Raw genomic sequence first — 55959 nt, 5'->3', positions numbered from 1 at the left:
ACCGGATCTACGAAAAAGACGTCGCAATCAGCGGCATCGGCCAGTCCGAAGTCGGGCGCCCGTCCAGCAAGTCCGCGATGCGGCTCACGCTCGACGCCTGCCTGGAAGCGATCGCGGACGCGGGACTGAGCCGCGACGACATCGACGGCGTGTCGTGCTGGCCCGGCGACAACAACAATGGCGATGCTTTCTCCCCGGTCGGTCCGAATGCGCTCATCGGCACCCTGGGCCTGAAGGTCAACTGGTATGGGGGCGGCTACGAAGGACCGGGGCCGCTGGCCGGCGTGATCAACGGCGCGATGGCGATCGCGGCCGGGCTGTGCCGCCATGTGCTGGTGTTCCGCACCATTACCGAAGCGACCCGGCGCCAGACCGACAAGGGCGCCAGCGCGCTCACCAACAAGACGGTCGGCCGCGACAACAGCTTTTTCTGGCAGTGGTACACCCCCTTCAACGTGCTCTCGGGGGCCAACCTGATGGCGATGTATGCGCAGCGCCACTTCCACGAGTACGGCACCACGCCGGAACAGCTGGCCCAGATCGCCCTCACCTGCCGCGCCAATGCCGTACTCAATCCGAAGGCCGTGTTCCGCACCCCGCTGTCGATGGACGAGTACATGGCCTCGCGCATGATCTCGACCCCGCTGCGCATGCTCGACTGCGACGTGCATTGCGACGCCTCCACCGCCATCATCCTGTCGCGCGCCGACGCGGCGGCGCACGGCCCCAACCCGCCGATCCGCATCGAGGCGATCGGCGCCGCCCTGCACCAGCCATGGTCCTGGGACCAGATCGACCTGACCGCGATGGCCACGCGCGATGCGGCCGACATGATGTGGGCGCGCACCGACATCAAGCCTGCCGACGTCGGCACTGCGCAGCTCTACGACGGCTTCTCGATCCTGACCATGATGTGGCTGGAAGCCCTGCGCCTGTGCCCGCGAGGCGAGAGCGGGCCCTTCGTCGAGGGCGGGCACCGCATTGCGCTCGGCGGCGAGATCCCGGTCAATACCAACGGCGGCCAGCTCTCCGGTGGGCGCACCCACGGGCTCGGCTACGTCCACGAGGCCTGCACCCAACTCTGGGGACGCGGCGGCGCGCGCCAGGTGGCGCCCCATCACGCTTCGGTGGTGGCGTCCGGCGGCGGGCCGCTGGCCGGCAGCCTGCTGCTGGTAAAAGACTAGCACGCCACGCGCGCCGTCCTTGCCGCTCAACCATTCTAACTTTAGAATGATATTTTAGATTGCGATTGGTGGCCGAAGGGCTCGCCCTTCGCTTACCGGAGCGCGCATGGCAGTAGATAACAGCAACGAAGAGCGTCCCGACACGTCGACCGGCGTGACGGTCAAGCCGGTCGTCAATGCGATCCGCATCCTGCGCTTCCTGACGACCTCCGGCTCCCCGGAGCGCGCGGCCGACATCGCGCGCGAACTGGAGATCAACCCCAGTACCTGCTTCAACACGCTGCGCACCCTCGTCGCCGAGGAGATGCTCGACTTCGATCCCCTGTCCAAGACCTATACCACCGGCCTGGGCCTGGCCAAGCTGGTCGAGCACCTGGTCACCCAGGGCCAGCGCCTCGATGTGGTACGGCCGCTGATGCAGGAGTTCGCGGCGGCCCACCACGTGACGGTCACCTTGTGGCGCCGCATGGGCAATGACCGCATCGTGCTGGTCAGCGCAGAGACGAGTCCCGGGGACCTGCGCATCGACATGGCGATCGGCCAGCGCCTGCCGGTGCTGATGGGCGCCAGCGGACGCCTGTTCGCCGCCCAGCTCGGCCTGGACGACACGCGCCTGCGCGCCGCCTTCGACAAGGTGCGCTGGGCACGCCCGCTCGCATTCGAGGACTATCGGCAGCAGGTGGCCGACGCCCGCGAGAACGGCTGGTCTGTCGACGACGGCTATTTCTCGGCCGGCATCCTGGCGGTGGCGGCGCCGGTGAACGATCGCAGCGGCGCCATCGCCTACGCCATCTCGGCCGTCACCTTCCGCGGGCAGTACGACCGCGACGGGGTGGAAAAGCTCGGCGAGCTGCTGCGCAAGCTGGCCTCCAAAGCCGGCAACATCCTGTTCTAATCACTCGCACACAAAACGTGACAGATTTTCGATTTGTGTGCATAATCGTCTCACAGACCCCAGCGGTCGGATAATTATTAAAGAGACGAATCATGAGCGAACATCAGCTTCACCGCGTTATCATCGAACGCAGCAAGTGCTGCGGCTATGGCCTCTGCGCCGCCCTCTGCCCTGAAGTCTACAAGCTCGACGCCGGCGGCATCGTGTATGTCGACAACGAACTGGTGCCGGACGAACTGCTGGAAGCGGCGCGCGAAGGCGCCGCCGCCTGCCCGGCCGAAGCCATCGCGGTCCAGGCGCCTGCCTGAATCTCAACCCTGGCGGTCCACGCCATGGGTATGCCCGACATGCGGCCCGCTCGCGCGCCGCATGCGGCGCCTGCGCGGGTGGCCCGTTTTCCTGCTGGGATGATCCATGAATAGATTAGCTGGAAAAGTTGCCCTGATTACGGGCACCGGTGGCGGCCAGGGGCGCGTCGCGGCCCTGCAGTTCGCCCGCGAAGGCGCCACCGTGGTCGGCTGCGATGTCGATCGCGCCGCGCACGAAGAGACGGCGCGCCTGATGGCGGCCGAGGGCTTTACGTTGCATGGCAATGCGCCGGTGGATCTTGGCGACCATGAACAGGCAAGGCGCTGGGTCGAGTCAAGCGCGGAGGAACTCGGCCGCATCGACATCCTGTACAACAATGCCTCGGCTGCGAAGTTCGGCGGGGTCGGCGACATGTCGATCGAGGACTGGCACTACACCATCCGTAACGAACTCGACCTCATTTTCTTCACCACCAAGTACGCATGGCGACACCTAGGGGTGCGCGGCGGCGTGGTGATCAACATCGCATCCACCGCCGCATGGGGCGGCTCGAAAGCCGCCGGGATCAGCGCGCACAGCGCCGCCAAGGGCGCCGTCGTTTCCTTCACCCGGCAGCTGGCGGTCGAAGGCGCGCCGCTCGGCATCCGCGCGGTCAGCATCAGTCCAGGCTTCGTCAGGACGCCCGGCACCGCCGCCTTCGTCGACAATCCGGTCACGCGCCGGATCATCCTCGACGGCGTCCTGCAGGACCGCCCCGGCGAACCGGAGGAAGTCGTGTCGCTCGCCCTGTATGTGGCATCCGACGAAGCGCGCTTCATGACCGGCTCCGACCTGGTGGTCGACGGCGGCCTGCTCGCCATCTAGTCCGGCGCACCGATCACACAACAACAGTAGGAGGAGGAAGACATATGGACATCATCGGCATCGGCTACCTCGGGTTCGAAACCGCGAACCTGGATGCATGGCGCGAATACGGCCCGCAAGTGATGGGCTTCCAGATCGGCGCCTCACCCGAGGGCGATCTTGACTCGCTGTACTTCAGGATGGACGACCGGCGCCATCGCATTGCTTTCCATCCGGGGAAGATCGACCGCCTCGCCTACCTCGGCTGGGAAGCCCGCGGCAAGCTGGAATTCCAGGCCGCCGTCGAGCGCTTCCGCGAACACGGCATCGAAGTGACGGTCGCGGACGAGGCGCTGCGCGAGCGCCGCGGCGTGAAGGAACTGGTGCGCTTCCGCGATCCGGTCGGCTACCAGCACGAGCTGTTCTACGCCCAGAAATGGATGCCGCGCTCGTTCCAGCCGGGCCGCCCGCACGGCGGTTTCGCCTGCGGCCAGCGCGGCGTAGGCCACGTGGTGGTGATCACCCCCGAATACACGCCGGAACTCGAACACTTCCTCACCGGGATCATGGGCATGCGCTATTACGGCGCCGGGGCCGGCAAGGGCAAGACCGGCTTCTTCCGCGCCAAGCTCAACAATCACACCAGCCACGACATCGCCTACGGTTTCGGGCCGGGCAAGGCCGGGGTCCAGCACGTCGGCATCACGGTCAATTCGGTGCGCGACGTCGGCGAAACCTATGACCTGGTGCGCAAGAAGGGGCTGCAAATGATGATGACCCTGGGCCAGCACGTCCAGGATCCGCATATGTCCTTCTATCACTTCACGCCGTCCGGCTTTGCCATCGAGTGCATCGCCGAGCTCGAGCCATGGCACGACGACGGCTACGAGCTGAACCCGGAAAAGCTGTCGACCTGGGGACATGAGCTGGTCGGGCCGATCCTCGGCACCAGCGTGCGCACGCCGGAAGAGATCTTCGAGCGCTGAGCGCGCGCGTCAGGAGCCCTTGACGAGCTTCTGCAATGCGTCCGGCTTGATGATGATCAGCCGGTTCGCATCCTTCTGCACGATGCCCTGCTGGGCCAGCGCGGCCAGCGCGCGCGTCACGGTCTCGCGGCTGGTATTGATCATGTTGGCGATGTCCTGGTGGGTCGGCAGGTTCTCGACCACCGCCGGGGCGCCAGGGTCGTCCTGCTTGTTCTTCTGCATCAGCACCAGGTAGGTGTAGATGCGCTTGGCCGTGTTGTTAATGCTCAGCAGGGATCGGAACTCCGAGTCACGCTCGATCTTTTCGGCCAGGTGCCGGAGCATCCCCATTGCCACCGACGGCGAGTGCGAGAACAAGTGCAGCGCGGTGGCCGCCGGCAGGAAGCCCACCAGCGCCTCGGACATCGCGACGATCGATGCCGTACGGGTGGAATTGTTGATCAGCGCGATCTCACCGAAGAAATCCCCCGGCGCCAGCATGCGCAGGCCAATCGCCCGCCCGTCCTCGGTTACGTTCACCACCTGCAGCTGCCCCGAGAGCAGGAACAGCAGGCCATCCCCATGCCCGCCTTTTTGCAGCACGATGTCGCGCTTGCCGTACTGGCGGATGCGGATTTCCTGCTTCACCAGGATGATTTCCTCGCCCGACAGCCCCGCCAGCAGCGGGATCTTGCGTAGGTGGATGTGTACTTGACGCTCTTCGGCCGGAGATGGATCGGTGGATGGAGTGCTTGCAGTCATGGCGTATTCCGGGAACGCCGATGGGTCGGCACTGCACCACCGGCCACGGGCCTAGTCGATTTCCGCGACGAGTTGCGGAACGACGTCGAACAGGTCGCCCACCAGGCCGTAGTCGGCCACCGAGAAGATCGGCGCTTCCGGGTCCTTGTTGATGGCGACGATGGTCTTCGAGTCCTTCATGCCGGCCAGGTGCTGGATCGCGCCCGAGATGCCGACCGCGATGTACAGGGTCGGGGCGACGATCTTGCCGGTCTGGCCGACCTGCCAGTCGTTCGGCACGAAGCCCGCGTCCACCGCGGCGCGCGATGCGCCCATGGCGGCGCCCAGCTTGTCGGCCAGCGGCTCGAGCAGCTTGAAGTTCTCGGCCGAGCCGATGCCGCGGCCGCCCGACACGATGATCTTGGCGGCGGTCAGTTCCGGACGGTCCGACTTGGCCAGTTCGCGGCCCACGAAGGCCGACTTGCCGATGTCGCCGCTGGTTGCGATCTGTTCCACGGCGGCCGAACCGCCGCTTGCTGCGGCGTCGAACGCGGTGCCGCGCACGGTGATGACCTTCACGCTGTCGCTCGACTGCACGGTGGCGATGGCGTTACCGGCGTAGATCGGACGCTCGAAGGTGTCCGGGGACTCGACCTTGGTGATCTCCGAGATCTGGGCGACGTCCAGCTTGGCCGCCACGCGCGGCAGGATGTTCTTGCCGTAGGCGGTGGCCGGGGCCAGGATGTGCGAGTAGCTGCCGGCGATCGCCAGGATCTGCTCGGCGACGTTCTCGGCCAGGCCGTCGGCGAAGTGCGGCGCATCGGCGACCAGCACTTTCGAGACGCCGGCGATCTGCGTGGCGGCTTCGGCGGCGGCGCCGCAGCCCGATCCGGCGACCAGGATGTGGACCTCATTTGCACCACCTGCGCCGCACTGGGCGGCCGCGGTCACGGTGTGGTGGGTAGCGCCCTTGAGGGAGGCGTTGTCGTGTTCTGCAATGACGAGTGCGACCATGTTCTTTTCCTAAGTATGATTAGATGACTTTGGCCTCAAGGCGCAGCTTCTGCACCAGGGTCGCCACGTCCGGCACCTTGACGCCGGCCGAACGCTTGGCCGGCTCGGTCACTTTCAGGGTCTTCAGGCGCGGGGTCACGTCGACGCCCAGGTCTTCCGGCTTGACGGTTTCCAGCGGCTTCTTCTTGGCCTTCATAATGTTCGGCAGCGTCACGTAGCGCGGCTCGTTCAGGCGCAGGTCGGTGGTGATGATGGCCGGCAGGGTGAGCTGCACCGTTTCCAGGCCGCCGTCCACTTCGCGGGTCACGGTCACCTTACCGTCTTCCAGCACCACTTTCGATGCGAAGGTGGCTTGCGGCCAGCCCAGCAGCGCAGCCAGCATCTGGCCGGTCTGGTTCGAATCGTCGTCGATCGCCTGCTTGCCCAGGATGATCAGTTGCGGCTGTTCCTTGTCGGCCAGCGCCTTCATGATCTTGGCCACGGCCAGCGGCTCGGTCTCGACACTGGTTTCGACCAGGATGCCGCGGTCGGCGCCGATCGCCATGCCGGTACGCAGAGTTTCCTGGCACTGGGCCACGCCCACCGACACGGCGACCACTTCGGTGACCTTGCCGGATTCCTTCAGGCGCACGGCTTCTTCCAGCGCGATCTCGTCGAACGGGTTCATCGACATTTTGACATTGGCGATATCCACGCCGCTGCCGTCGGATTTGACGCGGACCTTGACGTTGTAATCGACCACGCGTTTGACGGGTACCAGTATTTTCATGCAGTTCTCCTTCAGGCTTTTTGTCGTTGGGATACGGGCGCGCCATACTGTGCCATCAGCTGCGCACGCCTCTCGTCGGCCATGTCCATGGCCTTTTCCTTCACGTGGCCGTAGCCGCGAATCTTTTCCGGAAGCCACGCCAACGCGAGCGCCGTCTCCATGCGCTCGTCCGTGAGCGTTTCGCAGAACAGGGCAACCAGGGCAAAATAGTCCTCGACCAGTTGGCGCTCGCGACGCCGTTCGGCACTCATGCCGAACGGGTCCAACGCGGTCCCGCGCAGCCAGCGCATGCGCGCCAGCAGGTGAAACACCGGCATCATCCATGAGCCGAAGCGGCGCTTGGCCGGCCGTCCGTCCGCGCCGGGCCGTGCCAGCAGCGGTGGCGCCAGGTGGAAGTTCAGCGTGTAATCCTTGCCCGGCTCGCCTTCGAACTGCGCACGCAAGGCTGCCAGGAACTCGGGCGCGCTGTGCAGGCGCGCCACTTCGTACTCGTCCTTGTAGGCCATCAGCTTGGCGAGATTGCGCGCCACCGCCTCGGTCAGCGGCTGGCGGCGCTGCCTGGGAAGATCCGCTTCGACAGCGCGCAGGCGCGCCACCGCGGCCCGGTAGCGCTGCGCATAGGCCTCGCCTCCATAGCTGCGCAAGAGCCGGGCGCGCTCTTCGACCAGGCGCTCCAGCGTCACGGGCATGTCCACCACGACCGCGCCCGTCTCCTGCGCCCTGCGGCTCTCTGCAAGTGCTGACGGATCGTGGGCCGCCAGGCGGCCCATCTCGAACGCGCGCTGGTTCTTCTCGACCGCCACTCCATTGAGCTCGATGGCGCGCAGCAGCGCCTGGCGCCCGAGCGGAATCCAGCCCTTTTGCCAGGCATAGCCGAGCAGCAGCGGGTTGGCGAAGATCGTGTCGCCGAACAGGCGGGTGGCGAGCGCGTTCGCATCGACGAACTCGCAGGCATCGCCCACGCTCGCACGCAGGTCCGCTTCCGCGCTGGCGCCGGGGAAGCGCCAGTCGGGGTTCGACAGGAAGGCCGCGGACGGCACGGCGGCGCTGTTCACCACCGCGCGGGTGCGGCCGCGCCGGACCCGCGACAGTGCGTCCAGCGACGCGGCGACGATCGCATCGCAGCCGATCAGCACCGCCGCGTCGCCGGTAGGCACCCGCGTCGCATGGATCAGGCTTGTCTTCGCGGCGATCTGGATGTGGCTGAGCACCGCACCGCCCTTCTGGGCCAGCCCCGTGATGTCGAGGACCTTGACGCCCTTGCCTTCCAGGTGAGCCGCCATGCCGAGCAGGGAACCGATCGTGACGACGCCGGTGCCGCCGACGCCGGGGACCACGATGCCGCACACGCCATCCAGGGCCGGCAGGGTAGGCTCCGGAATTTCCGCTGCCGGTACGGCCTTGGCTTGCGGACGGCGCAACTGCGCCCCCTCTGCCGTCACGAAGCTCGGGCAGAACCCGTTCACGCAGGAGAAGTCCTTGTTGCAGGAGCTCTGGTTGATCTTGCGCTTGGTGCCCAGCGGCGTCTCCAGCGGCTCCACCGACAGGCAGTTCGACGCTACCGAGCAGTCTCCGCAGCCCTCGCACACCGCCGCGTTGATGAAGGCGCGGCGCGGCGGATCGGTGGCCTCGCCGCGCTTGCGGCGCCGGCGCTTCTCGGTGGCGCAGGTCTGCTCGTAGATGAGCACCGACACCCCGGCCGTGTCCCGCAGTTCCAGTTGCAGTGCATCGAGTTCGTCGCGGTGGTGGACCGTGACGGCGGCCGGCAATCCGCTGCGGTCCGCATACTTTTCCGGCTCGTCGCTCACCACCAGCACCCGCAGCGCGCCTTCGCCAGTGAGCTGCTGGGCGATCTGGGCCACCGTCAGGGTCCCGTCCACCGGCTGGCCGCCGGTCATCGCGACGGCGTCGTTATACAGGATCTTGTAGGTGACGCTCGCCTTGGCTGCGATCGCCGCGCGCACCGCCAGCAGGCCGGAATGGAAGTAGGTGCCGTCGCCCAGGTTCACGAACACGTGGCGGTCGCTGGTGAAATGCATCTGCCCGAGCCAGCTGACGCCCTCGCCCCCCATCTGGCTGACGGTCTCGGTGCGCCGGTCCATCCACAGCGCCATGTAATGGCAGCCGATGCCGGCCAGGGCGCGCGAGCCTTCCGGCACCCGGGTCGAGGTATTGTGCGGACAGCCGGAACAGAACCACGGCTTGCGCTCGGCCGTCACCCGCGGCCGTGCCGCCTCTCGCTCCTTGGCCTCGATGATGGCGATGCGCGCATCGATGGCTGCCTGCAGGTCGGCGGGCAGCTCGGCCTGGCCGAGACGGCGCGCGATCGCCTTGGCGATCAGCGCCGGCGACAGTTCGTAGCGGGCAGGCAGCAGCCACTGCCCGCGCGGCGCCGACCATTCCCCGCCGGCGCCGGCGCGCTCGTCGAACTTGCCGTAGACACTCGGGCGCTCCGCGTGCGGCCAGTTGTACAGCTGCTCCTTGATCGCATATTCCAGCACCTGGCGCTTTTCTTCCACTACCAGGATCTCGCGCAGTCCCGACGCGAACTCCTGGACGTCATCGGCGTGCAGGGGCCAGACACAGCCCACCTTCAGGATGCGGATGCCGATGCGCGCGCAGGCGTCATCGTCGATGCCGAGGTCGACCAGCGCCTGGCGCAGGTCGAGATAGGCCTTGCCGGCCGCGACGATACCGAAACGGGCCCTTGGTGCGTCGACCACCACCCGGTTCAGGCGATTGGCCCGGATGTAGTCGAGCGCCGCATACCACTTGTGGTCGACCAGCCGCGCCTCCTGCTCGAGCGGCGCGTCCGGCCAGCGGATGCCCAACCCGCCTTCCAGCGCCGGCGCCGGGGGCAGCACGATCTGCAGGCCTTCCGTGTCGATCTCCACCGAGGCGGAGGACTCGACCACATCGGTGACGCATTTCATCGCCACCCACAGGCCCGCATGCCGGCTCATCGCCCAGCCGTGCAGGCCATAGTCGTGGAACTCCTGCACGCTGGACGGATACAGCACCGGGATGCCGCAGGCAACCAGCAGGTGTTCGGACTGGTGCGCCACGGTGGAGGACTTGGCCGCATGGTCGTCGCCAACCAGCATCAGCACCCCGCCCTTGGGAGACGTGCCTGCCGAGTTGGCGTGCTTGAGGACGTCGGCCGAGCGGTCGACGCCCGGCCCCTTCCCGTACCACATGCCGAACACGCCGTCGCGGGTTGCGCTTTCGTACAGGTTCACCTGCTGGGTGCCCCATACCGCGGTTGCGGCGAGGTCTTCGTTCAGGCCGGGCTGGAACACGACATCGTGCTGTTCCAGGTGCTTCTTCGCCTTCCACAGCGCCTGGTCGAGTCCGCCGAGGGGCGAGCCGCGGTAGCCGGAGACATAGCCGGCGGTGTTCAGCCCGGCACGCAGGTCGCGCGCCTTCTGCAGCATCGGCAGGCGCGCCAGCATCTGGACGCCGCTCAGGAATATCTGTCCCTTGTCGACGGTGTATTTATCGTCCAGGGTGACGGCGCGCAGCGCAGCGCCGGCGGCAGGGCTAAGGGGCGAGTTCATAGCGGGCCTCGGTCGGGAAGTTCAATGAAAAGATCGTGGAAAAGTAGTTCGCCGTGAATTCGGAGCTACAGAGAGCGCGCGATGATCTCTTTCATGATCTCCGACGTGCCGCCGTAGATCCTGGCGACGCGCGCATCGACCCACGCGCGGCTGATCTTGTATTCGCTCATGAATCCGTACCCGCCATGCAGCTGAAGCAGCTCGTCCAGCACCCTGCCCTGCATTTCCGACCCCATCAGCTTGCACATGGCGCCCACTTCCGCCGACAGCTCGCCGCGCATCGCCTTCGCCAGGCAGTCGTCGACGAACACGCGCAGCATCGTGGCCTGGGCCTTGCATTCGGCCAGCTTGAATTTGGTGTTCTGGAAGTCGAACACGGTCTTGCCGAACACCTTGCGCTCGCGGACGTAGGCCAGCGTGTCTTCGAGCAGCGCATCGATCGATGCGGCGGCGCGCAGGCCGATGATGGTGCGCTCCCAGGCCAGCTGGTGGGTCAGGTAGCCGAAGCCCTTGTTCTCCTCGCCCAGGCGGTTCGCGGCCGGCACCCGCACCTCGTCGAAGAACAGCTCGGAAGTGTCCTGCCCCTTCAGGCCGATCTTCTCGAGCAGCTTACCTTTCGAGAATCCGGGACGGTCGGCCTCGACGCAGACCAGGGTGAGCTCCTTGGCGCCCGGATCGAGCTTGGTGGCGGTGACCATCAGGTCGGCGTTGCCGCCGTTGGTGATGAAGGTCTTCTGGCCGTTGATGACGTAGTCGTCGCCGTCGCGTCGCGCGCTGGTGCGCATCGAGCGCAGGTCGGAACCGATGCCCGGCTCGCTCATCGCGATGACGCCGATGGTCTCGCCGCTGACCATTTTCGGCAACCAGCGGCGCTTCTGCTCCTCGCTGCCGTAGGCGACGATGTAGGGCGCGACGATTTCCGAGTGGGTGGTGAAGCCGATCGCGGTGGCATTCACCCGCGCCAGCTCCTCGATCATCACGGCCGAGTGGCCGAAGTCGCCGCCGGCGCCGCCGTACTCCTCGGGCACGGTGGAGCACAGCAGGCCCACTTCGCCCGCCTTGCGCCACACCGACTTGGGGACGATGCCTGCGTGCTCCCACTCCGCCAGGTGGGGCACGATTTCGTTCTCGATGAACCGCCGGGCCATCTCGCGGAACATGTGATGGTCTTCGCGAAAAACACTGCGCATGCTGCTTCTCCTGATTCTGGGTAGTGCGTGGGCCTAGCGCCCCTGGTATCGCGGTTTGCGCTTGCCGAGGAAGGCGGATACTGCTTCCGCATGGTCCTCGGTGTGGTGGGCCAGCGCCTGGAAGGCGGCCGACATCTCCAGCAGCGAGTCGAGGCGCATGTGCTGCCCTTCGCGCAGCAGCCGCTTGGTCAGGCGCAGCCCGTGCGACGGGTTGGCCGCCATGCGCCGGGCAATGGCGAGGGCGCTGGCTTCCAGTTCAGCGGCGGGCACGACTTCCGTCACCAGCCCCCAGGCCAGGGCGGTCGCGGCATCGATGGTGTCGCCGGTGAGCGCCATCAGGCTCGCCTTGGGCATGCCGACGATGCGCGGCAGCAGCCAGGCCCCGCCGTCTCCCGGTACGATGCCCAGCTTGACGAAGCTTTCGGCGAATTTCGCGGTGTCGGCCGCAATGCGCACGTCGCACATGCAGGCCAGGTCCAGGCCGGCGCCGATGGCCGGACCGTTCATGGCGGCGATCACCGGTACGTCCAGCGTGTACAGGCACAGCGGAATACGCTGGATGCCGTTGCGGTAGCTTTCGCTCACTTCGTAGGGCGAGCCGGCGAAGATGCCGCCGCGCTCGGCCATGTCCTTGACGTTGCCGCCGGCGCAGAAGGCCGGGCCGTTGCCGGTCAGGACCACCACCTTGATGCCGCGGTCCGCCCGCACCATCGCGCACATGTCGACGAACTCCTGCATCTGCGGCGGGGCGCTTAAGGCATTGCGCGTCTCGGGACTGTCCATGCGGACGGTCAGGATGGCGCCATCGCGCTCCAGGATCAGAAAGGGTTTCATGAGCGCTGCTCCATCAGGGTGTCGAAATGGCCGTCGGTCACGCCGGGCCAGAAGCCTGCCGGCCCGGCGGCGCACACGGCCCTGCCAAGTTGCTGCGACCACGCGGTCGCAGATCCGAATTCGCTGCGCCAGGACCACAGGCGGCGGGTGCTCAGGTGCAGCGCATGCTCATGGGTGAACCCGATCGCGCCGTGGACCGTGTGCGCGACGCCGGCGCCGATGCCGGCCGCCTCGGAAGCGCAGATCTTGGCGGCGATCGCCGGCAGCCGCACGATGCGCGTCTCGGCCGCCGCGAACGCGGCTTCGGCCGCCATGACCGTCGCCGCGGCGTGCTCGGCGAGCAGCGCGGCCTGGTGCTGGATGGCCTGGAAGCTGCCGATCGGCTTGCCGAACTGGACCCGTTCGGAGGCGTAGCCGGTCGCCATCTCCAGCACGGCTTCGAGCGCGCCCGCGATCTGGGCCGCGCGTATCATCGCCCCGCCAAGCAGCAGCACGTCCGTTGGCCAGCCCGACGGCAAGGGGGCCCGCGCGGCCGGCGCCGCGTCCTGAAACGACAGCGTGGTGCGCGGCTCCGCCGCCGTATTCGCGCTCTCCAGGCGTCGCGCCGCTTCGGTCGGCAGCAGCACGACGGCCGGCTCGGCGCCGCCCGTCACCGCCACCACGAAGGGCACCGTCCCGCCCCAGGGCACTTCAATCGCCTCGCCGCTCACCACGCCGCCTTGCAGGCGCAGCGAACCCGTGCCTGCGATGCTGACCGCGCCCGGCGCCGGCGCCAGTCCGGCCGCGCCGAGCAGCCAGTTGGCCAGCATGGCCTCGGGCAGCGGCAGCGGCAGGTTATGGCGCCCGGCCAGGCGGACCACGCCGCACACGTCGGCCCAGCCGGCTCCGGCGCCGCCCAGCGATTCGGGCGCCAGGGCCAGCGGAAAGCCGGACTCCTCGACGGCCGCCCACATCGCCTGCGGCCAGGAACCGTCTTCGCATGCCAGCACCGCTACGGGGCTGGCCAGGTCGGCGAACAGGCGCTCGACCGTAGAATCGAACATTTGTCTCATGATTAGCGCATTCCCATTCCGCGCGCGATGATCCCGCGGAGAATTTCGCGCGTACCGCCGCGCAGTGAAAATGAAGGGGCCTCCTGGGTCAGGTAGGCCAGCACCCGCGCGTGCTCGCTCGAGCCGCGCGTGGCCGGCGCCACGTCCAGCAACAGCTGGGCGAGTTCCGGTAGTTCCTGCTCGAAGCTGGTGCCCAGGTCCTTGACCACCGAGGCTTCCCAGGCGGGGTTGCGGCCGGCGGCCAGCTGCGCCGTCACCGCCAGCGACATCTGGCGCAGGGTGACCAGGCGTGCAGCCAGGCGGCCGATCTCCTTCGCCTGCAGCGCGTCCGGCTGGCGGCCGACCTCGGCGATCAGGGTCTCGAGCAGGGCGATCGAACTGAGGAAGCGCTCGGGACCACTACGCTCGAACGCCAGTTCGGCGGTCACCTGGGCCCAGCCCTGCCCCTCGGTGCCGATCAGGGCATCCGCGTCCAGCGTCAGCCCGTCGAAAAACACCTCGTTGAAATGGCTGGCGCCGGTCAGGTCCCTGATCGGACGGATCGTGATGCCGGGCAGGCTCAGGTCGATGATGAACTGCGACAGGCCCTCGTTGCGTTTGCTGTCCGGATCGGTCCGGACCAGCGCGATCATGTAGTGCGAACGGTGGGCGTTGGTGGTCCAGACCTTCTGGCCATTGACCACCCACTTGTCGCCCATCCGGCGCGCACTGGTGCGGATCGAGGCCAGGTCGGAACCGGAGTTCGGCTCGCTCATGCCGATGCAGAAGAAGCGCTCGCCGCGACAGATGGCCGGCAGGTGGAAGGCCTTCTGGGCGTCGGTGCCGTAGTGCAGGATCTGCGGCCCGCTCTGGCGGTCGGCGAACCAGTGGGCCGACACCGGGGCACCTGCCGCCAGCAGTTCCTCGATCACCACATAGCGGGTAAAGGGGCTGGCATCGGCGCCGCCGTAACGCTTCGGCAGCGCCATGCCGATCCAGCCGCGCTCGCCTAGGCGGCGGCTGAAGGCGGCGTCGAATCCCATCCAGGATTCGGCGCGCCGGGTGGGCGGATAATCCGCCAGGGCCTCCGCAAGGAAGCGGCGTACATCGGCGCGAATGGCTTCGGCCTCCGGCGGGATGGGACTGAACTTGAACTGGTCAATGGACATGGTCGGTCATGCGGTGGAGTCGATGCGCCTGTACCGCGCGGCCGCACGCGTCCGGCGCGACCCTCGGGCCACGCGGAAGCGCCGGCTGGCGACGCGGACAGGACTCAGGGGAAGCCCTACCCTCCCCGGCAGATGCTCAGAGCGCGGTCTGCGCGTCGGCGGCGGCAAACATCTTGTTGATGTCGCCCGAGGTGACCGGACGGCTCGGATCGCGCTCCGGCGCGGCGCCGCCCAGGCCGAGGGCCGGCTCGATGCTCACGTGGGTGGCTTGCGCCTTCAGGGCGCCGACGGTGCAGTTCTCGCGTCCGAGGATCGAGAACGGATCGTAGGAGAACTCGCGCATCGCGTTCAGGTGCGTGATCTTGTTGATGACCTCGTCCGACAGGTGCTGCGCCTGGCTCCAGAACACGTTTGCCGAATTCGGCCAGGTGCAGTCGGAATGCGGGTAGTCGCATTCCCAGGTGACCTTGTCGACATTGATCGAGTCGAGGTTCTTCAGGCCGAACGCATCCTCGATGAAGCAGGTGATGATGTGTTCGTTGAAGATGTCGCTCGGTTTCTTGTTGCCGAAGTTCGAGTTGGTCCACTCGTGGTGATGGCTGTGCGTGAAGTCGGCGCGCTCGAGCAGGTAGGGAATCCAGCCGATGCCGCCTTCGGACAGGGCCATGCGCAGCTTCGGATACTTCTTCCACATCGGCGCCCAGATCCAGTCGGCTGCCGAGTTGGAGATCGAGATCGGCATCGAGGTGATCCAGGCGTCGATGGGCGACTCGTCCGAGGCGTGCGCCGCCTTGACGCCGGTGCCGATGTGGCAGCAGATGACGACGTCGTTGTCGGCACAGGCCTTCCACAACGGATCCCAGTGTGCGTTGTGGATCGACGGATAGCCGTGCACGGTCGGGTTGTCGGACAGGGTCAGCGCATGCACGCCCTGGTCCGCGAGGCGCTTGACCTCGGCGGCGGCTGCCTGCATGTCCCACCAGGGCACCATCATCAGCGGGATGAAGCGGCCCGGCGCCGCGTTGCACCAGTCGTGCAGGTGCCAGTCGTTGTAGGCCTGGATCGCGGCGAGACTGACCTCGCGGTCGTTCATCACCTGGAAGCGCTGTCCGGCAAAACCCGGGAATGTCGGGAAGCACAGCGAGCCCAGTACGCCGTTGGCGTTCATGTCGTCGACACGCGCCTTGATGTCCCAGGTGCCGCGCCGCATCTGCTCGTAGGAAAGCGGCTCCATGCCATATTCTTCCTTCGGGCGGCCGACCACCGAATTCAGCCCCATGTAGCCGGTCGCCTTGTCTTCGAACACCCAGACGTCGCGTCCTTTGACGGTCTCGACTTTCGGCTGGCGGCCCTTGAATTTGGCAGGCATGTGGCGGTCGAAAGCGCCGCGCGGTTCGATCACGTGGTCGTCCACGCTGACGAGGATCAGGTCTTCATATTTCATCGTTGTCTCCGAGGAAGGTGTTCGCTTAACCAGCGTTTGGTTTTCTCTGGCTTCATTCTAGAACAGAAATCCAATTTATTAAACACTTTTCTCAAATCTGTTCACCAAATGACCAAACATCAATCCCAGATCACGTGCACGTGCTTCGGCCCGCGCAGCTGGGCGCCGGTGATCTGCGGCGCCGGCATGTCCGGATCCAGGCGCAGGTTCGGCATCAGGTCGAGGATCGCGTTCACCGCCACCTGCAGTTCGGTCTTGGCGATGAACTGGCCGATGCACATGTGCGGACCGAATCCGAAGCCGAAGGATGGCTTGGGCTTGCGGTCGATATCGAATTCCTCGCTGTTTTCGAAGGCTTCCTCGTCGCGGTTGGCGGAACTGACGATGCACTGCACCATGGCCCCTTTCGGGATGGCCATGCCGGCCAGTTCCAGGTCCTGCGCGGCCTGGCGCACCTTGAAGGTGGCCACCGGCTCGAAGCGGATCGCCTCGTCGATCGCCTTGGGCACCAGGCTGCGGTCGCTGCGCACGCGTTCGAGCAGGTCCGGACGTTCCAGCAGCAGGGTCATGAGGGTGCCGAAGGTGCGCGTCGTGGTCTCGGCGGCTGCCGGCAGCAGCGAGCGCACGAAGGTGGTCACCTCATGGTCGTCGAACTTGCGGCCATCGCTCTCCGCGCGGATCAGGCGGCTGATCAGGTCATCGCCTTGGGCGCCATTGCGGCGCACCTCGACCACCGCCTCGTGGGTCGCGTCGTACAGGGCCTTGGCCGCGTCCATCGCCGCCTTGCGCGCCAGCGCGGCCTTTTCGGCGTCCACCTGCGGGCCGGCCAGGATCGCCAGCGCCCACGCCGCGTACTGCTTGATCTTGTCCGGGTCGTTGCCGGGGAATCCGATCAGGGCATAGATCAGGCGGATCGGGAAATACAGGCCGAATTCCATCAGGTCGGCCTTCTTCTTCGGGACCAGCGGAAGCAGGAACTCGTTACGCAGGATCGGATCCATCTTCGAATCGCGCCAGCTGTTGACCACTTCGGGCATGAAGATCGGCTGCAGCAGCGCACGCGCCTTCTTGTGCGCCTCGCCGTCCATGCCGGTCAGGATCAGGCCGTCGAAGAACGCGCCCAGGCCTTCGGCAATGAAGCCGCTGGTGTAGTTGGCGGCATCGCGCAGCACCGCCATGGTTTCCTTGTACTTGAACACCGTGAAGGTCGGCCGGTTCGGGTCCAGCCCGGCGATGTTCGGCACGCCCAGCCTACCCATGAAGTTCTCGGCGATGATCGGCGAGTTCCTGCGCATGTCGCGGTAGATCGCATGCAGGTCGACGTTCTCGCCGCGGTAATTGTCGGCCACGCCCGAATAGGCGCTCTCGAGGCTCACTTCCTTCACACTGCTCATGTTGTCATCCTCCTGTTGTCGTCCGGCGCGCGGCCGGCCATTTGTTGAACACTTTTGCAGATAGTGCTCTATTTCTGGAGAATTGCCAAGCAGTTCCGGGCATGCGCCCGGCGTCAAGGGATCATCAGTCCCCCGTCCACGGCGAGCGTCTGGCCGGTGATGAAGCGCGCGCCCTCGCCCATCATGAAGACGACGAAAGGCGTCATGTCACGGTCCGGGTCGCCCAGCCTGCCCCCGAGCGGAATCAGGCCGGCCATCATCCTGTCGTGCGCGGCGAGCGCCTCGGCGTCCATGCGCGCCCGGTGTGCCTCGTACATCGGCGTCCACATTCCCGGCGCGGCCGCGTTCACGCTGATGCCGTACCTTCCCCATTCCTTGGCCACGGTGCGGGTCCAGCCCAGCACGGCCGCCTTGGCGGCCGAATAGTGGGCGCAACCGGGCAATCCCATCACGCCTGCAGCCGACCCGAAGTTCAGGATCCGGCCACCTTTCGCGCTCAGGTAAGGAAAGGCCGCCTGGTTGGTGTTGAGCGTGCCGCGCGCATTCACGTCGAACATCAGGTCCCAGTCGGCGTCGCCGATCGATTCGGCCGGCGCCGCGCGCTCGATCCCGGCGATATTCACGAGCCCATCCAGCCCGCCGAGCCATGCGGCGGCGGCCTCGAAAGCGGCATCGACCTCGGCGCGCCGCCGCACGTCGCAGCGGTAGTAGCGTGCCGACCCGGGGCCGGCCGCGTCGGCACGGGCCACCTCTTCGCTCCCTGCCGCGTCGTTGACATCCATCGCGGCCACCCGCGCCCCGGCCGCTACCAGGCCGCGCAGCACGCTGGCGCCGATCCCGCCGGCCGCGCCGGTAACGATCAGCCGTCTGCCATTCAGTTCCATGCTCTCTCCTTCAGGTAGGTTGTTCCCATCGATCCGTTCATGGCGCTGCCAGCCGGATGCGCCGTGCCTGGACGCCGCCCGCCCCGAGCGCTGCGGACATCAGCCAGAACAGGACGGTGGCGCCGGCGGCCGCCCCGACGGCGCCGAACAGCAGCGGCATCGCGGCCATCGAAGCGTGGATCGCCATGGAGCGCAGCGCCAGCGCTTCGCCGTGGCGTCCGGGCGGCGCGACGTCGTGCAGCGACGCGAGGATCGCCGGCTGCACCACGCCCAGCGCAACGCCGAGCACGGCCGCGCAGGCAGCCATGGTCCAGGCGCTGTGCAGAAGCGGATACGCAGCGAATACCGCGCAGGCGAGCAGCATCGCGCCCGCCAGCAGGGTGCCGCTCGCCAAGCGCCCTGCCAGCAGCGGCAACAGGAGGCGCACCAGCATCGAGGCCGCCGCGTAGGCAGCGAGCACGGCGCCCAGCGCCGAGGCACTCAGGCCTCGCTCGACGCCGAGCAGCGGCAATGCGAAACCGTGGACGTCCCAGCACACCGAGATCAGCCAGCTGACCAGCAGCAGGCGCCGGAACGGGGCCAGCCGCAGCAGGTCCCAGGCGGAGGCCCGACGCTTCTCAGGCGCCGGGACGGGGCGCGGGGCTTCGGCGGGAACCGCCTGCGCGGCCAGCAGCGTCGCCGCGGGCAACGACGCCAGCGCCAGGAAGGCTGCTGAAAATCCCGCCTTGTCGATCAGCACGCCGGCCAGCATGGGACCGACCAGGCCGGCGATTGCGGGCGCCAGCGCGATCCAGCTGAACACCTGCAGGCGCGCCGCATCGGTGCTCGCGAGCCGGCTGGCGCTGCGCTGGATCGCGATCATCCCGAATCCCGACCCCGCACCGCTGAGGGCCGCAGCCGCACAGAGCGTGAACAAGCTTTGCGATGCGGCCGCCAGCAGCGTTCCCGCCAGCGCGCAGCAGGCCGCGATGCGCACCGGGAGGTGGTAGCCGCGCCGGTCGGCCAGGCGCCCTGCGGGCAAGGCCAGCAAGGCGGGGAAAACGGCAAACATCGTCATCACCAGCCCCACCGACCAGGCCGACTGGCCCAGCGCCAGCACGCCCAGCGGCGCGGCCAGCCGGACACCCTGGGCGCAGGCATGCAGGCCGACCTGGCATGCGACCATGGCCGCCAGCACGCCGTGCCCGGACGCTGCCTGGACTTGTTCGCTACGCATGGCTCCCCTCGATCGAAGACAGCGCCTGGCCGAGCAGGCGTAGCGCCGAAGCATGGTGCCGCACACCGGTTCCATAGTCCGCCTGGCCGGCGCAGGACCGCGCATGACTGGCTTCGAGCATGATGCCCAGCTTGAAGCGCGCCAGCGTGAGGTACCAGTCGAAGGCCGACAGGTCGCGCCGGCTGCCTTCGCGGTAGCGCTCAACCAGTTCAGCGCTCGATGCCAGTCCCTGCGCTGGCGTGACGCGGATCGTCCCGGCGCCGCGTCCCTCGGCATCGGGCCAGGTGGCGACCAGCCATCCCAGGTCGAGCAGCGGATCGCCCACCGTGGCCAGCTCCCAGTCGATGATCGCGGCCAGCACCGGACGGTCGTGCCTGAACATCACGTTGCCGAGGTGATAATCACCATGCAGCAGGCCAGGAGTGAAGTGCTTCGGCACCCGTTCGCCCAGCCACTGCGCCACCTCCGCCACGCCGGGCAGCGATTCCGGCCCCGGCCAGCCGGCGTACTGCCGGCACGCGTCCAGGTGGCGCAGCCAGCGCGGAACCTGACGCTCGAGGAAGCCGTCGGGCTTGCCGAAATCATCCAGGCCGACCCGGCACGGGTCGATCTCGGCAAGCCGCAGCAAGCCATCCACCATCGACAAGCCCATCTCCCGGCGCCAGTCGGCACGCTCGGCGTAGCGCCCGCGCAGGGGATTCGGGGTGGCCGTGAAGCCGTCGACGGGCGCCATCAGGTAGAACGGCACCCCCAGAACGGTCGCGTCGGCGCAGGACGCGACCAGGGCCGGATGCGGCACCGCGCTGCCGGACAGCGCCTGCAGCAGCCGTGCCTCGCGCAGGAAGCCGCGCTGAACCTCCGCTGGCGCGCCCTGGCGCGGGCAGCGCAGCACATAGGCCTGTCCGGTGCCGCGCTCGAAGCGCAGCAGTACGTTCTGCGTGCCGCCGGTCAGCGCCGTGACGCGCCTCAGCTGCCCTGCCCCGATCCCCTGCGCATCCATCCAGCGCGCCAGCGCATCCAGGTCGGGCCTGGTCTCGTTGGCCGCGCCGCTCATCCCAGCACCGGCCGGAATTTTTCCGCGGCGGCGGCGGCGGCGGTCGGGCGATGGTAATCGGGGAACAGGTCTTCACAGGCTACGTAATCGCGCAACAGCTGGCGCGCGACGGTCACCTTGTGCACCTCGGTCGGCCCGTCCGCGAGTCCCATCTGGTAGGCACGCACGATCAGGCCGACGAAGGGCATCTCGGTCGAGACGCCGATCGAGCCATGCACCTGGAGCGCACTCGACGCGATGTCGTGGAGGACCTTGGGCATGGTCGCCTTCACGGCGGCGATGTCCTTGCGTACCTTCTGGTAGTCGTGATACTTGTCGATGCGCCAGGCAGTGCGCATGACCAGCAGCCGGAACTGTTCGAGCTGGATCCAGGCGTCCGCGATCTTCTCCTGAACCATCTGCTTGTCCGCCAGGAGCGAGCCCTGCGTGCTGCGCGAAAGCGCACGCTCGCACAGGGCGTCGAGCGCGCCCTGAGCCTGGCCGATCACGCGCATCGCATGGTGCACCCGGCCGCCTCCCAGCCGCACCTGCGCAATGGCGAATGCGGCGCCCGGTTCGCCCAGCATGCAATCGACCCCCACCCGCACCCCGGCGAAATTCAGGTAGGCGTGGGTGGCTTCCGGGTCGTCCGCGACCCCGACATTGCGGATGATCTCGATTCCCGGCGTATCGGCCGGCACGACGAACATGCTCATGCCCTGGTAGACAGGCGCATCCGGATCGGTGACCGCCATGACGATGAAGAATGCCGCGTAGCGTGCGTTCGATGCAAACCATTTTTGTCCGTCGATGACCCAGTCGTCGCCATCCCTTACCGCGCGCGAGGTGAACACCTTGGGGTCGGCGCCGCCCTGCGGCTCGGTCATGGCGAAGCAGGAAACGACTTCGTTGGCCAGCAGCGGCGCCAGGAAGCGCGCCTTTTGCTCCTCCGTGCCGTAGGCCGCAAGGATTTCGCAATTGCCCGAATCGGGCGCGTGGGCGCCGAAGACGATGGGCGCGAACAGCGCGCGCCCCAGGATTTCGTTCATCAGGCCGAGCTTGACCTGGCCGAAACCTGCGCCGCCCAGTTCCGGCCCGAGGTGGCAGGCCCACAGGCTGCGCTCGCGCACCTGCCGCTGCAGCGGGCGCACCAGCAGTTCGAAGCGCGGATCGTGGATATTCCACGGGCTGCCCAGCACATGCTCGAGCGGCGCCACCTCGTTGCGTACAAATTGCGCCATCCAGTCCAGCTCGGCCTGGAACGCCGCGTCGGTTTCGAAATCCCATGCCATCTCAGTCTCCCGTGTTCAGTCTCATGCAAGCAACAGGCCGCCGTCGACCAGCAGCGTCTGCCCCAGCACGTAGGCCGCAAGCGGCGAAGCGAGGAACAGCGCCGCACCTGCCATGTCGGCGGGCGTGCCGAGGCGGCCCAGCGGTATCTTCCTGAGCGAGGCTTCGAGCCGCTCGGGGCGATCCGTGGTGACCCGGGTCAGTTTTGTCGCGACCAGCCCCGGTGCGATGCCGTTGACCCGGATGCCGTCGCGGGCCCAGGCTTCGCCGAGCGTGCGGGTCAGGCCGAACGCGCCTGTCTTCGATGCGTTATAGGCCGGCGTCCCGACCGTCGAGTGGAAGGCGGCCGCCGAGCTGACGATGATCATCGAACCGCCCGCGCGTGCGAGCATGTCGTGGAAGCGGTCGCCGCAGGCCATCAGGCTGACCAGGTTCACGTTGACGACCTCGCGGAATGCGGGCAGCTTGAATTCCTCGCGCCGGTAGCGCACGATGCCCTGGGCGCACACCAGCACGTCGAGACGGTCGAACGGTACTGCCACCGTGGCGACGGCGTCCGCGTCGGCGACGTCGACCCGGGCGTAATGCAGGCCTTCCAGGTCCGAGCCGGGCTCGCCGGCATAGTCGCCGGCGCCCGGCCGCGTGCCCCATACGTGCACGTCGGCGCCGCGCGCGCGGAAGGCCTGGGCAATGCCGTTGCCGATGCCGCTGGAGCCGCCGACGACGAGGACGGTCTTTCCGGAAAAATCGAGGTCGTTCATGGGTTTCCTGTGGATGGGGTCTTCAGGACGGTCAGCCCCTGGCGCTCCAGCGCATCGACCTGGGCCGGTCCGAACCCGAGCCGCTCCCAGACCTGGGCGCTGTGTTCGCCCAGCGCCGGCGGCGGACGGTCCAGTTTCAATGGCAGGTCGCCGAAGTCCCAATAGGCGCCGACCTGTTCAAGTTCTCCGTACACCGCATGGCGGTAGCGCGCATGCAGGCCGGCCGCAGCGCAGGCCGGGTCGTCGAGGAAGGCCTCGCCCTGCGACTCCAGCACCGGCTCGGACGGCACGCCGGCGCCGCGCAGTGCTTCCAGCGCGAGTTCCCGCGGCCGTGCGGCGAACCACGCCTCGCGCTCCCGGACCGTCGCGCCGGCCAGCTGCGCCAGGGCCTCCCGTTCGCGCCCGTCGAACGCGGCCAGCGCAAGCCAGCCATCGCTGCAGCCGTACAGCCGGTGGTCCGGCGACAGCCCGGTCTGGGCCGCGTCGAGGTGCGCGATCGGCGTGATCGCGCCGTCGGGCAGCATCACGGCCTCGGCCACCGTCGGCAGGGTGGCGCCGAGCAGGGACGAGGCCACCATCTGCCCTTCCCCGGTTTCGAGCCGGCGGTAATGCGCCAGCAGCACCGCGAACACGGACGACAGCGCGGCCAGGTAGTCGCCCACGCCGAAGCGCAGCCACATCGGCGGATTGCCCTGGCCGCCGCACTCGACCTCCCAGCCGCAGGCCGCCTGCATCAGCTGGTCGAAGCCCGGCCAGTCCTTCTGCTCACCCTCGGGTCCATAGGAACTGATGTGGCAGAACACCAGGGCCGGGTTGATCCGGCTGAGCGCCGCATGGTCGATGCCGAGCTTGCGCGCGGCGGGCAGGCGGATGTTGTGGTGCACGACATCCGCCCAGCGCACCAGTTTCTCGAGCGCCTCCTGTGCCCCGGCCTCGCCGAGCTTGAGCGCGACGCCGAGCTTGCCGCGCTGGGTTCCGGCGAAGATCCGTTCCAGCCGCCGCATGGCGTCGCCCGCCGGCGGTTCGACCTTGATGACCTCGGCGCCGAGGTCGGCCAGCAGCATGGTGGCAAAGGGACCGGCCAGGTAGGCGCCCAGGTCGAGCACCTTCATCCCGGCCAGCGGCGGCATGGGTATTCCAGCCGCCTGTAGCGGCGCCGGCGCCGGCGCCGCCAACGTGGCCGGCGCTCCGGGAAGCGGTGCGGGATCCCGACCCGCCAGCGGCCCTCGCACCCGCGGTGGCGGCTGGGTCAGGTAGGCCGGCCCCGGCTGCAGCACCCTTCCCCGCTCGCGGTCTTCGACCTCGACCACGTAGCCGTTGGCGCGCGCCTGGGCGCTGGCGTAGATTGCGCCGAAGGGGGCGGCGACCTGGGCTGCGACATCATGTTCCCAGAAGTGGCGGACCCAGTCGCATGCCGGCCGGGTGGCCATGATGGCTTTGTTCGCGCCGAAATTGGGCGCCACGTGACTCGGTGGGTACTTGGCGTTTTCCGCCGCCACGGCGTCCGGGCCCATGCCGGCCAGCGCTTCCGCCATCCAGGGCGCCTCGTCGGGCGAGTAATGCACGTGCACCCATGCGCCATCGGCGCACCGGTGCAGCGGGATCGGCGTGTCCTTGGACAATCCCTTGGCGAACACCGGCGTCGGGCGTTCTGCCCGCGACCAGTGCATGCTCATCGGCGCGAGCGCCGCCTGTGCCAGGCTGGTATGCGCGGTGCCGCCGCGGCCGTCGCGGCGGCGTGCTACCAGCCGGGCCATCACGCCGATGGCGCTGAACCAGGCCGCGAGCCAGCCGGCAAAAGGCATGCGCACGAACACCGTGCCCGGACGGTGGCCGGGCTGCTCGTCCAGCAATCCCAGCCGCGCCAGCACCAGGGTCTCGCGCGGCGGCGCCTCGGCCAGAGGATGCCTGCGCGGCCAGCCCCCGATCGCCGACACAACCAGCTGCGGGTTCACGGCGGCCAGCGCCCCATCGTCCAGTCCATGCGCAGCGGCCTGCGCCGGGGTGAGGTCGTGCAGCAGCACGTCGGCGCCCCTGAGCAGTGAGGCCAGCGCCGCCTTGCCGGCCGGGGTATCCAGGTCGAGCGCGAGCCGTTGCTTGCCGCGGTTAAGTACGGAGAACAGGACCGAATCGGTATCGTCCGACATGGCGGGCGTCTCGACTCGGATCACCTCCGCGCCGGCCTCGGACAGCTGCAATCCGGCCGCCGGTCCCGCGATGCCGCTGGCGAATTCGATCACCCGGATCTGGTGGAGGATCGGTTTGTCCATCACGCCCCCGGCTCGTAGGCCTGCTGCACGTAGGTCATGCGCCCGCCTGCCAGCATCAGCGCACAGAACATGTTCAGTTCGACGATTTCAGGCGTGGTGTAGTGGCGCTTGAGCGCGTCGAACACGGCATCGTCGATGGCCATGTAATCGGCAGCGAACAGCTCCGCATAGTGCAAGGCAGCCTGTTCCGGCGGGCTGAAGCGCGCGTCGCCGGATGCCAGGCAGGCGATGTCCTCCTCGCTCACCGCATCGTCCTTGCGGGCCAGCTGACAGGCCTTGCACGTCGTGATGGAAGCGATTTTCAGCCGCACCAGTTCGCGCAGTCGCCCGGGCAACAGGCCGCGCGAATGGATTGCCTCGAGCGTGGCGAGCCAGGCTTCGGCGAGCTCCGGGCGGTGGGCCCAGACCTGCACCGGGACAGTCGAGCTGAGCATCCGGCTGGCGCGTCCACGCTCGACGGCCGCAGCCAGCGATGGCGGGAAGCCGGCGAGCGGAACGGTTGGCAAGCGCGTCATGGCCGTCTCCCGCCGGCACGCCAGCCTGCACACTGCAGTAGCCGGGTCATCCATGTCTCCTGTGCCGCAGTCGCTCGTACGATCTGGCGCGGCTCGAATTATTGTACAGAATGGCTATTTCTGTTCAATATATACAGGTTTCTGGAAATTGTCGACTGACTTCTACGGTAGGCTCAGGGCCTGGCGATGAAATAGCGCACGGCTAGCCGCCCTTCGCTGTCGAAGCGATAGAGCTCGATCGTTTCGATGGCGCGCTCCGTTCCCCTCACCAGGTTCCGGTTATGGCAGGCGGCTTCGTTTCCGTTGACGATCAGCGCCACTTCTTCGATCGCGATGGCGGCGTTCTGCCTGGCCCACATCGCGTCCAGCACCGGCCAGCCATCGGAAGCGGGCTGGCCGACGTACTCGATGGTCAATCCGGCCGGAGCGGCCTCGCGGTAGGCCGACAGGAAACCCGCCTTGTCGCCGGCGTTCCAGCATGCCGCCTGAGTGTGGAGGAAGCGGCGAATGGGATCCGTGTCCATGCTCATGGGGATTCTCCTGCGGTCGGCAACTCGTCACCGGGTACGTCTCGCGCGCTGCCGTTGCGCCGGTCGGTTTCGCCCCAGCCCAGGGAGCGATCGGGCTCGCGCGTGTCGCCGACGCGGCGCCAGCGCCCTTCCTGCTGGGCAGTAATCGGGAAACCGCCCACGAAGTCGACCATTTCGCCCTTCGGATCAGGTAGGAACTCCCAGCGCTCGACACCGTCCAGGACGATATGCGCGCTGTCCACGAAATACGATCCCGGCTTGTGGACGACCTGCCCCTCGATGTCGGTCGTGCAGCGAATCTCCCCTTTGTGGTTCTGGAAGATGGCATAGCCCAGGTTCCCGTGCCCGACCATGAAGGACCCGCTGTCCCAGCTGCCGTCAGTATAGACGGTGGCGAAGGTCCACCAGATCACGTGCATCTTGTTGTTGACCACGAGGTCTTTCTGGAAGTGGATCGCCCCGCCTTCGGCCATCCAGGCCTGGTCGAGGGTGATGATTCCCTTCACTGGCCGCCCCTCGCATGTGCCTGCGACATCGTACAGCTGCGACACGTAGAAGGTTCCCCAGTCGCGGCCCGGCAGGTACCACTGCATGCCATTCCCGAGCAGGGTGCCGGCAAGATCGAACAGGCCTTCCTCCTTCCAGCTGAACTGCGTGCCGGATGCGGTCAGGCGCCACGGCTTGCCTGGCTCGCCCTCCAGGCTCGACCAGCCGGCTGTCCCATTGTCCAGCCATCGCTGCGGAAACATGGTGAGTGCCTGCCCGCCGCTCTTCGCCTTGTCGATGCGGAGTTGCTTGCCGTCGCCGACCCGGGTCGACTGGTAGATGAACTTGGTCGGGTTCGGGCTGCTGCCGGGCGCATTCAGGGCGCGCACGAATGCGTAGATCTCGCCGTCGCGGTCGCGGACGCAGCCGAAAGGCATGTGCTTGGTCAGCTTGAGGCCGAAATGGTCGCGCAGGTCGGCCAGGCCCTCCCCCGTGACCTGCTGGGGTGCGACCAGGCACTGGTAGTCGAAGTCGGCCCGCTGTGGAATCGTCTTGAAGGTCTTCATGGTTTCAGTCCCAGATGACGTGGACGTGGGCGGCGCCGCGCAGCTGGGCGCCCTCGATCACAGGCGGCGGCTGGTCCGGATCCAGGCGCAGGTTGGGGAACAGGTCGAGCAGCGCATTGACGGCGCAGTTGAGCTCCATCTTGGCGACGAACTGGCCGATGCACATGTGGGGGCCGAAACCAAAGCCAAATGAAGGCTTGGCGCGGCGATCGATATCGAACACGTCGGGATGCTCGAACACTTCCTCGTCGCGATTGGCCGAGGCCACCATGCACTGGATGAACGAACCTTTGGGGATCGTCACGCCATGGAACTCGACCTCCTTGGCCGTCTCGCGGACCTTGAAGGTCGCCACTGGTTCGTAGCGCACCGCCTCGTCGATCAGTTTCGGCACCAGGGCGCGGTCGGCCCGCACGCGCTCCAGCAGCCCCGGCGTGCTCAAGAGCAGCGTCATCACCGAGCTGAAGGTACGGGTCGTGGTTTCGCCGGAGGCAGGCAGCAGCGAGCGCACGAAGGTAGTCACCTCGTGGTCGTCGAGCATGCGCCCCTCGTGCTCGGCACGCAGCAGGCGCCCGATCAGGTCGTCCCCCGCACTGCCCGTGGCGCGGCGTTGCACCACGACCGCATGGATGGCCTCATACAGCAGCTTGACCGCGATGCCGGCATTGCGCTTTGCTTCCGCGGCCTTGCTCGGGTCGATCTGGTTTCCGCCGACCATGGCCAGGGCCCAGGCGGCATACTGGCGGTACTGCTCCGTGTTATCGGTCGGGAAACCCATCAGCGCATACATCTCGCGGATCGGGAAGCCGAGGCCGAACTCCATCAGGTCGGCCTTTTTCAGCGGCACCAACGGCTCCAGAAAGTCCTTGCGGATGACAGCGTCGATCTGGTCGCGCCATTTGTTGACCGTCTCGGGCATGAAGGCCGGCTGCAGCAGCGCACGCACGCTGCGGTGCTGCTCGCCGTCCATCGCCAGCACGATCAGGCCGTCGAAGAAGGCGCCGAGCCCCTCGGCGATGAAGCCGCTGGTATAGCTGCTGGCGTCGCGCAGGACCGCCATGACGTCCTGGTGGCGGAACAGCGCGAAGGTCGGGCGCGTCCCTTGCTGCATCCCGGCGTTGGTCGGCACGCCGAATTGCTGGATGAAGTCGCCCACGAAGATCGGCGACGTGGCGCGCGCTGCGCGGCAGGCGGCATGCAGGTCACCCTTGCCCTTGTAGGTTGCGGAAACCGAGGAATAGGCGCTTTCCAGGTCGAGATCGGCAATATCTGTGCTCACGCTTGTCTCCTTTGTACTTGAACATTTTTTAGAATGATGTTCACATAGTAGCCCGCACCGGTCGCGCCAGGACGACTTCCGGCGCCAACTTCGTTTGACCCCGAGTCAAGCGCCCTGCCTCAAGCCGGGGAACCGATATCTCGAAGACGACACCATGGACGAGCAGCCGACCAGTTGTACGCCGATGAAGGCCTTGCCGAACAAGCGCGACACGCTCAGGCGCATCGCAGAGGCGGCCCGCCGCGAATTCGCCGGCAAAGGGCTGGCCGATGCCCGGGTGGACGACATCGCCCAGGCGGCTGGCGTGACCAAGCAGCTGGTCTACCACTATTTCCGCAGCAAGGAAGAGCTGTTCGCCTGTGTCCTGGACGAGTCCTCCGCACAGGCGATGAGCGAACTGGTCAGCCTCGAGCTGGCCCAGCTGCCGCCGCGGGAGGCCCTCAGGGCGCTGTTGCGGCAGATGGTTCAGCCTTACCATGACGGTGCGCTCGGCAGCCTGGCGCAGGAAGGCGTTCGCTTTCATGAAAGCCGCGCCACGCCGCGCAACAGTTTCACAGAGCTTGCTCCTCGCCTGCGGGACAAGATGAAGGAAACGATCGCGCGCGGCATCGCCAGCGGCGACTTCCGCGCCGACGTGGATCCAGACATGGCGCTGGCGCTGGCCGCGCTGGCGACAACCGGCGCCTGGGTCAACCGCTATACGGTGTCGACCCTATGCGACATCGACGTGGCCAGGGCGCCGGACGCCGATGCCTGGCGCAGTTTTTCGGTGGAGTTTGTGCTGTCGGCGCTCGAGTACACACGTACCGGGCAGCACCCGCTGGCGCTCGCCGCGGCCCCGCTCAGCGCGCCAGGTAACGGCTGACGCGGCGCGCGGCGATCCGGCCCGGCAGCCCGTTGATGCCGCCCCCCGGATGAACGCCGGCGCCGCCGAGGAACAGGCCCGCCACCGGCAGGGTATCTCCCCCCAGCCCTGCAGCCGGCCGCATCAGGGCGCTCCGCGCGGGGCTGGTATCGATGTGCACGACACAGCCGCGATGCACGTTGAGGCGTTCGGCCAGGTCCGGCGCCGCTTCGATCCTGCGTCCGATCTCGTACTCCTTGAGGCCGTCCATGTATCGGCTCGCATGGTCGATCACCTGTTGCCCCACCCCGGCTCGGATCGCATCCCAGCCGTTGCGCGGCTCGACCGGCATCGCCACCGGGTACAGATAGGCCACGTCCTGGCCCGGCGGCGCCTGGCCCGGATCGACGGCGCTCGGGGCGGTGATCCACATGTAGGGCAGCGGCGACACCTCGCCGCGCGCGGCGGCGCGGAAGTTGTCCAGCACGGCGTCGGCGGTGCCGATCAGCAGCACGCTCTTGCGCAGGCTCAGCCCGTCCGGCCGCATCGCTTCATGGCGGCTGTAGCCGACCTGCCCCGAGAGCGCGACATCGACCTTCAATGGCGAGGCGCCATGGCCGTTCGCCGGCGCCAGCGCGACGCGGGTGAGCGTGCGGCGGTCGAGCGCGCCGGGCGTCACCATTTCCAGCGCCATCTTCGGGTGGATGGAGGCAATCACGGCGCGCGCCTTGACGACCGCACCGCTCTTCAGGCGCACGCCCCTCGCCACGCCGTCCTGTGCCAGGATTTCCGCAACCGGGGCGTCGAGGATGATCTCCCCACCGAGCTCGCGCAGCCGCGCCGCCAGCGCGTTCGACAGCGTCTGCATGCCGCCGACCGCGCGCCCCAGGCCAAACCGGTGGATAAAACCAAGCAGCGCGAAATAGATGCCGGTGGCCTCGCCAGCGATCGGACCGGCCGCGCCCAGCAGGCAGCACAGGGCCGATTGCGTCACCGGATGCTCGAAGCGCTCCATGATCGAGGTGTAGGCGGGGCTGCCGATCAGCGCCATCAGTTCCGGCTTGAGCGCGCGGTTCTTGAACATTGCACGAAACGCCTGCCATTTGGCGCCGAGATTGCGCTGGGCCGGGTCGACCCGCATCATCGGGATCGCCACGTCGATGAACGCATCGACCAGCTTCATCAGCGACATGAACTCATCGGCGTCGCGTGCGGAAAAGCGCCGGATCTCGGCCGCGGTCTGCGCGGCGCTGCGGCCGAACACCAGGGAACTGCCATCGGGGTGCAGGTAGACGTAGCCCGGGCTCATCTCCACCTGGCGAAAACCGTAGCGCTCGAGTTGCAATTCATGCGGCATCATCGGGTGTACGCGCAGCGACATCAGGTCGAGCGCACATGGATGGATGAGATGCTGCGGGGCTTCGGGAATCAGGTAGCCGCTGGAGGCCATGCCGCCCACCTTCTCGCGAGCTTCGATCACGAGCACCCTGTTGCCCGCTTCGGCGAGGTAGCAGGCGGCGGCCAGCCCGTTGTGTCCACCGCCGACGATCGCCACGTCGTATTCGTTCTTTGCCGCTGTCATGCTGTCTCCTCGGGGTTCGTTTTGATATCCGCAGGATTGAAGCATGGGACCGGGCGCCCGGTCCGGAGAACGGTTTTACCTCAGGTAAAAAACGGGGCCGGTCAACGGCGCGCGACGCGGCCCGACAACAGCATGATGACGAAGCGTTCGACCCGGCGCATCAGGTTGCGGCGGTCCGCGCCGGAAGGCACCAGTACGTCGCTCAGGATGAAGCGCACGATCAGCTCGCAGATCAGTTCGCGGTCGAGCGTGATGCCGCGCCGTTCTTCCCACGCATCGAACACGATCGACAGCACATCCTGGAAGCGATGGACCGAATCGTGGAAGATGCGCTGGAACCAGCGGGTCGCATAGTCCGGCGCGACCAGCAGCAGGCGCCGCGCGCGGCTGCGCTCCAGGTAGTCGTCGACAAAGTTCAGCACGGCCTGGAAGCGCTCGTCCGGATCCTGGTAGGGGCCCACGGCCTCGATCAGGCGGGCATGGAACTGGTCGCGCTTGTGGCGCGAGAATGCGTCGAGCAGGTCGTCCTGGGACGAGAAATACCGGTAGAACGTGCCGCGAGAGATGCCGCTTTCCTGGCAGACGTCGAGGATCGAGATCCGTTCGGCGCCGGATTGCAGGATGATTTCTTCCGTCGTGGCGAGGATCTTGGCGATCGTATCGCCGGAGCGCTTGTTCAGCTTGACCGGCAGGGCGCCGGTGCGTACTGCGGGCTTTTTCACCTTCTCGACCGGCGCCGGCGCCGCTGCCGGCTTGGCGCGCGCGCGAACAGATTTTGCGGCTGGTACCGCCGCCGGTGCTGCGCCCTTCACAGTCCTGGCCTGGCGCGCTTCGGCTTGCGCCGGCACGGCCTTCGCCCGGCCCGCTGCCGCCTTTACTGCGGTCGTCGGCTTCTTTGGTTTGACGGCAGTCGTCATCGATTCACTCCGCTCCGCGCATTTTTTCGAACCCGGATTGTAACGTAAGGACAGGTGCATTAGAAGCCGACACGCAGGAAGTCCTCGCAATACTTTGACACTTTTTACGATTCTGTTTATATTCATACGACAAACAAACGCAAGGGAGCCCGGCGGGCCATTCGCCGGGTCCTGACAAAGGAGGCAAAATGGCTGGAATGGGCAATCCCGGGACCTGGTCGCTGGGACAGCAGGATACCGTCATCGCCGCACTCGACCGGGCTGTCGCGGCCCATCCGGAGCGGGTATTGTTCGACTTCGGCGGCGAATTGACCACCTATGGCGAGTTTGATCAACTGTCGACACGCCTGGCGCATTCGCTGGCCGGACTGGGCCTGAAGCCGGGCCACACCATCCTGACCATGCTCGACAATAATATCGATGCCGTCACCGGATGGATCGCCGCCAACAAGCTGTGCGCCGTGAGCGTGCCGGTCAATACGGCACTGCGCGGCGAGTTCCTGCGCCACCAGATCGCCGATGCCCGCGCCCACATCGTCATCTGCGAGGCCGACTATTTGGAGCGCATCGCCCAGGTCGCGGAGGGCCTGCCCGACGTCACCCTGATCCTGTATCGCGGCGCCCTGTCCAGCCGCCCGCCCTGCACGGTGCGCATCGCCTCGCTCGACGAATACCGCGGCGCCTGCGACGACCCGATTACCGTCAAGCCCTCGCCATCCGACCTCGCATGCATCGTGTATACCTCGGGGACGACGGGCCCGTCGAAAGGATGCATGCTCAGCTATAACTACATGTGCAACCTGGCGCGACTGCAGCTGCGTGCGGGACCAGCGACCGACAGGGACGTCACGATCACGCCCCTGCCCCTGTTCCACATGAATGCGATGTGCGTCGGGGTGCTGGCGAACATTCTGGTCGGCGCCCGCGTGGCCATCGTGCCGCGCTTCTCGGTGTCGAACTTCTGGCCCGAGGTGGAGCGCAGCGGCGCGACCATTGCGTCCATCCTAGGCGGAATGGGCGGTTTGCTGGCGCAGGCGCCGGACAGCGAGGCGATGCGGCGCTGTGTGGGCCAGATCCATACCGTGCGCGGGAATCCGTTTACGGAAGAAACCAAGCGGATCTGGCGCGAGCGCTTTGGGGCCCGCCAGGTCGGCGGCAACGGTTATGGCCTGACCGAAGCGAGCGTCATCACCTCGCTCGCAGCCGGCGAATACGCCGCACCTGGCTCATCCGGCAAGCGCATCCCCGACTTCGATGTGCGCATCGTGGACGACCTGGACCGCGAACTGCCGGCGAATGCGCCTGGTGAGATCGTGGTGCGGCCGCTGCGGCCCGACATCATGTTCATGGGCTACTGGGGACGTCCGGCCGACACCATGAAAGTCATGCGCAACATGTGGTTCCATACCGGGGACATCGGCAAGTTCGACGAGGACGGCTTCTTCTACTTCGTCGATCGCAAGAAGGATTACCTGCGCCGGCGCGGCGAAAACATCTCCAGTTTCGAGATGGAGTCGGCATTCGCCGCCCATCCCGAGATCGAGGAAGTCGCCGTCCATGCGGTTCCCTCCGACAAAGGAGAGGATGACGTCAAGGTGACCGCGATCCTGAAGCCGGGCAGCAGCCTCCAGCCGGAAGCCCTGTTCCACTGGGCGGTCGATGCGGTGCCTTACTACGCCCTACCCCGCTATATCGAATTCCGCGACTCCATGCCGAAGAACCCGCAAGGCCGGGTCCTGAAATACCAGTTGCGCGACGAAGGCTGCACCGCCGCCACTTGGGATCTGGAACGGACCGACATCAAGGTCAGCAAGCGCTGAACGGACAGCATCGATCACCTCACCGAACAGGAACGCCAATGAGCATACTCACCCATTTCACCCTTGGAACGCACGACCTCGAGCGTGCCATGCACTTCTATGATCAGGTGCTGGCGCCGCTCGGGTACACGCGCCTGCTCGAGGTCGACGGCCGTATCGCCGGCTGGGGCCTCGGCGCGCCCCAGTTCATGGTCGGCTATCCGCGCAACGGAGAGCCTGCTACGGCAAGCAACGGGCTGACCATCGGCCTTGCCGCGCCCAGCCGCGCGGCCATCGACGAATTCCATCGCCGCGCGCTCGCGCTCGGCGCGAGCGACGAAGGCGCCCCCGGTCCGCGTCCATTTGCTCCGAACGCCTATGCAGCCTATATCCGCGACCTCGACGGACACAAGATCGCTGCCTCGTGTCGTCAGCCCGGGTAGTCGGATAGCAAGCTGGGACAGGGCCGCTTCGACCGGCCGCTATGAGACGCCCAACAATGTGCCGAGTGCTTCGAAACCGATGGGTTTCACGAGATGCGCCGCGAATCCCGCTGCGGCGCTGAGCTCCTTGTCGACCTCCTGCCCGAAGCCGCTCAAGGCGACATAGCGTGCTTCAGGATTGTGTCCGGTCTTGCGCATCAAGTCGGCGAGTTCATGTCCACTGAGGTCGGGCAGTCCGATGTCGAGAACGGCAAGGTCCAGGGAATCCTGGGTGAAGAGTTGCAGTGCTGCCTCCGCCGTATAGGCGGTTTTCACCTCATGTCCATAAGCCCTGAGCGCTTCGGCCAAGGTGTCGGCGGCGTCGACATTGTCATCCACGACAAGAATGCGCTGGGGCTTTTTGGAAAGCCGCATGCCTGGGAGGGGCGCCGCGTCCATTGTCGGCGCCGGGCCCGTTGTCAGCGGCAAGCGTACCGTGAAAGTACTTCCTTTCCCTGAGCCTTCGCTGTGCGCCACCACATGTCCGCCATGGAGCTCCGACAGGTTCTTGACCAGGGCCAGGCCGATCCCGAGTCCACCGACAGAACCATGCAATCTTCTCTCTCCCTGGACGAAAGGCTCGAAGATATGCGGCAGCAGGTCTGGCGACAGACCCGTGCCGTTGTCGGAAACCTCGATCTTGAGTTCCCCGTTCTCGACGCCGGCCTGTAGCGATATCTCCGCTGCCGATTGACTGTAACGCGATGCATTCGTGAGAAGATTGGAAACGATCTGCGCCAGGCGTGCCGGGTCGCCATACCATTGCAGCGAGACGATATCGACATGCAGGCGCTGCTGTTTTTGCACGATGAGCGGCATCACCATGTCGACAGCGCCCGTCAACACCTCGCGGACATCGACGACTTCTTTCCGCAATTCGACCTTGCCCCGGGTGATGCGCGAGACATCGAGCAAGTCGTCGACCAGGCGCGTCAGATGGGTCACCTGGCGGCGAATGACGACCTGCTCATGCGCCGTATCACCCTGACGAATCTGCATCAGGTTGAGGGCGGTGACGATCGGCGCGAGCGGGTTGCGCAGTTCATGGCCCAGCAGCGCCAGGAACTCGTCCTTTGCCCGGGCAGCAGCCTGCAATTCCACATTCAGTTTCTCGACCTGCGTACGCGACTCGACCTGGACAGTGATATCCACTGCGATCACCATCAGCCCGTAGACCTCGCCTGAAAGCGTGCGCAATGGCGACAGGTTGTAGGTGAAGTATCGGTCGTCGAGCGCGCCTCCGTTGCGGTGGATTTGTACCAGCGTCGGCTGCGAAACGAAGGGCTGTCCGGCGCGATACACCTCCTTGAACTTCACATGCACGGGCGAGCCGTCCAGCTCGGGAAACACGTCGAGGAATGCCTTGCCCACCATCTGCTCGGCCGGCCGGCCGCTCACCATGGCGTACATCGAATTCACCAGGTGATAGACCAGCTCTTCCCCGACCATGACGGCCGCACCGACCGGCGCATCCAGCAGCAGCCGGTCACGTTCGGCTTCCACGAGCCGGCGCAACGCTTCGGTATCCAGGCGATGGCGCGCACTGGCGACCAGCACCGTGAACTGTTCGAGAAAAAGGCGGTAGGCAGCATTGCGTGCAACCCGCGGCGATAGCGCGAACCACATGGCGAGATCGACCGAGACCCCGACTTCGGGCGCCGGGATGCGCACCTGGAGCGGTGTCGCCATGGCTTCTTCCGCCGCCGGCTCGATCGACATCAGTCTCGCATCAAGGATGTCGTGTGGATTGAAGGCGGCCGCTTGTTCGACTGCGGCCTTCAGCTCGTCGATTGTGCGCGCGTCCGCCAGTTGCTGGCGCAGGAAGTCCAGCGTCTGTTGACGCCGCGTGCTCAGATTGCGCTCGGTAGTTTCCTCGGAAAGGAGCAGGACGCCGCCAACCGCACCTGCGTCGTCCCGGACGGGCGTGAATGAATAGGTCCAGTAGGTATCTTCGATCCAGCCATCGCGTTCGATGCTGTACAAAAAATCCGAATAGACGGTCGAAGGACCTCCGTCCAGGACGCGCTTTGCCAAGGGACTGACCGACGCCCAGCCGTACTTCCAGGTCTGCGAAGCGGGCTGCCCGAGCGCGATCGGGCCATCGCCGCCGTCGACCCGGGTCGCATAGGCGTCATTGTAGAGCTGAAGGCAATCCTCACCCCACCATATGACCATCGGCTCGGTCGAATCGAGCATCAAGGTGAGGAGTACTTTCAGACTGGCCGGCCATTGTTCGTGCAGGCCGAGTGGCGTCGATGCCCAGTCATGCTCAGCTACCAGTCTACGCATGCCCTTTCCACCATGAAGGTCGGGAGCAAGGTCGGCACCATTTGCCTGTGGTGCGTAAGTTGATGCTTGTGTAGGCATTGGTTGAGCTGGGCTTGGGAAGGAGCGTACGCTATGGACGACTGCACATTGTACCTAAGTAATCGTCCGTCCCTCATTGCCACGCCATCCCGTGTCGCCCGCGGTATTGCCGCGGCGGCGTCATTATTTGCTCCAGATCTAAACACGTAATCACATCACGCTGTTCGCCGTTGCACCTCATGTTCTTGCCGGTTTGCAAAATGCAGCCATGATACCTGCCCCTTGGCTGCGGGCATCAAATGTTTTGCACAGCAGAAGACGACCACCCGGTCTTCATCCTCGGCAAGGAAAGCGCGCTGATGACGGATCCGATCAACGCCGATGCGGCCCGCTGGCTGAAGACGGAAAATCCGCAGGAAGTTCGGCGGATGATCGCGTTGCTGCGGGAAGCGCTGGCGATCGATTTCAAGCTGGTGGCGCCCGGCCATGGGGAACCCAGCTCAAAAGCCGACGTGCGCGAGTTCCTGGCCTACCTCGAGGACTTGCCGCGCCGCGGTCCCCGAGGGCATCAATAGGGGCCAGTCGCTGCAACAGATGCAGGCCGAGATCAGGCTCGACCGGTATGCTTCTTATGCCGAGTACCGCGAGTGGCTGCGGCTGAACGTCAAGGGAGCGTACGATCAGCTGGTACTGAACTCGCGACGCCGTGGGCAGGAAAAATAAAGGCGGCTGCTGGGCTACCTCCTTGCCCAGGAACGGCAGCGCCCACGCCAGTGTGATCCATGCGCGACGGCATGTGCTTGAAGATCGCTTGGCCAGCCGCTACCCTGATGTGTTCCAGCACTTTCGCGTGTCTCACGTGGCCTGACTTCAATCATATTCTTGGCTTTCTAAACAGCTTTAGAAAGTAATGTGGTGGCTTAGTGCAGCTTATCGTTCCCGCTGTTCAGCCACACCTCTGCGCAATAGAATGCTATTCGTTGAGCCGAAGGTTGAAGGCCTTTAGCGCTGGATGAATAAGCAATGTTTGCCATTGTTCAGACTCGGCGCCTGGCTGAGTCATCTGGCCGGATTGTTTCCATACCAGCGCTGGCGGCTTACCGAATGCCAGCGCCGCAATGCAAACCCGCAGCTCTTTCGATCCAGCGCCAGCATATGCTGCTACCTTCGTTCGCATACTCAGCGTAGATTCGGGAAATACCGCATCGATCAGCCTTTCAAGCTGATCGAGCCCGCCGTCCCGCTCCATTTTTTCCAGCTCCACCTTAATCTGTCGATTATGTGCTAGGGCCGCATCCCGGTTTCGCTCCGGCTTATGTGCCGCAGCGGTAGCCCGAACTCGCTCTTGCTGTTGCCGTGCTTGCGTAGCAGCTTTTTCCTCTCTGTCCCGCGCGTAAGTTGCGGCGATCCTTCGGGCTTCAGCATCACGATAAGGTTGGCGCCACTCGTCCATGGCGCGCCCAATGTAGTGATGGGCGGCGACAAACATCCCGTACCGTGTTGCGATTTGTTCAATCGTATCAACCTGCTTACTGGACAGCCGACCACGGTCTCTCCAATGGGAAAAAACCGAGTTTACAAAGGCCAATTCCCGTTGCGACTCAGGCTTGTGGGGAGGAATGCGGTCTAGCAGCTGGCGTAGCATAGGACCAGCGTCTGCACTTGCTTCTTCATTCCGTTCGCCGTTCAGCCTGTGCTGCCTAGTAAACGTAAGCGTCCAACCGCTCCACCTTCACAGCGGAATCAAGCCAGCGTAGAGTCCGAAAATGGCAGCAGCGAGTCGATTCGGCTGTTCGGGCAGGTAGGCAGTTTCTCAAGTGTCTCAGCGAGCCAGCGTGCCGGGTCCAGGCCGTTGAGTTTGGCAGTGGCAAACAGGCTCTGGATGACGGCGGCGCGGCGGCCGGCGCGTTCAGAGCCGGCAAACAGCCAGTTCTTTTTACCGATGGCGATGGGACGGATCGCGTTCTCGACCGGGTTGTTGTCGATCGGAAGGATGCCGGAATCGGCATAGCGCACTAGGGCATTCCAGCGCTTGAGGGAGTGTTCGATGGCCTTGCCCGTACCACTTCCGATGGCGACGGTGCGCTGCATCGACAGCAGCCAGGCGTGCAGATCGGCCAGCGCCGGCACGGCGCGCGCCTGGCGCAGATCCAGCCGTTCGGACGGCGTTGTGTCTGCGCCGTCCTGCTCGATGGCGTACAACTGCGCAATGCGGCGCAGCGCCTCGTCGGCGACAGGACTGCTGCTGGCAGCGTGCAGGTCGAAGAATTTGCGACGGATGTGCGCCAGGCACGCCAGTTCGGTCGGCCCATTGGCAAACAGGGCTTTGTAGCCGGCGTAGTCGTCCACCATCAGGTGGCCGCGCCAGTCCTGAAGGAAATCGCGGGCGTGCTTGCCGGCCCGGCTTTCCTGGTAATCGAAGACGACGATCGGTGGCCCATCCTCCCAAGTGCCGGAGCGGTAGGCCCATAAATAGGCTTGGCGGGTCTTGCCGCTGCCAGGATCGAGCTGGCGCACCGGCGTTTCGTCGGCATGCAGGCAGCTGCGCTGGCGCAGAAGCTCGCTCAGGCGTTCGGCCAGTGGCTGCAGGGCCACGCCAATCCGCCCGATCCACTGCGCCAGTGTCGAGCGCGCCAGCGGCACGCCCTGGCGCGCGGCGATCTGCTCGATCCGGTACAGCGGCAGGTGATCGAGGTACTTGCTGGCGGCAACCCATGCCAGCAGGCCGGGTGCGGCCAGGCCACCGTCGATCACCGCTGGCGGCACCGGCGCCGCCGTCACGGTCTCGCAGGCGCGACAAGCATATTGCGGGCGAATGTGGCGGTGCACGAAGAAGCGCGCCGGTTCCACGTCGAGCTGCTCACTGACGTCCTCGCCAATCTTGACCAGGTTGGCGCCGCACTGACCGCAAGCGCACGACTCGGGCTCGTGGCGGTGCTCGATGCGTGGCAGTTCCGGTGGCAGTGCCTGACGACCGGCGCGCTTGCGCGCAGGTTTGACGCTGGCTTGATTCTCCAGCTCCTGCTCGATGGCGGCCAGGTCCATGTCGACCGCTTCCTCGAACAGCGAACGCTGCTCGCCGGTGAGCACTTCGCTGGCCTTGCCATAGCGGATGCGCTTCAGGTAGGCCAGTTCGTGTGTCAATGCCGTGATCTTGAAGTCCTTCTCGGCCAGCTGCGCCTGCTGTTGCTCGAACAGCGCCCGAACCTGCGCCAGCATGGCTGGGGCGATATCGGTCTGGGCAAGTTGATCGAGCAGGTTCATGGTGAAAGTGTAGCGAACCGGTCCGACGTTTACAAGCGAAACAGTTTACGTCGGCATCTATAGCCGCCACTGTGCCGGCGCCTGGGCCGACAGGCGCTGCCAGTCCACGCCCATCACCAGCCACTGCCACTGCTCGGCACTGAGCTGCCAGCAACTCTCGCCCGGCTGCGGCCAGACGAACTGGCCCCGATGCAGACGGCGCAGGCACATCCACACGCCAGTGCCATCCCAGCTCACCACCTTGATCCGCGTGCGGCGCCGGTTGCTGAACACGTAGGCTGTCCCATCGCAGGGCGCGCGGCCCAAGGCCTGCTGCACGTGCAGCGACAGTCCGTCGATGCCGGTGCGCATGTCGACTGGCTCGACAGCCAGCCAGATCGATTCGGGCAGCAGTTTCACCGCAACTCCTGCAGTAGTCTGGCCAGCCAGGCGGCATCGACGCCGCCATCCATGCGCAGGCTCCAGCCCGAGGCGCTGCGCAGTTCCAGGGGAGTCGAAGAGCCTGGAGAGCCAATGCGCACCGGCAGCAGCTGGGTGCCACTGGCCATGCGCTCGATGCGGCGCACCCAGTATCTGAGGCGCTCCACGCCGATATTATGCTCGTGGGCATAGGCTTGGACAGGCAGTCCGCTGCTGCGCCAATGCGCGACATGCTCATGCCAGGTCGATGCGGAAATGCGTTGACGGGTCATGGGATCCTCGAAGTAGAAAACCTCGAGTCTGCATGTCATCGCGGCGACATTACAGGTGGTTGGGCTGCACGCTTACTAGTAAACAGCTCACTAGGCAGATCGAGGTCGCCGAGTAACTCGATAGCGAGCGTTGGGATCCTGAAACCCTCGCCTTGTGACCCACGGTCCGTCTGCAACATGCCCTCATGCACGGCAGTATCGATGAGCCCTCGCACAACCATGAAGGTGCCCGGTGTTAAACGATCGGAGAGCAACGAGGACAGGTATATCGCCAATCCCTGTGCGGTGAATCGGTTGCCATCAAACTGCACGAGCGCTAAAGCCAGCGCCTCATCGGTGGTTAATTCGCTAACTTTGGTAAAAGCCATATTGAATAATGCGGTAACGTGGAACTCTGATCTTGCTGTAGCGAGCGCGTTGCGAGTGAAGGATTTAACGCGACATTTCTGCCGTCAGTTCACATCTTTCTCAGCGCTCAACCAAGGCTTCACAATGCTTGCTGCAGAAATCTGCTCACGTGTGTAAGAGGTGGGATTTTGGTTCCCATAGCAGCCGAGACAGACCTTCTTCCAGCGCTCGTTGGTCGGCCGTGGAAAGTACGCGGAGCATTTTGGACAAAGTGCTGTGCTTGGCAACTCAAGAGCAGCAATCGACTCTTGCCAGAACTTGGAAAATCCAGCTGGACATTGTTCCTTAACGTGCTCGACAGACCGTTGCTGAATTTCGGGCAGGGCAAGCCATGCAAGACTGGTATCGGCTCGCAGGTGCCACGGCATGAACCAGTCATTGATGGTCGAAGTAAACACCGGCTCGTAACTTGCCTCTTCAAGGCGTTGAAACAGTCGGCCGAGCCGTTCAAGTTCCTCATCCGTTCTGTAGATTCGAAAGGTTCGATCATCCATCCCTTTCCAACTACGTACCAGGAAAAACGGCTCTTGCGAGTCTGGTTCGAGCTTGATCGTCAGCCGACCATAAGTGTCCCCGGAAGATGGCAGCACCTTCGCCATCTGGACTTCGGCACCAATACAGAAATCGGCTTCAGGAGCTCGCGCGTGAGCCCTGCTGCCGACAGCAAAGGTTTTCGTTCTTGGGCCAGCAGGATCAGCCAGGTAGCCTGCAGCCATGCTCATGCATTCAGCTACCGACTGCCACTCCCAGTCGCCGGTGATACATGCTAGCGACCAGTCTCGTACACCCTCGAAGATGAGGACATATTGGTTGTCGTTCGCTCCAGGCTCGTCTGGCTTGATTACATGGATTGCTTCACTTGCCTCGACGAGGCAGGTGTATTCGATAAGAGGCATTACCTTCCTTCATTTTCCATCGGAGATCGCGTGAGGTGACCATCAACGGACTTCGCATAGTGTTTACCGCCTGAGGCCATAATCTAGCTAAAAATAGTTGCACACGACGAATCCTATAGATTGTAGCCCAATAGTGTTCATTGTGAGTACATCGTGTCTTTCTGATAGGACACGAAATGACGATACGCGAACGGTTCGGCCGAGGTCTTCAACACGCACGGAAGCGGCTCGAACTCACACAAGAGGACTTTTCGACAGTCTCCAGCAGGACCTACCTGAGCAGCCTGGAACGAGGCATAAAGTCACCTACGATCGACAAGCTTGAGCAGCTTGCCTCGGTATTGGGGGTCCATCCGGTTGCCCTGCTCGCGATGGCCTACATTTCTGAGGAGGGCGAGGATGTGGAGAAGCTCTTCGACCAAGTTCGAGCAGACCTCGGCGCAATGATAGGAGATCAATAGTCAGGTCTCTCAACTGAACATGATTGAGTTCTGTTGCCTTTTCTGAGTTGCCGGCTGCCAGCATCGGGCAGCGCCAGCCAGGCCACAAGAAGCGCTGGAAAATGCGAGTTGATAGTGGATTGATTGACGAGGCACGTTTGCCAGCCTGATTCGCCCTAGGAAGTAACGCCAGACCGAATACCTCTGATACGGAGCTGAAGCGAGCGCACCATGCTCAGAAATTCACCGGATGTTCTTGTAGGCCAGCCTCTGCCCTGCTCCAAAGTAGTCGTTCAATGGGGTTAATGGCGTTTCAGCAGCGCACCATGGAGGCTCGCTGTGCAGATCTCGGAAAGCATCGTCAGGATCGCCTTGGAGAATGGAAACGTAAAGTCGCAACCTCGGGAAGTGACTGCTGTAGCGAACCAGGTAACGGCCGCGCTCGGGCCGCACGTTGCTTGTGGATCAAGCATATCCATTGCTGCCATATGAACACCATAACTTATGAATCCAAGGCGGTTCACTTGGGCAACGCGTCGGAGCGAACTTTGGTACGGCGGCCAGTCTGGCCGCTTAAGGTAGTGGATACCCAAGCCTTGACGTTCAACGGCAATCTATGCCCGTTCCTTGTCGAGCTCAGGCGCGCTGTCTAGACAACACGGCCACTTGTTTGGCGGACATATTATTCTTTCCGCGACGGTACCAACGGTACTCCATGAACATTTCCTGAGGCTGGACAGGTACGCGCGCCAAGATATGGTCTCGTTCTGCCCGAAATGCCTTATAGCACGCCGAACGCCAATACTGGGAATGGAACCACACGGCAATATCAGCGAGCTCTTGCCAAACTGAAAGAAACGATATTGCAGCCAAGTACGCCACTTGTTTCTGAAGTCTGCCGGAGTGCTTGATAAATGCGGATTGACAGCGAATTTATTTACGAAGTGAGAAATCCGGTGTTAGCGTCCCTATGGAGCCGGCGTCAGCTAAAGTACCTCTGATACGTGGCTGGCCGCCAAGCGGATGCAGGGTGATGGACCTACCGCTCGTGACAGCTCCGCGCGCGGGGAATGACGGACTATGTATTGGAACTACTGAGAAATATCAATTGATCTTCATACTGAAGAGTTAAGTGCTTGACCACCTGACAGTGTCTGCCTATGATGTTTTTTATGTAATTGTCTTGCTTGATTTTTGGCGGGTCCATTCCCCCTAAAAAAATGGCGGAGCACCCGATACCTGCACGCGATAAAGAAGGTCTTTTGCTGGCGGCACTGTTTAAGCGATGCCCAATTTAATCCTAAGCAACCCGTCTATCTTTCCTTTTCACTAATTCACGAAGCATCAATTTGAGATCATCAACTTTCCTTTAGTTAACACATGACTTCCCGTCGTTAAACTTATTACCAAGCAATTAGTTGCGCGGCCAAGACTATAACCTGTGGCAGGCATGGGCAAATTGCAGCAACTAAATCTCGCGGCCGTTACTCAGGCTGGATTTCATATCACTGGCTGTCCTTCGGGTCTGCAAATCCTATAGCCCAGTCACCCATTCTTTATTCGAGTGAAAGTACCGGCAGTCAGGTATTGCCAACCTTTAGGCGTATTTTTTACTTAGTGTTGCCTTAGTAGGGGTTGTAGAAGCCCCCTTCCAAAAGTCTTCCCGATAGGCTAGCACGTACATTTCGATGTAGTCTCAACCGCGTGGAATCAATAGCCAATATAGGCGCTGTCTACCGGGTTGTTGAAATACTGTAGTCACTCCCATCGCAGGGGTTCTAAGAGCACCTCTCCAAAAGCCTTCATATCGTCCCAGGTTCAGCGCGCGAGCTTCCTATTGGTCAGCTCGCTACTGAGCCGTCATGATCCCGTCCATGTTGCGCAACGCGTCCATGGCCTGCGGATATTAGCGTCGAGGCTAGACCTCGCGCCTGCCGGCCAGACCGGCAGTTCTCAACATCATTGCCTAGAGCAAAACGTATTGCAGCGTAGCGTCACCTTTGGTGCCGCGTCCTGCTTGGTCCCAGAGGCCAGCAGGCGTGGTCGTTACGTAGCCGTCAGCAGCCCGATGGGAGGGCTGACCTGGATAGCGACGGCGCAATTCGTCATCCGTCTGTAGCACCTGCCGCCTACGGCAGTCTGTCCGCGAAGCTTCTTTCGCGCCTGCAAGGGACATGCTCGGCCCGGAGAAATCCAGCCCTGCTTGTGGCCGCTCATTTTTAAGCTCCCTAGCCGCACTGCGGCAAACCTCTATCCCCGTGCGCGCATCCAGGGCGGCGCGCACGGTCTTCTCTGCCCTGGCCACCCGCGTTTTGCCGGCGCGCGCGGGCGGTACCATGCCGGCGCATCCACACGCTTAGGAGATTGGTAATGGCGAAACGGCAGCGCGAGAACTGGAAGGGCGAGCTGAAGGATACCCTCGACAAGCACAACGGACAGCATGCGACCCGCAAGAAAGTGGTTTCGCACCGTTCAAGAGAAGCCCGTGCGGACGGCCTGTTTCGTATGTTTGGGCAACTGTGGCAAATGGGACTGAAAGTCATGCCAAGGAACCTCGGTGAGCGCCATGTACGCGCATTAATCGCCTACTGGACTGCGGAACCTGAGTTCGTTAGGGAGCTAGAGCAGCGCAATGTAAACCTGAAGCCACGCACTGTCCCACTCAGTGCCGCATACATTCAGCAACAGTTGTTGTCAGCAGCGGTTGTAAACTGATACAGGCAGCGATTGAAAACTGATACACCATTTTGAGAAGATGGCCGCTTTGCGGAGCGGCCTTGAAACCCAAAGAGGTGTACGTGGAAATCCAACTACTGAAGAAGCATGGGTTAAGCCTTCGGCAGATCGCCGCCGAGGTAGGCTGTGCAGTGAACACGGTGCGCCGGCACCTGGCCCTGGAGGCCGTGCCGAAGTACGAACGCAAAGTCAAACGCCAGACGAAGCTGGCGCAGTTCGAGCAGTACCTGAGGGATCGGCAGCAAGCTGCTCAGCCCGACGTGATTCCAGCCACCGTGCTGTACCGCGAGATTGCCGCGCGCGGCTACGAGGGCGGCATGAGCCAGTTGAGGGCCTTCGTGCGCACCTTGCGCCCGGCGCCTCCCGCCGATCCGGTGGTGCGTTTCGAGACGGCGATGGGTGAGCAGCTGCAGGTGGACTGGGTCGAATTTCGTAAAGGCAGCGCGCCATTGCACGCGTTCTGCGCGACGCTCGGCTTTAGCCGGGCCAGCTACGTGGAGTTCGTCAACAACATGAAGGTGGATACCCTGATCGCCTGCCACGAGCGCGCCTTTGCAGCGTTCGGCGGCGTGACGCGGCGGGTCCTGTACGACAATATGAAGACGGTGGTACTGGAGCGCGATGCGTACGGTGAGGGCGAGCACCGCTTCCACGCCGGCTTCCTGGACTATGCCAGGCATAGCGGCTTCGTGATCAAGCTGTGCCAGCCGTACCGGGCCAAGACCAAGGGTAAGGTCGAGCGGTTCAACGGCTACCTGCGCCGATCGTTCTATGTGCCGCTGGCGAGCCGGCTGGCACAGAGCGGCCAGAAGCTCGACGTCGTGACGGCCAACGTCGAGGTGGCCCACTGGCTGCGCGAAGTGGCCAATGCGCGCATCCACGGCACGACCGGAGAACCGCCAGCCGAAGCCTTGAAGCGGGAAGTGGAGCACCTGCAAGCGCTGCCGGCACCGTGGCGGGCGGACATCGCGGCAGCCAGGCCGCAGCCGGCTGCTGCAGCACCTGCGGCGCCGCGGCCGGCAGCAGTGGTGGAGCGGATCGCGCAACCTTCTCCGGTACAGCATCCGTTGCAGGTGTATGACGCGCTGCTGGTGCGGGTATCGGAAGGGGTGGCGGCATGAACCTGCAGCATGAGCGTATCGCGGCGTTGTGCGAGAGCCTGAACCTGCCGTTCGTGGCACAGGGCTACGGCGCCGCAACCCAGAAAGCAGCGAAACAGGAGATGGCCTACAGCGACTTCCTGGAGGGGCTGCTGAGGGAGGAAGCAGCTGGGCGCAACGTGCGCAAGCAAAACACGATGACCCGTCTGGCAGGATTCCCCGTGGTGAAGACGCTGGACGAATTTAACTATGACTTCGCCAAAGGCGTAAAGCGCAGCCAAGTCGAGGAGCTGGCCGGCCTGGGATTCGTCGAGCGGCATGAGAACGTGGTACTGGTCGGGCCGAGCGGTGTAGGCAAAACGCACCTGGCGATGGCACTGGGTTACAAGGCCACGCAGGCCGGCATCAAGACGCGCTTCACGACGGCGGCCGACCTCATGCTGGCACTGACGACGGCGCATACGCAGAACAATTTGAAAGCGGTGATGCACCGCGCGATCAAGGCATATCGGCTCTTGATCATCGACGAGATAGGTTACTTGCCGATGAACCGGGAACAGGCCAACCTGTTCTTCCAGGTGATCGCGGCCTTGTATGAGCGCAGCAGCCTGATCGTGACCAGTAACCTGCCGTTCGGACAATGGGACACGACCTTTGCGCAGGATACGACGCTCACCGCGGCCCTGCTCGACCGGCTGCTGCACCATGCGCATATCGTGCCGATTGCAGGTGAGAGCTACCGGCTGAAGCACCAGCGACAGGCCGGGATGATGAGGGGGAGCGATGTTGCAGAAATGGGCTGAACACGGACGGTGTTCGGCGACGGCGGTGTATCAGTTTTAAATCGCTGGGACGACGAAATCTGTATCAGTTTTCAATCGCCGTTGACAGTTGTCGTTTCTGCGCACCTTCGCTGGGTGGATCGGCAAGCCTGGCCTGGTGCGGAGCGCCGAGGCATACGCGCCCGCGGAACTGGTAAGCCGCCAGCTCTGTGCCACACGCGATCGCACTTTCAGCGGAAACGGCGTCGACAAGGCGGCCGTGCTGGAAAAGGTGACCGCGTACGATGAATACGTCGGGGTGCAGCTTGAGGTGATGATTGCCTTCGGGTTACGCAGGAAGGAGGCCGTGATGCTGGCTCCGCGCCTGGCAGAAGTGCCTGCGCACGCCCTCCCCGCGTCGGCCGGTGACACCCCCTATCTGGCGTTCCTGCGCATCAAGCGGGGCACAAAGGGAGGACGTCTGCGCTTCACCGCGATCCGTAACGAGGATCAGCGCGTGGCGCTCGCCAAGGCCAAGGCGCTCGCCCGCCATCACGGCCATATCGGTCGCCCTGGACTGACGCTCAAGCAGGCACTGAGACGTTTCTCGGACGTCCTGCGCGCGGTCGGTGTGACGCGGCGCGAGCTTGGCGTAACACCGCACTCGCTACGCCACGATTTTGCTGCCGACCTGTATCTCGACATCGCGAACGTAGAACCACCCATCCGCGGTGGAAGCATCGACGCCCACACGATGAACGCAGCGTACCTGGAGGTGGCGCGTCAGCTCGGCCACGGCCGTCCCGGGATTTCGGGCGCGTACCTTGGTACCCGCAAAAAACCGCGCGAGAGTGATGATGACGATGATCCTAGCTAGCAAAACGCCGTCTGCTACGTGGCCGATGGCGGTTCATAGCGCCAGCGCCGGCACCACGAATCGTAACGTAACGTACCGCCAGTATTACGTAACAGGAGACCACCATGGGTCGATCTACAACAGTGATGTATGAACAGGTCGCCGCAGCGGCGGAGCAGATGCAGGCCGAAGGGCTCACCCCAACGGCCAAACTGCTCCGCTCGATGCTGGGCAACACAGGTAGCCTGGCTACCATCCAACGCCACGTCGTCGAATGGCGATCCAGACAGGGAAGCGGTCAGTCAGTGATCCGCATTCTTTCGCCGGAAATTCAGCGCGTGGTCTTCAAATTCATCGACGAGGAGGTCTGCCGAAGCAACGGCGAGCTCATACAGCAGGTCGAACAAGCCAAGCGCGACTTGGCCGACCTCATTGCCGACAACGAAGAACAAACCAATCTGGTACGCCAACTGCAGGCCGAGCTGGCAGATCAGGCCACGTTCCGCGCCAAACAGGATGGCCAGATTACGCGGCTGCTGGAAGAACTGAGCAGCGCGCGCGAGGAAGCCTCTGTGGAGCGTCGCGAATCAGAGCTGGCAAGGCTTGAGCTGAGCAAGGTCCAAGCGCGCCTTGAAGGGCATGCCTCACTTGAGAACGAACTGCGACAGCTGCGTGTCGACTTCGAAGCACAGCGCCAGGCCTGCGTGAGGGCCGAGCAGGATGCAGCCGTGTTGAAAGCGCAGAGAGAAATACTGGAAGCGCGGCTCGCCGAGCTGAAGGAAGCCGCATCACCCCAAACCGTGGCCTGCGGCGACGGAAGCCGTGATGGACAAGCCAGCATGGCTACTGAGCGCACTCCAAAGACGACCAGACGCCGGGCCGGGAATAGCCGAGAGAGCGAGGCGCCTTCGGGGCAGGATCCTGTCCATGCATCTGGCGCCGCCAGCGTGCCGACAGAGCCCGGAGACCCCAGGCAAGCCAGACTGTGCTGATGTCTTGATCACTGCGCTATTGAAGTGGACTGGTATGCGGCGAACGTTCCCCTGTCTTGGTAATCAACGCGTCCGCACTAGCGCCGCGTCCTCCAAGAGGCAGATGCTCCAGTGCCAGGCTTTCTTGCCAAGCCTTGGAGCAGCCCTACCCTTACGGTCGCTCTGGAAAATATGGTGTTATGCCGCTCTGAACAGCATGACCTGGGTGGAGGCGGCGTCAACCGAATGCTGCAGTTGGTATCAGATGCGATGGACGCCGGGTATCTCGCAGCTTGAAAGACCTTTTGGATAAGCCAACAAAATGGAACCAAACGCTATTTATTCACTCGAGGAGGCGGCGCGAGAACTGCATGCGACGCCTGACACCATCGCTCAGTATGCCCGCAGCGGCGAGTTGTGTGGCACGCTGATCGGAAAGGGCTGGATTTTTACGGGCCAAAAGCTTCTCGACTTCGTCAACGCCCAATCGGCGAAGGAGGCCGCCGAACGGCGTAGGCAGCATGCTGCCGGGCCTACCTTGCAGGCTGTAGACGCCTCGTCTGACCGCCGCCCGAGGCGCAGAAAGTCTCTCCCTCTCCTGCCCGAATTGGGGCTCGACCAAAAGCCGCGTTCTAATAAACCTCACGAAGCTGCAGCACCAGTTCGATCGTTGCCTGCAGCGGCCACGCCGGAGCGAGTGCGGTGACAACCTTGCCACTGGAGCGTCGGTACCGTTTCGGGATGACGCCACGCACCAATACATCACTGCCTGCCGGTCGACCTGCCCCCAGATTCTGGTACCGGCGCTCTCTTGGCTGGGGCATCCTGGATGCTGGCGGTCAGCGGTATGCCGGCCGAGGTAGCGGCGCGGGTGCTGGCCGAGCCCGAGCGGTGGCGCAGGCTTGATCTCGCGCTGGTCGAGCGTTGACAGCCGCCAACTTGCCGTAAACCCAACTCTGCGACGATGCCTTACCACTACAAGGAGGCATCATGGCAGCAGACTTTTATCTGCAGATCGACGGCGTCAAGGGCGAATCCACCGACGACAAGCATAAGGACTGGATCGAATGCACATCCGTGCATTGGTCTGTCACGCAGCCGCGAAGCGCAACGGCATCGACTGGTGGCGGCCACACTGCGGAGCGATGCGAACTCAGCGAGATCAACATCAGCAAGTTGGTCGACATGGCGTCCCCCTTGCTTGCGCAGCTGTGTGCGTGCGGGAAGACTATCCCAAAGGCGAAGCTCGAGATGCAGCGCGCTGACGGCGACGGCAACCCAGTGAAGTATTTCGAGGTCGAGCTCGAAAACGTGCTGATCGCACACGTAGCCCCCAGCTTTGCCGGCGGCGATTTCCCGAGTGAGAGCCTGGGCCTGAAGTTTTCGAAGGTCCGGTGGAAGTACGCCAAGCAGAAGATCGGCGGCGGCGGCGGCGGCAACACGGCGGGGGGCTGGGACTTGTCCTCGAACCGGGTCGCAGCATGAAACGCGCCGCCCTGTTTCTCACCCTAGTGGTGGCCTGTGGCGCTGCCGCCCGCCCGCTGGGCGTGTTCCCTTGGCACCTGTCTGGCAATGACTTCGTGTCGCAGGTGGCTGGGCAAGCCCAGCGTCCGGACGCCGCCTACGCACAGCGCTACGCGGAGGGGTATCAGGCGGGGGTGGTCGACGCGACGCAGGGCAAGCTCTGGTGCGCGCCACCAGGCATGAAGCCAACGGAGGTCGATGACCGGATATGGGCCGAGCTGCGCAACCGTGCTGGCACGATGCCGGGGAGCGCTGCCGATGAACTGGTGCGCCTGTACGCCGCGCGCTTCCCATGCCCCGCTGGGAGATAGCCATGCTGAAAATCTCGTTCAACGATCTGATGAAGCACTATCCGCGCAAGCGCGACGTGGATCGCGAAACCTTGTTTCGCCAGCTCGGTTGGGATGACTTGATCAAGAACCCCGCTTACGAAAACACCTGCGCGATCCGGGTCAGCGTGGCCCTGATCCGCTCGAGCGTCACAATTCCTGATGGCCGCATCCCCATCAAGACAGATCCGCACAAGGGGAAGAAAGTCGAACCCGGGCAGGCAAAGCTTTCAGCGATCCTATCGCTGCCGTCTATGCTCGGCAAGCCAGAGAAATACAGAGGGCCGGAATCGATCATGAGGATCGGGAACCGCGGCGGCATCGTGTCGTTCTTCCGCTTGACGCCAGGCGTGTATGACGGAGGGCATATTGACATCGTGGGGCCTCTGATCGGCGGCGTGAGCGCATGCGGGACTAGCTGCTACTGGTCGAGCGCAGAAACGTGGTTCTGGCCGCTGAAGTAGCCGGCCAGGAGGAGTTACTCGGTCGGCGAAATTCGCTGATCCGGCTCAGCCAAGTCGGTTCGGCCCCACAACCACGGCATGCGTATCAGACCCAACCGCCGAACGGCTTTCCATATCGGCCTCGCCATCAACACGGCGCATCTCGCGGTGTTACGGCTGGCGCCCGCGCGCTGGCACGGCTGGACCTGCCGATCGAGTTTGCCCGCCGCGTGCGGCTCAGGCCAGCGGAGCGGCGTGGAGGAAATCAGCGAAGTTCTACAGCCCTGAATTACGTCAAGGCTCTTAATGCCGCGGCAGGTCGACGTCATTCTCGAGCATGTACATCATCATTCCCCGGGTCAGTGACGCCTGAACCTCGGGCGGCAGCGCGGCGACCCGCTGCGACTCGCGGAGGAACCGCTCGCGCACTGGCGCCGGCATATCGCGGAAGAGCTCGAGCAGATCCATTAACCGCGGGGCGATGTAGGCTTCGGGCGGGTATTCGTCGTCAGACTGGTCAATCATGAACTCAGGGGCAGGCCTAGGCGTTGTTAGCCTGCTGCTCTTCCTCGAGTAGACCTTTCTTGACCTTCGTTGCAGAAAAAATCATCTCGGCAGTTCGGAGCGCCTGATCCATCTGCTCTTTACTGAATTCCGAGTCCATACCGTAATCAGCTAACGCCCGCTGAGTGCAGAGCGATCGGAGGTATTTCCCGATTGCTGTAGCGCGGAGGCGTCCATTCGCCGTGAGCTTTTTCGCTGGAAAGGTCAGCTGATTTATCAGCTGCTCATGCACGCCATTGCCCTGAATCGGCGCAATCGGAAGCGCAGCGTTATACGCCCTGCAGCAATGATAGCTCGCGTAATAGAGCCTATTCGTTGCACTGCGATAAAACGCCTCATCACTCGCAATATCATGCAGTGCTTTCGCGGCCGCGAGAAGCGCGTCTGGACTACAGGTCATACGGCAAAAACATTACGTCGAATACAGGTGATTTCTCAACTCCAAGCTCTTCTTCCGTTGCAGCAAGTTCCATGTTGAGTTCGAAAACCTCTTCGGCGTCAAGCTTTACAGGGAGCGCACAAGTCACCCCTTGGAACACTCCTGGCTCGTCAACGACATCAATCTGCGCGTCTTCGGAGAAAAGCATTCGATGGCGTCTAAGAACAAGGCCGGCAGCATCCAAATGCTTTGTGACCTTCTCGTCGGTCCAGCCGGCAGCCGATAGTACTGCTACAACTTGTCTTGCTTTCTCAATCGGATAAACAGGCAATTCCATATTCATAGCGGCCGCCCGATCGTAGTATGAAACGAATGTTTCGAAGGACCCCGACAGGAATGCGATCATCGAAAGAGTCGAGAAATTTCCACCCTCTGGATTCCCGCGAGCTTTATAAAATTCATGCGCGCGGAAAAAAAATCCCAAATTTGTCACATTCGTATGGTAATTACCACATGCCATCGTCAAGTCTTGCAGACCTTGTGATGCACGAAAGCACCTATCCACCTGGTCGGCATCTCCCAACAGGGCATAGTAGCACCCGAGCAGGGACCAGCCTTTAGCTGCATCAACAGCGCGCACTTGTTCGCAATCCCGAAGGATTGATCTCATTGCGAAGGTGCTTGGATCAGCGTACTTCCCCTGATCGAGAACCTTGTTGAGCTTGTCGACAATCTCTGATGATTTTAATTTTGCAACGGCCATGAATGGTATTGTACGCAGAAAGACGCAAATGAGTCATCAGGATACAAAAAATTCTAGCCTGTTACATTGTCACGTTCTTCCGCTCCTGCATGGCCAGATAGGCAGCTTCGATCTGCTGGAGCCGAGCAAGTTCCTGTGCGCTGATCAGCTGCAGGGGCGTCTCGTCGCCAGCGCCGCGGTGGATCGCGCACATGTGGGTCGTGCCCTCGTGTGTGTGGGCGTTGAGGTCCAGGCTGCTCATTTGGCGTTCACGGCCCTGCATGTCTCCGAGCGCTCGACGACCCGCTCGTATCGCCGCACGAGTCCCGCAACGTTTGCGGCGTCGCCGAGAATCTCTGCAGCAACTTTCGACATTATTGCCGATCCTTCTCCTTCGGCCTCAGTTCCGGCGGCAGCGGTTCCACCACCGACCGGAGCGGCGCCTGGTATTGGCCCTGCGGAGCAGCGCAGCCGGTCAACGCCAGTGCACACACCGCGCTGAGCAGTCTCCAACGATTCAGCATGTTCCTGTTCCTTTCGTAGGGCGGCCGTGTCGCGCTCAAGCAGCTTGGTGCGCAGGCCCGGCTAGCCATTCATTCGCAACGCCGGCGCTGCGGCCGCTGCTGCAGCCGCCGAGGCCGCAGCGCGAGGCACCTCCGACGCGTACGCGCCTGCGATTGAAGGACCGGAGATCACTTCGAAAGTTGATATCGAAATTTAATGAATGCATCTAAACGCTTCCTGCGCCTGCCGGACGTCATCAAGCTAGTCGGCATCAAGCGTACAGTCCTCTACGAGCGCATCAAGGCCAGATCGTTTGCCAAGCCGATTTAGATCAATGCACGAGCAGTGAGTTGGGGTGAGGAAGAACTGGCCCAAAGGCAACAGAGTCTCCCTCGCGGCGTCAAAATTGAGCCGGTTTAGCGATGCGGGGTAGAAATGAGGGTAGACGAAAAAAGACCCCGCCTTCAAAGGGGTTTTCGGGGAAATTGGAGGCGAGGACAGGAATCGAACCTGTCTAGGCGGCGTTGCAAACCGCTGCATAACCTCTTTGCTACCTCGCCAAAACCAATTTTAGGCTAAGGGCTGCGGTCGGTTATGTGCTTCCTCAAAGCAGTGCACACCTGTCATGACAAGGCCGGTTAGTCCAAAAGGCAGAATCGCATACTGATCCGAGCCTCAGCCATACCAGTAACCCAAAGGGATGCCTTGACCAGGCTGTGGGCTCTGTTCGCATGCACTCTCCACTACTGCTTACCAGAGATGCGCCGCCAGATCGCTCCCCCGCAGACTGGCATAGCGCTTCAACATACGGGGATCACGATGTCCCGTGATCTTTGCGATGAGCACGTCGGAAAGCCCCCTCTGTCAGGATAGATGTCGCGTCACTTGAATCACTTTAATCCATCCGGGGGCGGAGCAAAGACGCGCAGTGAATCAGTACCCAGCAGAACGCAAGGAAGCCATTCTTCGGCAAATGATGCCACCGGAGAACAGGCCGGTATCGGCCCTGGCGAAGGAGAGCGGCATCTCGGAACAGACACTTTATACTTGGCGACGAAATCTACAGTCTCAGGGAGTGCCGGTGCCGGGAAATGGAAAGAATGCGGTCGTGTGGTCGTCGGCCGACAAGTTTGGCGTGGTGCTGGAAACGGCACACATGAACGAGGCGGAACTGGCTCAATACTGTCGTGGCAAAGGCTTGTTCGTCGAGCAGGTTGCCGAATGGCGCGAGGCCTGTCAGCAGGCCAATGAAGCACCGGCCGAGCGCAACCGGGAGCTGCGCGAGCAAAGCAAAAGCGACCGCAAAGAAATCAAGCAGTTGAAGAAGGATTTGCAGCGCAAAGAGAAGGCACTGGCAGAGGCAGCGGCGCTGATCATTCTCAGAAAAAAAGCCCAGGCGATCTGGGGGGAGCCCGAGGACGATTGATCGGCACTCCAGATCGCCAGCAGGTGATTGCACTGGTTGAAGAAGCCGTCGACGGCGGGTGTCGGCGTGCACAGGCCTGTAGCGCCTTGGAGATCAGCCTTCGCACCTATCAGCGCTGGATGCGCGACGGTGACGGCGATAACGGCCAGGTTGACGGACGAAAAGGCAGCCGCCGCGTGGCGCCGGCCAACAAGCTGAGCGAAGACGAGCGCCAGCGAATTCTGGAGGTTGCCAACAGCCCTGAATTTGCCAGCAGTCCGCCTAGTCAGATCGTGCCGACCTTGGCTGATCGAGGCGAGTATTTGGCATCAGAATCGACTGTCTACCGGATCTTGAAAGACGAGAAGCAGCAGCATCACCGCGGCCGCGCAAAGAAGCCAAGCACAAGGGTCGTCACGAGCCACTGCGCAACCGAGCCGAACCGCTTGTGGGCGTGGGACATCACGTGGTTGCCGACCGGAGTGCGGGGCTTGTATTTTTACTGGTACATGGTACTTGACGTCTACAGCCGCAAGATCGTCGGGCACGAAGTGAATGTCGCCGAGTCGGCTGAAATGGCATCGCTGCTGATGCACAAGGCCAGCTTGGCCGAGGGACTGGCCGGGCGTGAGGTGGTGCTCCACTCGGACAATGGCAGTTCGATGAAAGGCTCCACAATGTTGGCGACGTTAGAAAAGCTGGGGATCATGCCGTCGTTCAGCAGGCCTCGTGTGAGTAACGACAATGCCTACGCCGAGTCACTGTTCCGGACCTGCAAATACCGGCCGAACTATCCGAGCAAGCCGTTTGAAAGTATCGAAAAGGCGCGGCAATGGACGCTGTCATTTGTGCAGTGGTACAACCATCAGCACAAGCACAGCGGCCTGAAATTCGTGACGCCTGCGCAGCGCCATGACGGCAGGGACGCGGCGATCCTGAACCACCGCAAGCAGATCTACGAGGCTGCGAAGCAACGCCATCCGGAGCGCTGGAGTGGGGCTACTCGGGACTGGGAATTGAACGATGAAGTCTGGCTGAATCCGGAACGGAAACCGCCAGAGCAATTAAGAAAAGCCGCATGACTTGACGCGACATCTTTGTTGACAACTACCGAAAGCGTAGTTCGCTCGAACAGCCGGCATGTCGCCTCGTGCCGCAGATCGTGGAACGTAAGTCCTTGGACACCAGCATCTGTGAACGCAATGCGGAACCGGCGCGACACATCCGCCGTCGTGCGGTCGAGGTTGCGTATGGCGAGGTCACCGTTCCAGAAACTGAAAAGCCTTCCGTCACGTGCAGCGATCTCGGCCTGATGTTCGCGTATGAAGCTGTCGAGCACTTCGCGCGCTACGGACGAGAGTGGCACCTGTCGTGTTTCGCCGTTCTTCGAGCGCTCCAGATGAATAGTCCGCTTCTGGAGATTCACTTGGTCGACGTACAAGGTGTAGCACTCGCGCATGCGCATCGCCGTTTCCAACGCCAGGATGAAGAAGAGGCGTTCCTCGCTACCCTCTTCAAACATCTTGAGAATGGCGGCCTCCTCCCCCTCTTCCAGACGTCGGTCGCGCTCGATGTCAAACCGCGGCTGCTTGCCGTCCTGCGCTAGCAAGGCAGTGTCTTCAGGCGTGTAAGTCGAGAAACCGCGCTTGAGCAAGCGCAGCGGATTTTGCGCCATGATCTCCGGATGCTTTCGCGTCATCCAGTCGAAGCAGCGTGCAAGGGCGCCGTGACGGTGGCGGATGGTGGAAGGTGTCAACGGCGATTGAAAACTGATACAGATTTCGTCGTCCCAGCGATTTAAAACTGATACACCGCCGTCGCCGAACACCGTCCGTGTTCAGCCCA

Annotated in this window: 54 protein-coding genes, 1 tRNA gene and 1 pseudogene (1 of these 56 running past the window's edge); 20 read left to right on the top strand and 36 right to left on the bottom strand. The window is 63.9% G+C overall.

Translation table 11 applies throughout. The annotated features are described in order from the left end of the window. The 5 genes from HMPREF9710_RS12775 to HMPREF9710_RS12755 form a co-directional block, all read left to right on the top strand. Nucleotides 1-1184 carry the 3' portion of a thiolase family protein gene (locus tag HMPREF9710_RS12775; RefSeq protein WP_005666934.1) on the top strand. It extends 10 nt beyond the left edge of the window, so only the last 1184 of its 1194 coding nucleotides appear in the window; the start codon falls outside the window, past its left edge; it ends in the stop codon at nt 1182-1184. Between the two features lie 106 nt (nt 1185-1290). Next, entirely contained in the window at nt 1291-2079 is a 789-nt protein-coding gene (locus HMPREF9710_RS12770; RefSeq protein WP_005666932.1) for an IclR family transcriptional regulator, read from the top strand. A 92-nt stretch (nt 2080-2171) separates the two neighbouring features. Then, complete coding sequence (locus tag HMPREF9710_RS12765) at nt 2172-2387, top strand: ferredoxin (protein WP_005666930.1); 216 nt, start codon at nt 2172-2174, stop codon at nt 2385-2387. A 106-nt stretch (nt 2388-2493) separates the two neighbouring features. Continuing rightward, nucleotides 2494-3252, top strand: a complete 759-nt coding sequence (locus HMPREF9710_RS12760; RefSeq protein ID WP_005666929.1) for an SDR family NAD(P)-dependent oxidoreductase — start codon at nt 2494-2496, stop codon at nt 3250-3252. 44 nt (nt 3253-3296) lie between these two features. Further along, the gene (locus tag HMPREF9710_RS12755) at nt 3297-4217 is read left to right on the top strand and encodes a VOC family protein (protein ID WP_005666926.1); all 921 of its coding nucleotides are present in this window, start codon (nt 3297-3299) and stop codon (nt 4215-4217) included. Nucleotides 4218-4226: 9 nt separating this feature from the next. Here the strand turns inward: HMPREF9710_RS12755 and HMPREF9710_RS12750 are convergent, their stop codons facing one another. The 20 genes from HMPREF9710_RS12750 to HMPREF9710_RS12655 all read right to left on the bottom strand — a co-directional run bounded on the left by HMPREF9710_RS12750 (nt 4227) and on the right by HMPREF9710_RS12655 (nt 28169). Further along, entirely contained in the window at nt 4227-4958 is a 732-nt protein-coding gene (locus tag HMPREF9710_RS12750; RefSeq protein ID WP_005666925.1) for a Crp/Fnr family transcriptional regulator, read from the bottom strand. A 51-nt stretch (nt 4959-5009) separates the two neighbouring features. Further along, a complete protein-coding gene (locus tag HMPREF9710_RS12745; protein ID WP_005666924.1) occupies nt 5010-5951 on the bottom strand; it encodes an electron transfer flavoprotein subunit alpha/FixB family protein in 942 nt (313 codons plus the stop codon). 19 nt (nt 5952-5970) lie between these two features. Beyond that, a complete protein-coding gene (locus tag HMPREF9710_RS12740) occupies nt 5971-6720 on the bottom strand; it encodes an electron transfer flavoprotein subunit beta/FixA family protein (RefSeq protein ID WP_005666922.1) in 750 nt (249 codons plus the stop codon). Nucleotides 6721-6731: 11 nt separating this feature from the next. Next, nucleotides 6732-10277: an indolepyruvate ferredoxin oxidoreductase family protein gene (locus tag HMPREF9710_RS12735; RefSeq protein WP_005666920.1), complete on the bottom strand. Its 3546-nt coding sequence runs from the start codon at nt 10275-10277 to the stop codon at nt 6732-6734. 65 nt (nt 10278-10342) lie between these two features. Next, on the bottom strand, nt 10343-11467 hold the full coding sequence (locus tag HMPREF9710_RS12730) for an acyl-CoA dehydrogenase family protein (protein WP_005666918.1): 1125 nt from the start codon (nt 11465-11467) through the stop codon (nt 10343-10345). A 33-nt stretch (nt 11468-11500) separates the two neighbouring features. Beyond that, nucleotides 11501-12301: a crotonase/enoyl-CoA hydratase family protein gene (locus HMPREF9710_RS12725; RefSeq protein ID WP_005666917.1), complete on the bottom strand. Its 801-nt coding sequence runs from the start codon at nt 12299-12301 to the stop codon at nt 11501-11503. Further along, entirely contained in the window at nt 12298-13344 is a 1047-nt protein-coding gene (locus HMPREF9710_RS12720; RefSeq protein WP_218918199.1) for an acyl-CoA dehydrogenase family protein, read from the bottom strand. Before HMPREF9710_RS12720 ends, HMPREF9710_RS12725 begins: the two co-directional genes overlap by 4 nt. A gap of 11 nt (nt 13345-13355) precedes the next feature. After that, nucleotides 13356-14501 carry an acyl-CoA dehydrogenase family protein gene (locus tag HMPREF9710_RS12715; RefSeq protein WP_005666913.1) on the bottom strand — a complete coding sequence of 382 codons (1146 nt, stop codon included), beginning with the start codon at nt 14499-14501 and terminating at the stop codon, nt 13356-13358. Between the two features lie 136 nt (nt 14502-14637). Then, on the bottom strand, nt 14638-15945 hold the full coding sequence (locus tag HMPREF9710_RS12710) for an amidohydrolase family protein (RefSeq protein ID WP_005666911.1): 1308 nt from the start codon (nt 15943-15945) through the stop codon (nt 14638-14640). 119 nt (nt 15946-16064) lie between these two features. Beyond that, nucleotides 16065-17339 carry a cytochrome P450 gene (locus HMPREF9710_RS12705; protein ID WP_005666909.1) on the bottom strand — a complete coding sequence of 425 codons (1275 nt, stop codon included), beginning with the start codon at nt 17337-17339 and terminating at the stop codon, nt 16065-16067. A 113-nt stretch (nt 17340-17452) separates the two neighbouring features. Further along, on the bottom strand, nt 17453-18223 hold the full coding sequence (locus HMPREF9710_RS12700) for an SDR family NAD(P)-dependent oxidoreductase (RefSeq protein ID WP_005666907.1): 771 nt from the start codon (nt 18221-18223) through the stop codon (nt 17453-17455). 37 nt (nt 18224-18260) lie between these two features. Further along, on the bottom strand, nt 18261-19439 hold the full coding sequence (locus HMPREF9710_RS12695) for an MFS transporter (RefSeq protein WP_005666906.1): 1179 nt from the start codon (nt 19437-19439) through the stop codon (nt 18261-18263). After that, nucleotides 19432-20493, bottom strand: a complete 1062-nt coding sequence (locus HMPREF9710_RS12690; RefSeq protein ID WP_005666903.1) for a phosphotransferase family protein — start codon at nt 20491-20493, stop codon at nt 19432-19434. The genes HMPREF9710_RS12695 and HMPREF9710_RS12690 overlap by 8 nt, the downstream gene beginning before the upstream one ends. Further along, complete coding sequence (locus HMPREF9710_RS12685; protein WP_005666900.1) at nt 20490-21764, bottom strand: acyl-CoA dehydrogenase family protein; 1275 nt, start codon at nt 21762-21764, stop codon at nt 20490-20492. The genes HMPREF9710_RS12690 and HMPREF9710_RS12685 overlap by 4 nt, the downstream gene beginning before the upstream one ends. Before the next feature lie 21 nt (nt 21765-21785). Beyond that, nucleotides 21786-22523: an SDR family NAD(P)-dependent oxidoreductase gene (locus HMPREF9710_RS12680; RefSeq protein ID WP_005666897.1), complete on the bottom strand. Its 738-nt coding sequence runs from the start codon at nt 22521-22523 to the stop codon at nt 21786-21788. Beyond that, the gene (locus tag HMPREF9710_RS12675; RefSeq protein WP_005666895.1) at nt 22520-24793 is read right to left on the bottom strand and encodes a CoA transferase; all 2274 of its coding nucleotides are present in this window, start codon (nt 24791-24793) and stop codon (nt 22520-22522) included. The genes HMPREF9710_RS12680 and HMPREF9710_RS12675 overlap by 4 nt, the downstream gene beginning before the upstream one ends. Then, a complete protein-coding gene (locus HMPREF9710_RS12670) occupies nt 24793-25308 on the bottom strand; it encodes a carboxymuconolactone decarboxylase family protein (RefSeq protein ID WP_005666892.1) in 516 nt (171 codons plus the stop codon). The genes HMPREF9710_RS12675 and HMPREF9710_RS12670 overlap by 1 nt, the downstream gene beginning before the upstream one ends. A gap of 173 nt (nt 25309-25481) precedes the next feature. Further along, entirely contained in the window at nt 25482-25838 is a 357-nt protein-coding gene (locus tag HMPREF9710_RS12665; protein WP_005666891.1) for a Cif family virulence factor, read from the bottom strand. Beyond that, nucleotides 25835-26890: a hypothetical protein gene (locus HMPREF9710_RS12660; RefSeq protein WP_005666890.1), complete on the bottom strand. Its 1056-nt coding sequence runs from the start codon at nt 26888-26890 to the stop codon at nt 25835-25837. The genes HMPREF9710_RS12665 and HMPREF9710_RS12660 overlap by 4 nt, the downstream gene beginning before the upstream one ends. A 4-nt stretch (nt 26891-26894) precedes the next feature. Next, the gene (locus HMPREF9710_RS12655; RefSeq protein WP_005666888.1) at nt 26895-28169 is read right to left on the bottom strand and encodes a cytochrome P450; all 1275 of its coding nucleotides are present in this window, start codon (nt 28167-28169) and stop codon (nt 26895-26897) included. A gap of 154 nt (nt 28170-28323) precedes the next feature. On the opposite strand from HMPREF9710_RS12655, the gene HMPREF9710_RS12650 reads away from it, so the two are divergent. Continuing rightward, nucleotides 28324-29034 carry a TetR/AcrR family transcriptional regulator gene (locus HMPREF9710_RS12650; protein ID WP_005666886.1) on the top strand — a complete coding sequence of 237 codons (711 nt, stop codon included), beginning with the start codon at nt 28324-28326 and terminating at the stop codon, nt 29032-29034. On the opposite strand, the gene HMPREF9710_RS12645 is transcribed toward HMPREF9710_RS12650, so the two are convergent. Next, on the bottom strand, nt 29012-30595 hold the full coding sequence (locus HMPREF9710_RS12645) for a phytoene desaturase family protein (protein WP_005666884.1): 1584 nt from the start codon (nt 30593-30595) through the stop codon (nt 29012-29014). The two genes, HMPREF9710_RS12650 and HMPREF9710_RS12645, sit on opposite strands and share 23 nt — an antisense overlap. A 101-nt stretch (nt 30596-30696) precedes the next feature. Then, nucleotides 30697-31512, bottom strand: coding sequence for a TetR/AcrR family transcriptional regulator (locus HMPREF9710_RS12640; protein WP_005666882.1), 816 nt, complete (start codon nt 31510-31512; stop codon nt 30697-30699). Nucleotides 31513-31700: 188 nt separating this feature from the next. On the opposite strand from HMPREF9710_RS12640, the gene HMPREF9710_RS12635 reads away from it, so the two are divergent. Both HMPREF9710_RS12635 and HMPREF9710_RS12630 read left to right on the top strand, forming a co-directional pair. Further along, a complete protein-coding gene (locus HMPREF9710_RS12635; protein WP_005666880.1) occupies nt 31701-33332 on the top strand; it encodes an ATP-dependent acyl-CoA ligase in 1632 nt (543 codons plus the stop codon). Between the two features lie 38 nt (nt 33333-33370). After that, nucleotides 33371-33754 (top strand): VOC family protein, encoded by a 384-nt coding sequence (locus HMPREF9710_RS12630; RefSeq protein WP_005666879.1) that lies wholly within the window; start codon nt 33371-33373, stop codon nt 33752-33754. A gap of 39 nt (nt 33755-33793) precedes the next feature. Here the strand turns inward: HMPREF9710_RS12630 and HMPREF9710_RS26585 are convergent, their stop codons facing one another. After that, nucleotides 33794-36082 carry a hybrid sensor histidine kinase/response regulator gene (locus tag HMPREF9710_RS26585; RefSeq protein WP_005666877.1) on the bottom strand — a complete coding sequence of 763 codons (2289 nt, stop codon included), beginning with the start codon at nt 36080-36082 and terminating at the stop codon, nt 33794-33796. 317 nt (nt 36083-36399) lie between these two features. On the opposite strand from HMPREF9710_RS26585, the gene HMPREF9710_RS12620 reads away from it, so the two are divergent. Then, a complete protein-coding gene (locus HMPREF9710_RS12620; RefSeq protein WP_005666874.1) occupies nt 36400-36675 on the top strand; it encodes an MBL fold metallo-hydrolase in 276 nt (91 codons plus the stop codon). 398 nt (nt 36676-37073) lie between these two features. Here HMPREF9710_RS12620 and HMPREF9710_RS12615 read toward each other — a convergent pair whose 3' ends face one another. From HMPREF9710_RS12615 to HMPREF9710_RS27905, 6 genes are all read right to left on the bottom strand, one after another. Continuing rightward, nucleotides 37074-37745: a hypothetical protein gene (locus HMPREF9710_RS12615; protein ID WP_005666872.1), complete on the bottom strand. Its 672-nt coding sequence runs from the start codon at nt 37743-37745 to the stop codon at nt 37074-37076. A gap of 98 nt (nt 37746-37843) precedes the next feature. Next, nucleotides 37844-39364 carry an IS66 family transposase gene (tnpC, locus tag HMPREF9710_RS12610; protein WP_005664133.1) on the bottom strand — a complete coding sequence of 507 codons (1521 nt, stop codon included), beginning with the start codon at nt 39362-39364 and terminating at the stop codon, nt 37844-37846. 57 nt (nt 39365-39421) lie between these two features. Further along, the gene (tnpB, locus tag HMPREF9710_RS12605; protein ID WP_005664131.1) at nt 39422-39763 is read right to left on the bottom strand and encodes an IS66 family insertion sequence element accessory protein TnpB; all 342 of its coding nucleotides are present in this window, start codon (nt 39761-39763) and stop codon (nt 39422-39424) included. After that, nucleotides 39760-40056 (bottom strand): IS66 family insertion sequence element accessory protein TnpA, encoded by a 297-nt coding sequence (gene tnpA, locus HMPREF9710_RS12600; protein ID WP_005664128.1) that lies wholly within the window; start codon nt 40054-40056, stop codon nt 39760-39762. Before tnpA ends, tnpB begins: the two co-directional genes overlap by 4 nt. Nucleotides 40057-40091: 35 nt before the next feature. Next, entirely contained in the window at nt 40092-40424 is a 333-nt protein-coding gene (locus HMPREF9710_RS12595) for a hypothetical protein (RefSeq protein ID WP_040776193.1), read from the bottom strand. 84 nt (nt 40425-40508) lie between these two features. Further along, nucleotides 40509-41360 carry a hypothetical protein gene (locus tag HMPREF9710_RS27905; RefSeq protein ID WP_005666866.1) on the bottom strand — a complete coding sequence of 284 codons (852 nt, stop codon included), beginning with the start codon at nt 41358-41360 and terminating at the stop codon, nt 40509-40511. A 176-nt stretch (nt 41361-41536) separates the two neighbouring features. On the opposite strand from HMPREF9710_RS27905, the gene HMPREF9710_RS12590 reads away from it, so the two are divergent. The 9 genes from HMPREF9710_RS12590 (at nt 41537) to HMPREF9710_RS12545 (ending at nt 50541) form a co-directional block, all read left to right on the top strand. Then, the gene (locus HMPREF9710_RS12590) at nt 41537-41821 is read left to right on the top strand and encodes a helix-turn-helix domain-containing protein (protein WP_040776190.1); all 285 of its coding nucleotides are present in this window, start codon (nt 41537-41539) and stop codon (nt 41819-41821) included. A gap of 2349 nt (nt 41822-44170) precedes the next feature. After that, complete coding sequence (locus HMPREF9710_RS12585) at nt 44171-44515, top strand: hypothetical protein (RefSeq protein ID WP_005666864.1); 345 nt, start codon at nt 44171-44173, stop codon at nt 44513-44515. Between the two features lie 62 nt (nt 44516-44577). Next, a complete protein-coding gene (gene istA / locus HMPREF9710_RS12580) occupies nt 44578-45657 on the top strand; it encodes an IS21 family transposase (RefSeq protein ID WP_005663623.1) in 1080 nt (359 codons plus the stop codon). Beyond that, nucleotides 45654-46439: an IS21-like element helper ATPase IstB gene (istB, locus tag HMPREF9710_RS12575; protein ID WP_005663619.1), complete on the top strand. Its 786-nt coding sequence runs from the start codon at nt 45654-45656 to the stop codon at nt 46437-46439. The genes istA and istB overlap by 4 nt, the downstream gene beginning before the upstream one ends. Nucleotides 46440-46527: 88 nt before the next feature. Then, nucleotides 46528-47274 carry an integrase domain-containing protein gene (locus tag HMPREF9710_RS12570; protein WP_005666862.1) on the top strand — a complete coding sequence of 249 codons (747 nt, stop codon included), beginning with the start codon at nt 46528-46530 and terminating at the stop codon, nt 47272-47274. Between the two features lie 104 nt (nt 47275-47378). Further along, nucleotides 47379-48245 carry a DNA-binding protein gene (locus HMPREF9710_RS12565; protein ID WP_005666860.1) on the top strand — a complete coding sequence of 289 codons (867 nt, stop codon included), beginning with the start codon at nt 47379-47381 and terminating at the stop codon, nt 48243-48245. Between the two features lie 969 nt (nt 48246-49214). After that, a complete protein-coding gene (locus tag HMPREF9710_RS12555) occupies nt 49215-49709 on the top strand; it encodes an Hcp family type VI secretion system effector (RefSeq protein ID WP_005666858.1) in 495 nt (164 codons plus the stop codon). Continuing rightward, on the top strand, nt 49706-50059 hold the full coding sequence (locus HMPREF9710_RS12550; RefSeq protein ID WP_005666856.1) for a Rap1a/Tai family immunity protein: 354 nt from the start codon (nt 49706-49708) through the stop codon (nt 50057-50059). The genes HMPREF9710_RS12555 and HMPREF9710_RS12550 overlap by 4 nt, the downstream gene beginning before the upstream one ends. A 2-nt stretch (nt 50060-50061) precedes the next feature. Next, nucleotides 50062-50541: a T6SS effector amidase Tae4 family protein gene (locus HMPREF9710_RS12545; protein ID WP_005666855.1), complete on the top strand. Its 480-nt coding sequence runs from the start codon at nt 50062-50064 to the stop codon at nt 50539-50541. A 282-nt stretch (nt 50542-50823) separates the two neighbouring features. On the opposite strand, the gene HMPREF9710_RS12540 is transcribed toward HMPREF9710_RS12545, so the two are convergent. The 5 genes from HMPREF9710_RS12540 to HMPREF9710_RS27890 form a co-directional block, all read right to left on the bottom strand. Further along, nucleotides 50824-51045 carry a hypothetical protein gene (locus HMPREF9710_RS12540; RefSeq protein WP_005666853.1) on the bottom strand — a complete coding sequence of 74 codons (222 nt, stop codon included), beginning with the start codon at nt 51043-51045 and terminating at the stop codon, nt 50824-50826. A gap of 16 nt (nt 51046-51061) precedes the next feature. Then, nucleotides 51062-51484, bottom strand: a complete 423-nt coding sequence (locus tag HMPREF9710_RS12535; protein WP_040776181.1) for a HEPN domain-containing protein — start codon at nt 51482-51484, stop codon at nt 51062-51064. Next, complete coding sequence (locus tag HMPREF9710_RS27895) at nt 51474-52226, bottom strand: hypothetical protein (protein WP_005666848.1); 753 nt, start codon at nt 52224-52226, stop codon at nt 51474-51476. The genes HMPREF9710_RS12535 and HMPREF9710_RS27895 overlap by 11 nt, the downstream gene beginning before the upstream one ends. Nucleotides 52227-52287: 61 nt before the next feature. Continuing rightward, a complete protein-coding gene (locus tag HMPREF9710_RS12525) occupies nt 52288-52467 on the bottom strand; it encodes a hypothetical protein (RefSeq protein WP_005666845.1) in 180 nt (59 codons plus the stop codon). 112 nt (nt 52468-52579) lie between these two features. Further along, nucleotides 52580-52729 (bottom strand): hypothetical protein, encoded by a 150-nt coding sequence (locus HMPREF9710_RS27890; RefSeq protein ID WP_005666842.1) that lies wholly within the window; start codon nt 52727-52729, stop codon nt 52580-52582. A 196-nt stretch (nt 52730-52925) separates the two neighbouring features. Here HMPREF9710_RS27890 and HMPREF9710_RS27135 point away from each other — a divergent pair, with 196 nt between their 5' ends. Beyond that, nucleotides 52926-53039: a helix-turn-helix transcriptional regulator gene (locus tag HMPREF9710_RS27135; RefSeq protein WP_005666841.1), complete on the top strand. Its 114-nt coding sequence runs from the start codon at nt 52926-52928 to the stop codon at nt 53037-53039. Between the two features lie 156 nt (nt 53040-53195). On the opposite strand, the gene HMPREF9710_RS12520 is transcribed toward HMPREF9710_RS27135, so the two are convergent. Beyond that, nucleotides 53196-53269 (bottom strand) — tRNA-Cys (locus HMPREF9710_RS12520). Between the two features lie 368 nt (nt 53270-53637). Between HMPREF9710_RS12520 and HMPREF9710_RS12510 the strand changes: the two genes are divergently transcribed. After that, a protein-coding gene (locus HMPREF9710_RS12510; RefSeq protein ID WP_229409704.1) for an IS3 family transposase occupies nt 53638-55196 on the top strand; the annotation gives its coding sequence in 2 pieces (ribosomal slippage) (nt 53638-54100 and nt 54100-55196; 1560 coding nt in all). A gap of 53 nt (nt 55197-55249) precedes the next feature. Here HMPREF9710_RS12510 and HMPREF9710_RS28765 read toward each other — a convergent pair. Beyond that, nucleotides 55250-55789 (bottom strand): annotated as a pseudogene (locus HMPREF9710_RS28765) (site-specific integrase); the annotation flags it as partial. Nucleotides 55790-55959: the final 170 nt, after the last annotated feature.

It is taken from the genome of Massilia timonae CCUG 45783 (genome assembly GCF_000315425.1).
Lineage (GTDB): Bacteria > Pseudomonadota > Gammaproteobacteria > Burkholderiales > Burkholderiaceae_D > Telluria > Telluria timonae.
Note: the sequence above shows the minus strand (reverse complement) of the source record. Positions and strands in the feature narration are given on the sequence as shown.

Coding starts and splice junctions, on each gene's coding strand:
- HMPREF9710_RS12770 (WP_005666932.1), top strand. CDS start 1,291: ATGGCAGTAGATAACAGCAACGAAGAGCGTCCCGACACGTCGACCGGC.
- HMPREF9710_RS12765 (WP_005666930.1), top strand. CDS start 2,172: ATGAGCGAACATCAGCTTCACCGCGTTATCATCGAACGCAGCAAGTGC.
- HMPREF9710_RS12760 (WP_005666929.1), top strand. CDS start 2,494: ATGAATAGATTAGCTGGAAAAGTTGCCCTGATTACGGGCACCGGTGGC.
- HMPREF9710_RS12755 (WP_005666926.1), top strand. CDS start 3,297: ATGGACATCATCGGCATCGGCTACCTCGGGTTCGAAACCGCGAACCTG.
- HMPREF9710_RS12750 (WP_005666925.1), bottom strand. CDS start 4,958: ATGACTGCAAGCACTCCATCCACCGATCCATCTCCGGCCGAAGAGCGT.
- HMPREF9710_RS12745 (WP_005666924.1), bottom strand. CDS start 5,951: ATGGTCGCACTCGTCATTGCAGAACACGACAACGCCTCCCTCAAGGGC.
- HMPREF9710_RS12740 (WP_005666922.1), bottom strand. CDS start 6,720: ATGAAAATACTGGTACCCGTCAAACGCGTGGTCGATTACAACGTCAAG.
- HMPREF9710_RS12735 (WP_005666920.1), bottom strand. CDS start 10,277: ATGAACTCGCCCCTTAGCCCTGCCGCCGGCGCTGCGCTGCGCGCCGTC.
- HMPREF9710_RS12730 (WP_005666918.1), bottom strand. CDS start 11,467: ATGCGCAGTGTTTTTCGCGAAGACCATCACATGTTCCGCGAGATGGCC.
- HMPREF9710_RS12725 (WP_005666917.1), bottom strand. CDS start 12,301: ATGAAACCCTTTCTGATCCTGGAGCGCGATGGCGCCATCCTGACCGTC.
- HMPREF9710_RS12720 (WP_218918199.1), bottom strand. CDS start 13,344: ATGTTCGATTCTACGGTCGAGCGCCTGTTCGCCGACCTGGCCAGCCCC.
- HMPREF9710_RS12715 (WP_005666913.1), bottom strand. CDS start 14,501: ATGTCCATTGACCAGTTCAAGTTCAGTCCCATCCCGCCGGAGGCCGAA.
- HMPREF9710_RS12710 (WP_005666911.1), bottom strand. CDS start 15,945: ATGAAATATGAAGACCTGATCCTCGTCAGCGTGGACGACCACGTGATC.
- HMPREF9710_RS12705 (WP_005666909.1), bottom strand. CDS start 17,339: ATGAGCAGTGTGAAGGAAGTGAGCCTCGAGAGCGCCTATTCGGGCGTG.
- HMPREF9710_RS12700 (WP_005666907.1), bottom strand. CDS start 18,223: ATGGAACTGAATGGCAGACGGCTGATCGTTACCGGCGCGGCCGGCGGG.
- HMPREF9710_RS12695 (WP_005666906.1), bottom strand. CDS start 19,439: ATGCGTAGCGAACAAGTCCAGGCAGCGTCCGGGCACGGCGTGCTGGCG.
- HMPREF9710_RS12690 (WP_005666903.1), bottom strand. CDS start 20,493: ATGAGCGGCGCGGCCAACGAGACCAGGCCCGACCTGGATGCGCTGGCG.
- HMPREF9710_RS12685 (WP_005666900.1), bottom strand. CDS start 21,764: ATGGCATGGGATTTCGAAACCGACGCGGCGTTCCAGGCCGAGCTGGAC.
- HMPREF9710_RS12680 (WP_005666897.1), bottom strand. CDS start 22,523: ATGAACGACCTCGATTTTTCCGGAAAGACCGTCCTCGTCGTCGGCGGC.
- HMPREF9710_RS12675 (WP_005666895.1), bottom strand. CDS start 24,793: ATGGACAAACCGATCCTCCACCAGATCCGGGTGATCGAATTCGCCAGC.
- HMPREF9710_RS12670 (WP_005666892.1), bottom strand. CDS start 25,308: ATGACGCGCTTGCCAACCGTTCCGCTCGCCGGCTTCCCGCCATCGCTG.
- HMPREF9710_RS12665 (WP_005666891.1), bottom strand. CDS start 25,838: ATGAGCATGGACACGGATCCCATTCGCCGCTTCCTCCACACTCAGGCG.
- HMPREF9710_RS12660 (WP_005666890.1), bottom strand. CDS start 26,890: ATGAAGACCTTCAAGACGATTCCACAGCGGGCCGACTTCGACTACCAG.
- HMPREF9710_RS12650 (WP_005666886.1), top strand. CDS start 28,324: ATGGACGAGCAGCCGACCAGTTGTACGCCGATGAAGGCCTTGCCGAAC.
- HMPREF9710_RS12645 (WP_005666884.1), bottom strand. CDS start 30,595: ATGACAGCGGCAAAGAACGAATACGACGTGGCGATCGTCGGCGGTGGA.
- HMPREF9710_RS12640 (WP_005666882.1), bottom strand. CDS start 31,512: ATGACGACTGCCGTCAAACCAAAGAAGCCGACGACCGCAGTAAAGGCG.
- HMPREF9710_RS12635 (WP_005666880.1), top strand. CDS start 31,701: ATGGCTGGAATGGGCAATCCCGGGACCTGGTCGCTGGGACAGCAGGAT.
- HMPREF9710_RS12630 (WP_005666879.1), top strand. CDS start 33,371: ATGAGCATACTCACCCATTTCACCCTTGGAACGCACGACCTCGAGCGT.
- HMPREF9710_RS26585 (WP_005666877.1), bottom strand. CDS start 36,082: ATGCGTAGACTGGTAGCTGAGCATGACTGGGCATCGACGCCACTCGGC.
- HMPREF9710_RS12620 (WP_005666874.1), top strand. CDS start 36,400: ATGTTTTGCACAGCAGAAGACGACCACCCGGTCTTCATCCTCGGCAAG.
- HMPREF9710_RS12615 (WP_005666872.1), bottom strand. CDS start 37,745: ATGCTACGCCAGCTGCTAGACCGCATTCCTCCCCACAAGCCTGAGTCG.
- tnpC (WP_005664133.1), bottom strand. CDS start 39,364: ATGAACCTGCTCGATCAACTTGCCCAGACCGATATCGCCCCAGCCATG.
- tnpA (WP_005664128.1), bottom strand. CDS start 40,056: ATGACCCGTCAACGCATTTCCGCATCGACCTGGCATGAGCATGTCGCG.
- HMPREF9710_RS12595 (WP_040776193.1), bottom strand. CDS start 40,424: ATGGCTTTTACCAAAGTTAGCGAATTAACCACCGATGAGGCGCTGGCT.
- HMPREF9710_RS27905 (WP_005666866.1), bottom strand. CDS start 41,360: ATGCCTCTTATCGAATACACCTGCCTCGTCGAGGCAAGTGAAGCAATC.
- HMPREF9710_RS12590 (WP_040776190.1), top strand. CDS start 41,537: ATGACGATACGCGAACGGTTCGGCCGAGGTCTTCAACACGCACGGAAG.
- HMPREF9710_RS12585 (WP_005666864.1), top strand. CDS start 44,171: ATGGCGAAACGGCAGCGCGAGAACTGGAAGGGCGAGCTGAAGGATACC.
- istB (WP_005663619.1), top strand. CDS start 45,654: ATGAACCTGCAGCATGAGCGTATCGCGGCGTTGTGCGAGAGCCTGAAC.
- HMPREF9710_RS12565 (WP_005666860.1), top strand. CDS start 47,379: ATGGGTCGATCTACAACAGTGATGTATGAACAGGTCGCCGCAGCGGCG.
- HMPREF9710_RS12555 (WP_005666858.1), top strand. CDS start 49,215: ATGGCAGCAGACTTTTATCTGCAGATCGACGGCGTCAAGGGCGAATCC.
- HMPREF9710_RS12550 (WP_005666856.1), top strand. CDS start 49,706: ATGAAACGCGCCGCCCTGTTTCTCACCCTAGTGGTGGCCTGTGGCGCT.
- HMPREF9710_RS12545 (WP_005666855.1), top strand. CDS start 50,062: ATGCTGAAAATCTCGTTCAACGATCTGATGAAGCACTATCCGCGCAAG.
- HMPREF9710_RS12540 (WP_005666853.1), bottom strand. CDS start 51,045: ATGATTGACCAGTCTGACGACGAATACCCGCCCGAAGCCTACATCGCC.
- HMPREF9710_RS12535 (WP_040776181.1), bottom strand. CDS start 51,484: ATGACCTGTAGTCCAGACGCGCTTCTCGCGGCCGCGAAAGCACTGCAT.
- HMPREF9710_RS27895 (WP_005666848.1), bottom strand. CDS start 52,226: ATGGCCGTTGCAAAATTAAAATCATCAGAGATTGTCGACAAGCTCAAC.
- HMPREF9710_RS12525 (WP_005666845.1), bottom strand. CDS start 52,467: ATGAGCAGCCTGGACCTCAACGCCCACACACACGAGGGCACGACCCAC.
- HMPREF9710_RS27890 (WP_005666842.1), bottom strand. CDS start 52,729: ATGCTGAATCGTTGGAGACTGCTCAGCGCGGTGTGTGCACTGGCGTTG.
- HMPREF9710_RS27135 (WP_005666841.1), top strand. CDS start 52,926: ATGAATGCATCTAAACGCTTCCTGCGCCTGCCGGACGTCATCAAGCTA.